A 56,665-nucleotide genomic window follows, 5' to 3' on the forward strand; every position below is an offset into this window, starting at 1 on the left:
TCCTCGCCGTACACGTCGTCGCCGACCGGGGCCGCGGTCATCGCCGCCAGCATCTCGGCCGACGGGCGGGTGACCGTGTCCGAGCGCAGATCGATCATGCCTGCGCGCCCCGCAGCCGCTCGGCGACGAGGAACGCGAGCTCCAGCGACTGGTGCCGGTTCAGCCGCGGGTCGCAGGCCGTCTCGTACCGGTTCACGAGGTCCTCGGCGACCAGCTCCTCGCCGCCGCCCAGGCACTCGGTGACGTCGTCGCCGGTGAGCTCCATGTGTACGCCGCCCGGCCAGGTCCCGACCTGCTCGTGCGCGTCGAAGAAGCCCTGGACCTCGTCCATCACGTCGTCGAAGTTGCGGGTCTTGTACCCGTTCGGGGTCTCGAACGTGTTGCCGTGCATCGGGTCGCAGACCCAGGCGATCGGCGAGCCGTGGTCGCGGACCGCCTCGAGCAGCGGCGGCAGCGCGGTCCGGATCTTGCCCGCGCCCATCCGGGTGATGAACGTGAGCCGCCCCTCGATGCCCTTCGGGTTGAGCTTCGCGATCAGCTCCCGGATGTAGTCCGGCGTCGTGGTCGGGCCGATCTTCACGCCGAGCGGGTTCGACAGCGAGGCGAGGAACTCGACGTGCGCGCCGTCCACCTGCCGGGTCCGCTCCCCCACCCAGAGCAGGTGGCCGGACACGTCGTAGGGCTGCTCGGTGCGAGAGTCGATCCGGGTCAGGGCGTGTTCGTACTCCAGGATCAGCGCCTCGTGGGAGGCGTAGAAGTCGACGGTCCGGAACTCGTCCGACGTCGCGCCGCAGGCCCGCATGAAGGCCAGCGCGCGCTCGATCTCCCCAGCCAGCTGTTCGTAGCGTTGCCCGACCGGGGACGACTTCACGAAGTCGGTGTTCCAGGCGTGCACCTGGTGCAGGTCCGCGTACCCACCGGTGGTGAACGCGCGGGTCAGGTTCAGCGTCGCGGCGGCGGCGTTGTAGACCCCGCGCAGCCGGGCCGGGTCCGGGATCCGGGACTCGGGAGTGAAGTCGAACCCGTTGACGGCGTCACCGCGGTACGACGGCAGCGTCACGCCGTCGCGGGTCTCCTCGCCGGACGAGCGGGGCTTCGCGTACTGACCGGCGATCCGGCCGATCTTCACCACCGGCACGCTCGCGGCGTACTGGAGGACGACCGACATCTGCAGCAGTACCCGGAGCTTGGCGCGGATGTTCTCCGCGGTCACGCCCGCGAACGTCTCGGCGCAGTCGCCGCCCTGCAGGATGAACGCCTCGCCGCGGGCGACCGCCCCGATCTTCGCGGTCAGGTCGTCGCACTCGCCGGCGAACACCAGCGGCGGCAGCGTCCGGAGCTCCGCGATCACCTGCTCGAGCGCGGCCGGGTCCGGCCACTCCGGCTGCTGCAGCGGCTTCAGCGCCCGCAGCTCGTCCAGCGTGGGAACCCCCGGCACCTGCCCAGTCGTCAACGTCGCGAATTGCATGAGGCCAACTTTAGAGGAGCCCCCCGAACCGAGCGTGACCATCTCAGGCCAACGCCCCCGGATCAGCTGGCCTTCGTGTCGCCGAGGCGGACGTGGTCGTCGATGGATTCGCCGGCCTTGAGCAGTTCCTTGGCCTTGTCGGCGTACATGTCGACGTACTCCTGGCCGGACAGGCCCATCAGCGCGTACATGATCTCGTCGGTGACCGAGCGCAGCACGAACCGGTCGCGCTCCATCCCCTCGTACCGGGAGAAGTCCATCGGCTCGCCGAACGCGACGCCCGGGCGGACCAGGCGCGGCAGCAGCCGGCCCTTCTCGCGGTAGAACAGGGTCGGCTTCATCCGGCCCGCGGGCTGCAGCTTGTGGGTGTCGATCATCGCGACCGGGATCACCGGTACGCCGGCCACGATCGCCATCCGGGCGACGCCGGTCTTGCCCTTGTACAGCCGGCCGTCAGGCGAGCGGGTGCCCTCCGGGTAGATCCCGAACAGGCCGCCCTTCTGGAGGATCTCCAGGCCGGTGTTCAGCGCGGCCAGCGAGGCGCGGCCGCCGGAGCGGTCGATCGGGATCTGGCCGACCGAGCGGAAGAAGGTGGCGACCAGCTTGCCCTTGAGGCCGGGTCCGGTGAAGTACTCGGACTTGGCCGGGAAGACGATCTGCCGCGGGATCGAGACCGGCAGGAAGATCGAGTCGCAGAACGCCAGGTGGTTGCTGACCAGCAGTGCCGGGCCGTCGGTGGGTACGTGCTCCGCCCCGGTCACCCTCGGCCGGAACAGCAGCTTGACCAGTGGCGCGACAAAGAACCGTCTCAGGAACAGATACAGCATCCGCCTCGACCTCCGTCAACTCGCCCGACACACAGCTACCCAGACACACATCCACCCAGACACGACAACCCCGGCGCGTCAACCGTTCCGGTGCGGACACTACGTTCCAGCTTCCCCCTCAGGCAATGTCACCGCCAGGAATGTGGGTGTTGCTCACCGTGTTGTCACCTGGATGCAGACTGGATGCAGACTGATCGCAGCCCGGATGCGACGATTGTCACGCGCTTCCGGAGCGCGTTGTGAGGACCGTGAACGGCGAGGAGTCGAGCGTGCCAGTGCAAGCCCACGCGGAGGAGTTTCGCAGTCCCGGGACCGGGGAGAACGCCGCCGTCGGCGTCCTGCTGAGTCACGGATTCACCGGCTCGCCGCTCTCGATGCGGCCGTTCGGTGAACATCTGGCCGACGCCGGGTTCGGCGTGGCGGTGCCGCGGCTGCCCGGCCACGGGACCACCTGGCAGGAGATGAACAAGACCTCCTGGCAGGAGTGGTACGCCGTCCTCGACAACGAGCTGGAGCGGCTCCGCAAGGAGCACGACCAGGTGTTCGTGATCGGCCTGTCGATGGGCGGCTGTCTCACCCTGCGGCTGGCCGAGGAACACGGTACGGACATTTCCGGTCTGGTCCTGATCAACCCGTCGGTGCGGACCGACGACAAGCGCCTCGCCCTGCTCCCGGTGCTGGCCCGCGTCGTCCCCTCGTTCCCCGGCATCTCGAACGACATCAAGAAGCCCGGCATCGAGGAGGGCGCGTACGACCGGATGCCGCTGCGCGCGCTGCTCTCGCTGTCCCAGCTGTGGAAGGTCACCCGGGCCGATCTGGCGAAGGTCACCCAGCCGGTGCTGTTGTTCCGCAGTACTGTCGATCATGTGGTGGAACCGAGCTCGGGACGGGCGGTACTTTCCTCGATCTCGTCGCGCGACGTGACCGAGACCCTGCTCGAGGACAGCTATCACGTGGCGACCCTGGACAACGACGCACCGCGGATCTTCGCGGACTCGACCGCCTTCATCCAGCGGCTGAGCGGTCGCACCGATGCGTGACAACGGCCTGACCGCGACCTCGTACGCGTCGCTCGGCGGGATCGACCCGTTGGTCGCCGAGCCGGTGCTGGAGGCGCTCAAGGCGGCCGGCATCGCGGCGTACTGCGAGAACCAGAACGAGGCCCACGACGAGATCTTCGTCGACGCCGAGGCGGTGGAGCGGGCCCGTCCGGTGATCGACCGCAGTACCGAGGACGCGGAGTGGAAGTCGCTGGTCGAGCAGTTCAACCAGCCGTCCGCGCCCGGCCACGACGGCGGCGAGGACCCGGTGCCGCGGTGGCCGGCCAGCGAGGACGTCGACGACAGGTACGAGCCGCTGATCGACGTACCGACCGGGCTGACCATCCAGGAGGACGTCCAGGAGGAAGCGCCACCGAAGAAGGACGATCCGCACGATCATTTCGTGCCGCCCGAGCCGCCGCGGGGGCCGCGGCTCGACTGGGTCAGCCGGGCCGCCTGGCTCGGGCTGCTCGGCGGTCCGTTGCTGCTGATCGCGGCCGCCGTCTTCGACTTCGGCACCGGGCGGATCACCACGCTCGCAGTGGTCGGCTTCATCGGCGGGTTCCTCACGCTGGTGCTCCGGATGAAGGACCGGCTGCCGCCCGGCGACGGCGGCGACGACGGGGCAGTCGTCTGAGTTAGAGTGCGGATCGTCGGACAATCCGACGACATCGCTTTGGGGAGGTACCCGTGCCACAGGTCACCGAGACCGTCGAGATCACCGGCCACCTGATGGACTCCGGGCTGCTGTCCCGCGTCCTCGACGACATCCGTGGGTACGGCGGCGAGTACACCCTGGACAAGTTCGACCTCGGGTACGACAAGGACGACCCGTCGACCGTACGGATGACCGTCGGCGCGGAGGACGAGGAGTCGCTGCAGCGGCTGCTGATGCGGATCCAGACCAAGGGCGCGAACCTCGTCGACCCGGGAACGCCCGAGATCACCGAGGTCGCCCAGGACGGTGTCTTCCCGGACGGGTTCTACTCGACCACGAACCTGCCGACGCGGGTCCGGCTCGGCGGTCACTGGGTGGACGTACAGAACCCGGAGATGGACTGCGGGCTGCTCGTCGAAGGCGACACCGTACGGACAATCCCGATGTCGGACGTGCGCGCCGGGATGAAGATCATCACCAGCGCGCAGGGTGTCCGGGTCATTCCTCCGATCGTGGTGAACACCGAAGAGGGCTTCGGCTTCATGGAGTCCGACGTGTCGTCGGAGAAGCCGCAGCGGGTGCTCGTCCAGCAGGTCGCGGACGGGATGCGCGAGGCGAAGGCGAACGGGCAGAAGGTGCTGTGGGTCGGCGGCCCCGGCATCGTGCACACCGGCGCGGCGCCGGCGATGGTCGCGATCGTCGAGGCCGGGTACGTCGACGTACTGTTCGCCGGCAACGCGCTCGCGACGCACGACATCGAGTCCTCGCTGTACGGTACGTCGCTCGGCGTGGACCTGGCCCGCGGGCGTGGCGTGGAGCACGGGCACGAGCACCACATCCGCGCGATCAACACGATCCGCAAGGCGGGGTCGATCGCGGCCGCCGTCGAGCAGGGGGTGCTGACGTCCGGGGTGATGCACGCACTGGTCCGGCAGGGCAAGAAGTTCGTCCTGGTCGGATCGGTCCGCGACGACGGGCCGCTGCCGGACGTGTACACCGACGTACTCGAGGGCCAGCGGGCGATGCGGGCCGAACTCGAGGGCGTCGGGTACTGCCTGATGGCCGCGACCATGCTGCATTCGGTTGCTACCGGCAACATTCTGCCGGCGTCGATCCCGTTGACCTGCGTGGACATCAACCCGGCGACCGTGACCAAGCTCGCCGACCGCGGCTCGTCGCAGGCCCGCGGGATCGTCACCGACGTCGGCCTGTTCATCGAGCACCTGGCACGTGAGCTGTCTCCCACCTACGCCGACAGCAAGTGACCCTTTCGGCGTTCAGGCTGGTCGGGTGACTGAAGACTTCGAGGGGTTCCTGAGTCGTTTCGAGGCGGCGAACAGCGCGTTCGTCAACGGGGACCCTTCGCTCTGGTTGCCGTTGGTGTCGCGCAGCGAGCAGACGTCGATCTTCGGAGGCTTCGGCGGCCAGGAGGTCGGCTGGTCCCAGATCGGCCCTCGCTACGAGTGGGCGTCGGCGCAGTTCCACGACACCGGGGCGAAGATCGAGTTCGAGTATCTCGTGAAGCACGTCGGCAGCGACACGGCGTACACGGTCGCGATCGAGCGCGGCACCGTCCATCACGTCACGCAGCCGGCCCCGGTGCTGCACGTACTGCGGACGACGATGGTGTTCCGCACCGAGGGCGACGAGTGGAAGATCACCCACCGCCACGCCGACCCGCTGAACCCGACGTCCTCGCCGTCAGGTCCCTGACAAGCTCAGCGGGCGAGGTTGGTGCCCGGCCGCTCGGCCCCCGAACGCCGCTCGGCCTCTCCGGCCGAGCCTGTCCGAACCGTGCCCTGTCCCCGGGCTCCTCGGTCCAGGCCCACGGCAGCCGCCTGCAGCTGGCTCACGTTCTGCTTCAGCTTCTCGGCGAACTGGTTGACGACGTCGACCTCGTCCTGCAGCTCGGGCCGGGACGGATAGACCTGCCCGTTCACCGGCAACTGATGGTTCGCGACAGTCGCCCCCCGGTAGACCTCGTCCAGGTCGATCAACCCGTCGCCTACTCCGCTGTCCGGAACCACGACGAGGCTTTTGTGCTGAAGGCCGGAGCTCTGCCCGACGACGTACTGCGAACCGCCGTTCACCGCCGCCTCGTAGTACTTCGTGCCGTAGTCCGTGTCGGTGCACGTCGCCTCGACCGCCGCCATCAGATCCCGCCCAGTGGCCGGGCGGTCGAACCGGACCGCGACCCGCTCTGCCGAGACGTCGATGACAACCGCAGCGTGCCGGTCCCGCGCGCGGTCCTGGTCCACCGCGGTCTGCGTCCGCAGCTCCTGCTTCAGGTCCTGCTCGAACTCGTGGAGGGCGTCGACAGCCATCTCGGCCGAGAAGTCCCGCACTTCGATCCGGCGCTCTTCCGACAGCTCGTGATGGATGAGCGCCACGGACGAGTAGCCCTTCGTCGGCTCCAGGTACGGCGTGACCTTGTCGGCGACGACCGCGAGCGAGCGATGCAGCTGGATCGCCGCCCGGCCCGCGGTCACCACGTAGCCGTCGTCGTAGCGCATGTCCTCGTGGTACTCGTCGCCGGATCGTTCACACGCGGCCTTGACCGCGTCGAGGATCTGTTGGCCCGTGAACTCGTCATCGAACGTCACGGTGTGCTTGGCAATCGATCCAGAGATGTCAATCACCCTGCTCATCCTAGGGACCGCGGGGTTCGATGGGTGTTGGATAGGGCTCATGACCGAACTCGTGAAACTGGCGGTGGCCGACGGTGTGGCGGCGATCACGTTGGACTCGCCGCACAACAAGAACGCCTTGTCGCAGCAGTTGACCGGTGAGTTGCTCGCGCACCTGGAGACGGCCGGTGCGGACGATGCCGTGCGGGTGATCGTGGTTCGGTCCGCGCTGGACGTGTTCTGCTCGGGGGCCGATCTGTCCGAGGCGACGACGGTCGGGATGGGCGTCGGCGCGCAGCGGATGGTCGACGTACAGCGGGCGATCGTGGCGAACCCGAAGCCGGTCGTCGCCCGCGTCGCCGGACCGGTACGGGCCGGGGGGATCGGGATCGTCGCGGCCGCCGACATCAGCGTGGCCGGTGAGAGCGCGACGTTCGCGCTGACCGAGGTACGCCTCGGCCTCGCGGCGGCGACCATCTCCCTCACCGTCCTCCCCCGCCTCACCGACCGCGCCGCGGCGTACACCTTCCTCACCGGCAACAGCTTCGACGCCCTGGAAGCCGCCCGCCTGGGCCTGCTCACCCTCACCGTCCCCGACGCCGACCTCGACGACGCCCTCACCACGGTCCTGGCGTCACTGCTCAAGGGCGCCCCCCAAGGCCTCCGCGAAACCAAGAAGCTCCTCAACCGCGAACTCCTTGCCGACATAGATGCCCGAGGCAAAGACCTCGCCGAACTCTCCGCCTCCCTCTTCGCCTCCCCCACCGCCCAGGAAGCCATGCACGCCTTCCTCACCCGGAAGAAGCAGTAAGGGTTATCAGGAGTGGTAGGTGATCCGACGCGCCGGCGAGGTCCTCGTGGGTGGCGGGGATGTGGCGGAGGCGGCCGCTCAGGACCGGGGAGAGTTGGGCGGCGTCGATGCGCTTGGTGGGGGCTGACGAGCGGAAGGTAGGGCCGTGGCCGAGGTCGGTCAGGCCCTCCTCCGCCAGGCGCTTCCAGATGGGGCCGTCGGGTTCCTCGTTGACGTCGCCGGCCAGCATGTAGGGCGTACCGAAGGCGCGGCACAACGTGAGTACCTGGTCGATCTCGTGGATGCGGCCGCGGGGGTGCAGGCCGAGGTGGCAGACGACTACTGCCAGGCGGGTGGTGCCTAGCTGGAGGACGCCGCCGACTGCGCCGCCGGGGAGTTGGGTGGCGATGAAGTTCAGGCGGCGGCGGACGAACGGGCGCCAGATGCGGCGGGACCGGATCGCGGTGAGGTCGATGCCGTCGGCAACCAGGATCGCGTTCCGGGCCGAGGCGGCGACGTAACGCAGGCCGAAGGTCGCGGCCATCGCGCGGCGTTTGCGGCGGGTGCCGAACCAGGTCGGCGCCTCCTGCACCAGCATCACGTCCGGTGCGCAGGCGCGGACCACCCGGGCGAGCGCCGTACGGTCGTCACCCCAGCGATGCACGTTGTACGACAGCACGCGCAAGGTCACGCGTCAGGGTCGCCGTTCACGTCGGCGTGGTGCAGGTCGGCCTCGGAGGCGGCAGTACGCATTCCGGTACGACGGGCGGCGGACTTGCGGGCGGCGCGCTCCAGCCGAGTCGACCGGGCCGCGGCCGTCTTCGCCGTCACGGCCGTCGTCTTCACCCGGACCCGGCGCAGCCAGGTCGCCTCCTCGCGGGCGAGGTCGGCAGCGCCGACCATTCCCGCCTCGGGACCGAGCACCGCGCGGACGATCCGCGCCTCGGGCCGGAACCCGCGGCCGGTCAGCGTCCGCTTGAACGCCTCCCGGGCCGGCGCCAGCAGCAGTTCGCCGGCGTCGGACACGCCGCCGCCGATCACGAACGTCCCGGGGTCGAGCGCCGCGGCGAGGTTCGCGAGGCCGATGCCGAGCCAGCGGCCGACCTCCTCGAGCAGCTCGACCGCGACCGGGTCGCCGTCCTTGGCCAGCTCGGTGACCATCGGGCCGTTGATCTGGCGCGGATCGCCACCGGCCGCGCGGAGCAGGTTGTGCGCCACCGGCGAACCGGACAGCGCCAGCTCCCGCGCCTCCCGGGTCAGCGCGTTCCCGGACGCGTACTGCTCCCAGCAGCCGCGGTTACCGCACTCGCAGCGGTGGCCGCCCGGTACGACCTGCATGTGCCCGAACTCGCCCGCGATCCCGAACTTCCCACGCTGCAAGGCGCCGTCGTTCAGGATCGCGCCGCCGATCCCGGTGCCGAGCGTGACGCAGACCAGGTGGCTCTCGCCCTGGCCGCCGCCGAACCGCCACTCCGACCAGGCGGCCGCGTTCGCGTCGTTCTCCACCACCACCGGCAGCCCGAGGCGCCGCTCGACCGCGTCCCGCAAGGGCTCGTGCCGCCAGGCCAGGTGCGGCGCGAACAGCACCGACGAACGGGTCCCGTCGACGAACCCGGCGGCACCGATGCCGACCGCGATCACGTCGTGCCGCGACTCCAGGTCGTGGACGATGTCCGCGATCGCGTCCTCGGTCTCCTTCGGATCCTTGGTCGGGGTGTCCCGGCGCAGCCGGTCGAGGATGTTGCCCTCCGGGTCGACCACCCCGGCAGCCACCTTGGTGCCACCGATGTCGATCCCGATCGTCAAAGCCTGCGTCAGCGCCACGGCACACCCTTCGTCGCGGTATCCCCCGCGCTACCAGTATCCCAGGTCATTTCCGTGTCATTTCCGGGCCAGGTCCGCAGCGCCGATCAGGCCCGCGTCGTTGCCCAGCTCGGCCAGGCTGAAGGCGGCGTGCGGGCGGTTCGCCTTGGCCGGGAGATTCTTCTCGAAGGCCTGCAGCGCGGACTTCATCAGCAGCTCCTTGGCCGCGCTGACGCCGCCGCCGATCACGACCAGGGTCGGGTCGAACATGGTCGCCAGGCTGGCCAGGCCCTCGCCGAGCCAGCGGCCGAGGTCCTCGAGCAGCTCGACGGCGCACGGGTCGCCCTTCATCGCCGCCTCGGTGATCATCGGCCCGGTCAGCTCGGCAGGGTCGGTGATCCCGCACACGCTCAGCATCTGCGCCGCCGCGAGCGACCCCGACTCGGCCCGGGCACGTCCCTCGCGGACCAGCGCCCGGCCGGACGCGTACTGCTCCAGGCAGCCGCGCGCTCCACACCCGCAGCGATGCCCGCCAGGTACGACGCGCATGTGGCCAAGCTCGGCCGCGACACCGTGGGCGCCGCGCAGCAGCTCGCCGCCGATCACCACGCCGCCGCCGATCCCGGTACCGACCGTGATGCACACCATGTGCTCGACGTCCTTGGCCGCGCCGAACGCGAACTCGCCCCAGGCTGCCGCGTTCGCGTCGTTCTCGACCACGACCGGGACCTTGAGCTGCGCCGCGACCCGCGCGCCGAGCGGCTCGTCGCGCCAGGCAAGGTTCGGTGCGAACAGCACGGTCGAACGGTCCGACGAGACGAACCCGGCCGCGCCGATCCCGACCGCCTCGACCTGGTGGCCGGCGATCAGCTCGGCGGCCGCGTCGCAGATCGCGGCGGCGGTCGCGTCGACCGAGTCCGCCGGGGTGTCGCGGTGCGTCCGCGCGATGATCGTGCCGTGCTCGTCGACCACGCCGGCGGCGATCTTCGTACCGCCGACATCGATGCCGATCGTCAGTCCCATGGTTCGGGGTCCTCACTCACGTCGATCCGGTCCACCCGGGACCGGGCCGATTCCTGGGCCGGTTCTTGGGCCGTTTCCTGCTCCGCCGCCGAGGACCGCGACGCTGCGTCCTCCCGCGCCTGCCGGGCCGCGTCCGCGGCGGCCTCCAGCAGAGATCTCAGTGAGCCCAGGACGTGCGCGGCCGCGGTCGACAGCTGCTCGATCGTCTCCGGGCTGGTGTTGCGCACCCGGTGGATCAGCTGACACACCGGGCACCAGACACAGTCCGGCCCCAGCTTGTGCTCGTGCTGTTCCTGCGCCGGCTCCGCGTGCTCGGGCGGTGCATCGGAAGCAGCGTTCTGCAGTACGGCGAACAGTTTCGCGGCCTCCTCGGCCACCGAGCCGACCGGCTCCTTCACCGGCCCTCCCCGATCGCCGCTTCCCGTCGCGCGAGCTGCTCGTGGTACTCCGCGGCCAGCCCCTGGGCCAGCTCCTGAGCGGACTCCAGCGGGCCCGACCCGCTCGGCACGTCCGCGGGAACCGGCGGACGCGCGACCTCCTTCGGCGCGAACCGCACCTGCAGCCGTCCCTCGTCCAGCCGCGCCCCCGCGACCACGCCACGCGCCAGCGCGGCCGGCAGCGGCAGCACCCGGCGGTACGAGCCGACGGTGACGATCAGCTCGTCCCCGTGCCGGGCGAGCTCCAGCTCGTCGGCCGATGCCAACGGCAACGGCATGGTCAGCGTGTACGTCCGCCCGTCGGTGTCGATGTGCCGGTCCACCCACAGCGAGGTGTCGTCGGTGGCCCGCGAGAACGGGTCGTCCCCGCCGTACATCTCGACCGCGAACGCCGCCAGCTCCTCCACCCCGACCGGTTCGCAGACCCGGTACGGCGACTCCCAGATCGGCAGCGGCCGGAACGAGTCGGCGACCTCCTCGAGGATCCCCCGCTGCGCCGCGACCCACTGCCGGCGCCACGTGTCCGCGCCCGCGGCCGGGAACACCCGGTTCGCCACGACACCGTCCACGCGGTACCCGTACAGCGAGAGCCTGGTCAGCGAACGGCGCGCCTCCGCGACGACGACTGCCTCCGGCGTCAGCACGAGCCGCACCGACGCGTCCGGACCGGCGAGCAGCGTACGGATGTCCGTGAGGTCGCTCTGCAACCGCCGCAGCGCGTCGAACACGTTGTCGTCGGGCATCGGCAGCGACGACCCGCGGCTCAGGAACGGTCTGAACGTCCGCATCATCTTGCGCTCGGCGTTGAAGATCCGGTCCATGTACCAGTTCAGGGCCTCGGGCAGCGCGAGCAGCCGGAGCGTCTCCGCGGTCGGCGCGCAGTCCACGACGATCACGTCCCAGCGCCCGGACCGGACGTGGTCGCGGACCTCGAGCAGCGCGAGCACCTCCTCGGCGCCCGGCAGCACGGTCAGCTCCTCGGACTCGATCGGGTCCATGCCGACCATGTGCAGCACCGAGCGCAGGTACGCCTGGATGTCGCCCCAGGACTGCTCGAACTTGCGCTGGGTGTCGATCTGCTGGACGAACAGCAGGTCGTCGATCTCGGTCGGCTCCGGGCCGACCTCGGAGTCGAACGCGTCCGACAGCGAGTGCGAGGCGTCCGTCGACAGCACCAGCGTGCGCAACCCGCGGAGCGCGGCGAGCGTGGCCGTACCGGCAGCGGAGGTCGTCTTGCCTACGCCGCCCTTACCTGTGTAGAGCAGTACTCGGGTCACTGGCTTTCGACACGCTTCTTCAGACCCTTCAGGGCCGTGTCGATGATGACCTTCTCGGCCTTGCGCTTCAGCATGCCGATCATCGGGATCGCCACGTCGACGGCGAGCCGGTACGTCACCTCGGTCCCCTCCGCACCCAGGTCGCGCAGTACGTACGCACCGTCCATCCCCTTCACCATCTTCGCCTCGACCAGCGTCCAGGTCACCTCGTTGCGGGACCAGACGTAGGCCAGCGTGTACTCGTCGGAGATCGCGCCGGCGTCGACCTTGAAGCGGACCTTGTTCGGCCGGCCGGCCTCGTCGGTGGACAGCACCTCGGTCTCGCGCATCGAGTCGGCCCATTCCGGATAGGCCGCGAAGTCCGCGATCACCGCCATGATTTCCTTGGGGCTCGCATTCACCACGATGGTCGAGGTGGTCTGTTCCGCCATCGATTCACCTCTTCGCCGGTCGGGTCTGCAGCGGTTCCTCAACGGAGACTATCGCGGGTTCGGATCCGGTACGGCCCTCGCCCGCCGCGCGGCCTGCTTCGGCCTCGTCCTTGAAGCGCCACAAGCGCTCCCGGTACGCCGTGGCGTACCGCTCCTTCAAACGTTCGACGGCCCGGCCGCGGACCGGTTTCGCCGGGTCGACGCGCAGGTACCAGTGCACGACGACGCCGTCGCGGACCGCCTCCAGCCACCATTCCGCCGTACCGGTCGCGGCGCCGGTGACCGACCAGCGCACCCCCTCCAGGCCGCGCCGCTCGTACGGGGTCAGGGTGAGCTCCGGCCACCATTCACGCCAGAGGGTGTCCGAACCGAGTCGCTCGGCGACGTAGGCTGGATCAGCAACGACCAGGTCGTCGCAACTGATGTCGAGCAATGGCATGGCTGAAACCTAGTTCCGTGGGTCACATAAAGGTGGCTACTAGTGGGTAGGTGACTGTAGCGTGCGCCGGAAGTCGACAATTCGTGACCGACTGAGGAGACGCGGATGCGTGAGTACACCGTTCCTGCTGTGACCGAACCCCCCACCGGGAGCCTGAGCGACCCGGTGTGGGCGAACGCGTCCTCCCATCCTGACACCGCCGTGTTCAGCCGCCGTACGGGGTCGACGTGGACCGATGTCACCGCGGCCGAGTTCGCGCAGCAGGTGACCGGCGTGGCGAAGGGCCTGATCGCGGCCGGCGTGAAGCCTGGCGAGCGGGTCGCCCTGCTGAGCCCCACGCGGTACGAGTGGACCCTGATCGACTACGCGATCTGGAGCATCGGCGCGGTCACCGTGCCGATCTACGAAACCTCCTCGGCCACTCAGATCCAGTGGATCCTGACCGACTCCGAAGCGGTCGTCGCGATCGTCGAGAACGCCACCCACGGCGCCGTGGTGGAGTCCGCCCGGGCCGAGGCGCCGACGCTGCGGGAGGTCTGGCAGATCGAGGCAGGTGCCGTCGACCACCTGACCGGGCTCGGCCAGGACGTCACCGACGCCGAGTTCGACAAGCGCCGCTCCGCGGTCACGCCGGCCGATCTCGCCACGCTGATCTACACCTCCGGTACGACCGGACGCCCGAAGGGCTGCAGGATCAGCCACTCGAACTTCATGGCCGAGCTCGGCCCGGCGGTGAAGATCCTCGACGACCTGTTCGACACCACCGGTGCCAGTACGTTGCTGTTCCTGCCGTTGGCGCACGTGTTCGCGCGGATCATCCAGGTCGGCTGCGTGATGAAGCGGGTCAAGGTCGGGCACAGCGCGGACGTGAAGAACCTCGTGGACGACCTCGGCGCGTTCAAGCCGACGTTCATCCTGAGCGTGCCGCGGGTGTTCGAGAAGGTGTTCAACTCGGCCGCGCAGAAGGCGCACGCGGACGGCAAGGGCAAGATCTTCGACGCCGCCGCCGAGACCGCGATCGCGTACTCGCAGGCGCAGGACAAGGGCGGCGCGGGCTTCGGGCTGAAGGCGAAGCACCTGCTGTTCGACAAGCTCGTGTACAGCAAGCTGCGTGCGGTGCTGGGCGGCCAGGTGCAGTACGCCGTGTCCGGCGGCGCGCCGCTGGGCGACCGGTTGGGGCACTTCTTCCGCGGCATCGGCGTACCGGTTCTCGAAGGGTACGGCCTCACCGAGACCACCGCCGCGGTGTCGGTGAACCTGCCCGACGACATCCGGATCGGTACGGTCGGCCGGCCGCTTCCCGGTGTGACGGTCGGGGTCGCCGACGACGGCGAGTTGCTGTTCAAGGGTGGCCAGGTGATGCAGGGCTACTGGAAGAACGACGAGGCGACCGCGGCCGCGATCGACGCGGAAGGCTGGTTCCACACCGGCGACCTGGGCGAGTTCGACGTCGACGGGTTCATCAAGATCACCGGGCGGAAGAAGGAGATCCTGGTCACGGCCGGCGGCAAGAACGTCGCGCCGACGCTGCTCGAGGACCAGATCCGCCTGCACCCGCTGGTCTCCCAGTGCATGGTCGTCGGCGACGGCAAGCCGTTCATCGCCGCGCTGATCACGATCGACCCGGAAACCATCGTTCCGTGGGCCACCGAACGCGGCAAGCCGACCGACGTCGCGGCGCTGACGAAGGACGCCGACCTGATCGCCGAGATCCAGAAGGCGATCGACGACGCCAACGCGACGGTCTCGCACGCCGAGGCGATCAAGAAGTTCTCCATCCTCCCGATCGACTGGACCCAGGAGTCCGGCGAGCTCTCCCTCAAACTCTCCCTCCGCCGCCACGTCGTGATGAAGAACCACGGCCCCGACGTCGAGGCCCTCTACGCGAAGTAGGTAGTACCCCGGGGTCAGCCGATCGGATGATCCCGGGACGAGCTGGTCAGGCGATGTGGGGGCGGTGCCCGGTCCGCGAAGCTCGTCGGTATGAAGATTGTTGAGGTTTCCGGCCTGCGGAAGGCCTATGGCGGGCGGACGGTGGTCGACGACGTCTCGTTCAGTGTGGACGAGGGCGAGATCTTCGGGATTCTCGGGCCCAACGGGGCCGGGAAGACAACCACGGTCGAGTGTGTCGAGGGGCTGCGGGTTCCGGACGGCGGGCAGGTTCGGGTTGCCGGACTGGACCCGGTGGCCGATCACGCGGCCGTCACGCAGGTGCTCGGGGCGCAGCTCCAGGAGAGCGAGCTGCAGCCCAAGCTCAAGGTCCGCGAGGCCCTCGAGCTGTACTCCGCGCTGTACCCGAACCCGGCCGACTGGCGCCCGCTCACCGAACAGCTCGGCCTGGCGGCGCACCTCGACTCGCGCTTCGGCGTGCTGAGCGGCGGCCAGAAGCAGCGCCTGTTCATCGCGCTCGCGCTGGTCGGCAACCCGAAGGTCGTCGTCCTCGACGAGCTGACCACGGGCCTCGACCCGCGGGCCCGGCGCGACACCTGGGAGGTTGTCGAGGAGATCCGCAACCGCGGTGTCACGGTGCTCCTGGTCACGCACTTCATGGAGGAGGCCCAGCGGCTGTGTGACCGGATCGCGTTGATCGACGACGGCCGGATCACGGCGCTGGACACGCCGCAGGGCCTGATCAGCCGGGCCGCGGGCGCCACGATCATCTCGTTCACCCCGTCGTCCCCGCTCGACGACGAGGACCTGGCCGCGCTGCCGGCGCTCGCGTCGCTGGAGAACAAGGACGGCCGGTTCACCCTCGGCGGATCCGACGAGACCGTCACCGCGCTGCTGTCACTGCTCGCCCGGCGGCGCATCACCGCCCACCAGCTCCGCGTCACCGACGCCACCCTCGACGACGCCTTCCTCGACCTCACGGGAGCCACGAAATGACCACGATCGCCGCCACCGCACCGGCCCGCCGGAGCTCGCCGCGGACCGCCGTTCTACGGGCGGAGGCCCGGCTCTTCCTGCGGGAATCCGGTTCGCTGTTCTGGATGCTCGGTTTCCCGCCGCTGCTGCTGGTCATCCTCGGGTCGATCCCGAGCTTCCGGAAGTTCGACGCCGGCCTCGGTCTGCGGCTGGTCGACGTGTACGTGCCGGTGCTCGTCCTGGTCGCGCTGATCGTCTGCGGCCTGCAGGCGATGCCGCCGGTCATCACCGGCTACCGCGAGCGCGGCATCCTGCGCCGGATGTCGACCACGCCGGTGCGGCCGTCGGCGTTGCTGACCGCGCAGATGGTCCTGAACGGTGCTGCCGGGGTGCTGTCGGCGCTGGTCTGCCTGACGATCGGACGGCTCGCGTTCGACGTCCGGCTGCCGCGGCAGATCTTCGGCTACACACTCGCGTTCGTGCTGACCGTCGCCGTCGCGCTGGCCCTGGGTGCGTTGGTGTCGGCGCGGGCCAGGACCGCGAAGATCGCGACCGCGTTCGGCATGGCGTTGTTCTTCCCGAGCCTGTTCTCGGCCGGGCTGTGGCTGCCTGTCCAGTCGATGCCGCACCTGTTGCGGGAGATCGTCGTACTGCTGCCGTTCGGGGCTGCGTCGCAAGCGCTCGGCCAGGCGGCCGCCGGACACTGGCCGGCGTGGTCGCACCTCGGGGTACTGGCCGGGTGGACGGTTGTGGTGTCGGTGGCGGCGGCGCGCTGGTTCCGCTGGGAGTAGCTTCGTGCAGACTGTGCGGGTGACGACGGCCGACAGTGATCTCGATCGGCGCCAGGCAGCGTTCCAGCGCTGGGCGCCGTACTTCCTGCTGGGCCTCGGCACCCTGCTCGCACTCGCCACCTCGGGAAGCCTGACTCCGCTGGCACGCGACCAGAAGGTCGGGCTCGCGCTGGTGGGGGTCGCGCTGGTCATGCAGCTGTGGTGGACGTGGAGCGGCCGGATGCACCGCGGCCCGGACGGTGTCTCGGTCACGTTCTACGTGGTTCGCTGGGCGATCGCCTGCGTGCTGACGGCGCTCAACGGCTTCTTCGCGTTCTACGTCGTCGCGGGGTACTACGACGCCGACGAGATGATCCGCGGCCGCAAGCGGCAACGGCTCGCGCTGTTCGCCTGTACGCTCCCGGTCGCCGGCGCACAGACCGGCCACTGGCCGCCGCACGGTTCGATGTGGCTCGCGTTCGTCGGGCTCGTGATCGCGAACAACGTACTGCTGACCGTCCTCAAGCACTTCGCCGAACAGCAGGAGGCGCGGTCACAGGCACGCGCCGACACGATCGCCGAACTGGAACAGGCCCACAAGGACAACGCCGCGTTGCAGGCCCAGTTGCTCGTCCAGGCCCGCGAGGCCGGGATCGCCGACGAACGCCGCCGGCTGGCCGCCGAGATCCACGACACGATCGCGCAGGGCCTGACCGGGATCATCGCCCAGCTGCAGGTGGTCGCGAACACCGCCGATCCGGCCGTGATCCACGACCACGTCGGCCGGGCGAGCGAGCTGGCCCGGCACAGCCTCGGGGAGGCGCGCCGCTCCGTGCAGAACCTCGCGCCGGCCGGCCTGTCGCACGACGGTCTGCCCGAGGCGCTCCGCAAGCTCGTCGGCCAGTGGTCCGAGCGGACCGGCGTACCCGCCGAGTTCACGCTGACCGGCACCGCGCAGCATCTGCACGGCGAGTTCTCCGCGACCCTGCTGCGGATCACGCAGGAGGCGCTCGCGAACGTCTCGAAACACGCCGCCGCGACCCGCGTCGGCGTGACCCTCAGCTTCATGGACGACGAGGTGACGGTGGACATCCGCGACGACGGCAAGGGCTTCGACCCGCTGGCGCTGCCGGCCAGGTCGGGTACCGGCGGCTTCGGCCTGGAGGGTATGCGAGCCCGCGCCGAACGGATCGCCGGCTCACTCACGGTCGAGGCCGAACCTGGTTTCGGTACGGCGGTCTCGGCTCACGTACCTTTGGTGCTCCATGCCTGAAAAAACGCCTGAGAACATCACGCTCCTTCTCGTCGACGACCACCCGGTCGTCCGCAACGGCCTGCGCGGAATGTTCGAGGCCACTCTGGGCTTCACTGTGCTCGCCGAAGCGCCCGACGGCGTCCGAGCGGTCGAACTGGCCGCCGAACTCGAGCCCGACGTGATCCTGATGGACCTGCGGATGCCGGGCGGCGGCGGACTGGACGCGATCACCGAGCTGACCCGGCGGCGGATCCGGTCGAAGGTCCTGGTCCTCACCACCTGGGACACCGACACCGACACCCTGCCCGCGATCGAGGCCGGCGCCACCGGGTACCTGCTCAAGGACGCGCCGCAGGAGGAGCTGTTCAACGCGGTCCGCCAAGCAGCGGAAGGCCGTACGGTGCTCTCCCCCGCGGTCGCGTCCCGGCTCGTCACCGCCGTCCGCAACCCGGCCCCGGCCCCGCTGGCGGCCCGGGAACGCCAGGTCCTCGAGCTGGTCGCGAAAGGTACGTCGAACCGCGACATCGCCCGCGAGCTGTTCATCAGCGAGGCGACCGTGAAGACGCATCTCAGCCACGTGTTCACCAAGCTCGGCGTCACCGACCGCGCGGCCGCCGTCGCGAAGGGGTACGACCAAGGAATCCTCGGCCGGGACTGAGAATGCTCTCAGGTCTGGTCGAGTCCGGATTCTCGGCATAGCCTCGGCTCAGGCAGGCGCCGCGGGGGTGTCGGCCGTACGCCGATCCGGGGGGATTCGGTCCAGGGGCCGTGGGGGTTGTTTCGTCTTGGGGGTCTCCTGACGGTTTCGTACTGCCTCCTGCCGTGACGGCGTTCCGTCTCAGTGGAGGCCCGTGCATGAGGTCACCGATTCACCGACGAAGTTCTCGCCGTACCGCCATGGCCGGAGTGTCCGCCGGTCTGCTCGTCGCAGCGCTGCTGCCCGCACTGACAGCGGCCGCCGGCCCGTCCCCCACCGCGCCGAACGGCCGCCCCTGGAAAGCGACGCCGCTGAGCCTCGCCAGTACGGTGAACGGCGCCAAGTCGCCGAGCGGTCAGCTCGCGAAGAGCGATCCTGCGCTGGTCAACAGCACGTCCGGCAAGCAGGTCCGGGTCGTCGTGAAGCTCGACTACGACTCGCTCGCGGCGTACCGCGGTGGGCTGAAGGGCCTGCCCGGCACCAGCCCGTCGGTCACCGGCAAGCACCTCGACCTGAAGAGTGCGAACGCGACGAAGTACCTGAGGCACGTCGGCGCGCTGGAGAACGACTTCCTGTCGGCGCTGCAGTCGAAGATCCCGGGCGCCAAGGCCGGCCAGCGGCTGCGGACCGTGTACGGCGGGATCGCGGTCAGTCTGCCCGCGAACAAGGCCCGTGACCTGCTGAAGCTGCCCGGTGTGGCCGCCGTACAGCAGGACAACCTGGAGAAGATGCTGACCGATTCCAGCGGCAGCTTCATCGGCGCTCCGACGATCTACAACCAGCTCGGCGGTTCGGCGAACTCGGGCAAGCGCGTCATCGTCGGCGTACTGGACAGCGGTGTCTGGCCGGAGCACCCGTCGTTCCGCGACCCGGGCAACCTGCCGGCGCCGGCCGCGAAGGCCGACGGTACGCCGCGGACGTGCAACTTCGGCGACAACCCGGTGACCCCGGCGGCCGATCCGTTCACGTGCAACAACAAGCTGATCGGCGGACAGCCGTTCCTGGCCACGTACAACGCGGTGGTCGGCGGTGAGCTGTACCCCGACTCGGCGCGGGACTCCGACGGTCACGGTACGCACACCGCCTCGACGTCGGCGGGCGACGCGGTCGACCACGCCAACCCGCTGGGCATCGACCGCGGCTCGATCCTCGGGATCGCCCCGGCCGCGGAAGTCTCGGTGTACAAGGTCTGCGGCGAGCAGGGCTGCTTCCAGAGCGACTCGGTCCAGGCCGTCGCGCAGGCCATCCTGGACGGCGTCCGGGTGATCAACTTCTCGATCTCCGGCGGCAGCGACCCGTACAGCGACCCGGTCGAACTCGCGTTCCTGGACGCGTACGCGGCCGGCGTGTTCGTCGCCGCCTCGGCCGGCAACTCCGGTCCGACCGCCGCGACGACCGACCACCGCAGCCCGTGGGTGACCACGGTCGCGGCGTCGACCCAGAGCCGTACGTTCCGGTCGACGGTGACGTTGTCCGGCGGCGGCGCGACCGCGACGGTCTCCGGCGCGTCGATCACCAGCGGCCTCGAGGCGCACCCGATGGTGCTCGCGTCGGCTCCGCCGTACAACAACGCGGCGTGCACGAACCCGGCGCCGCCCGGCATCTTCACCGGCAAGATCGTGCTCTGCCAGTTCAGCTCCGGCCGGATCCTGAAGGGCTTCAACGTCCGGCAGGGCGGCGCGGCCGGCATGCTGATGTACAACGCCACGCCGTTCGATGTCTTCACCGACAACCACTGGCTGCCCGCCGTACAGCTGGAGAAGCCCGACTCCGACACGCTGCTGGCGTTCCTCGCCGCGCACCCCGGTGCGACGGCGTCGTTCACCCAGGGCGCCAAGACCACCTGGCAGGGCGACGTGATGACGTACTTCTCGTCGCGCGGCCCCGGTGGTGACTTCCTCAAGCCCGACGTCACCGCGCCCGGTCTGCAGATCATGGCCGGCGAGACACCGACGCCTGATTCCCCGACGGCAGGCCCGCCCGGGAACCTCTACCAGGTGATCGCCGGTACGTCGATGTCGTCGCCGCACGTGGCCGGCTCGGCCGCGCTGATCTTCGCCCTGCACCCGACGTGGACGCCGGGCCAGGTCAAGTCTGCGCTCGAGACGACCGCGAAGACGGCCGTGACGAAACCGGACCGGGTCACCCCGGCCGACCCGTTCGACGACGGCGGCGGGCGGATCGACCTGACCAAGGCCGGCGATCCCGGTCTGACGATGGACGAGACGGCGGCGAACTACGCGGCCTCGGCCGCCGACCCGCTGAACCGGATCGACCTGAACCTGCCGTCGGTGAACGCGCCGACGATGCCGGGCCTGATCACCGCCGAGCGGACGGTCAAGAACGTCACCAACCAGACGCTGACGTTCAAGGCCGGCGGTACGACGGTCAACGGCGCGAGCATCACCGTGCTGCCGCCGGCGTTCCAGGTGAAGCCCGGTCAGACGCAGAAGCTGACGATCGCGATCACCGCACCCGACCTGCCCGACGGCCAGTACTTCGGTCAGGTCAACCTCACGCAGGTCGGCGGCAGCCGGGCCCTGCACCTGCCGGTCGCGTTCTTCCGCCAGCAGGGCATCGTGCCGGTCAGCCAGACCTGTACGCCGTCCACGATCGCGCGGAACACCGGCCAGTCGACGTGCACCGTGACCGTGCAGAACAACAGCCTGCAGAGCACGAGCGTGACCGCAGCCAGCACGCTCAGCTCGATACTGCGGCTGAACAGCGTCACCGGTGCGACCAAGATCGGCACCCAGATCGCCACCAAGACGGCAACCTTGGCCGGACGCCAGCCGGACAAACCGGTTGTCGCGCCGGGTGCGACGCCGGCGGGTTACCTCCCGCTGGACGCGTTCGGCATCACGCCGACGCCGATCGGTGACGAGCAGGCGCTGAACTTCAACGTCCCGTCGTACGTCTACGCCGGCCAGACGTACACCTCGATCGGCGTGGTCTCCGACGGCTACACGGTCGCCGGGGGCGCGGGCAGCGGCGACGTCCAGCCGACGCCGCAGAACCTGCCGGATCCGGCCAAGCCGAACAACGTGCTGGCGCCGTTCTGGACCGACCTCGACGGCACCGGCGCGCCGGGTATCCAGATCGCGAACCTGACCGACGGCGTCAACTCGTGGATCGTCATCGAGTGGAAGGTGAACGTGTACGGCACCACGAGCCAGCGGGTGTTCCAGCAGTGGGTCGGCCTCAACGGTGCCGAAGACATCTCGTTCACCTACGACCCGGGCAACCTGCCGGCCGCTCCACCGGCGGGCTACGGCCTGACCGTCGGCGCCGAGAACCTCGACGGTACGGCGGGCAGCCAGATCGCGGGTACGCCGACCACGGACCTCGTCGTGCAGTCGACGCCGGGCGCACCGGGCGGCACGCTGACGTACTCGATGAACATCAAGGGCGTACAGAAGGGCACCGGGACCGTCACCACCGGTACCTCGACACCGCTCGTCAAGGGCGTCACGATCAAGGTCGACAAGATCCTCGTGAACTGACACCGGAGGGGTTAGCCCGGGGTACCAGTTCGGTATGAAGGCAACCCCGAAACCGTCCGTGGCCCGCTCCGTCCGCCGACCGGCGGACGTGAGCGGGCCCTTCGTGTGCAGCTGGAGCGCCGTCGGTGACTGCGCGATCGTCCGGATCGCGGGCGCGATCGACATCGGCACCCTCCCCACGCTCGCCGACGAGCTGAACTACGTGATCACCACCAAGCTGCCGCGACTGGTCGTCGACCTGCGCCGGGTCAGCCGGATGGAGGCCGCCGCCCTCGACGTACTCGCCGAGGCCCACGACCTGGCCGTCGAGTACGGCGGCTGGCTCCGCACGTCCGGCGCGAACCAGTGGCTGCCCGACCTGATGCGCAACACCCGCGCCGTGGTCCACTACCCGAACCTCGCCGACGCCCTCCCCGGGTACCGCCGCAGTTGATCACCGCGCCGCTGGTGGTCCGCTCGAGCGCCTGATGGCGGCCTCGACGAACTTCGCCAGCTCGGCCGAGCGGCTGCCGGCGGGCCAGACCACCAGCATCCGGTACGGGTCGACGTCGGTCACCGGGCGGTACACGACGTCGGGGCGGATGTTCCGTTCGGCCATCGACCGCGGTACCAGCGCGACCGCCTGGCCGAACGCGACCACCTCCAGCAGCTGCGCGGAGTCCTGCACGATCGGCCCGTCCACCGGATCCTCCGGCCGCGCCGACCAGTAGTTGCGCTCGGCAACATTGGACCGACTCCACCGCGGCGCCGGAATCCCCGCCAGATCGTCCGGCTCCAACACCTCGCGGGCCGCGAGCTCATGCCCGACCGGCAACGCAGCCACTCGCGGCTCCGTGTACAACTCCTCCATCTCCAGTCCAGGGTCGTCGAACGGCCGACTGACGAGCGCAACATCCGCCCGCCCGTCCCGCACCATGTCCGCCTGCTCCCCGAACCCGCTCACCACGACCTCGATCCCAGGCAACACCTCGCGCAGCTCACCAACCAGCTGATGCAGCAGCTCAGTAGCAACCCCAGGCTTGGCCGTCACCACGAGCCCCCGCGACGACTGCCCCGCCCGCTGCGTCCGCCGTACCGCCGAATCCAGCGCATCGAGCACCGGACCGGACTCCTTGAACAGCGTCTCCCCCGCTGTCGTCAGCGCGAGCCGCGTCCCCGACCGGTCGAACAGGTCGACCCCGAGCCGGTGCTCCAACTGCCGCATGGCCCGCGACAACGGCGGCTGGGCGATCCCCAACCGCTCGGCAGCACGGGTGATGTTCAGCTCCTCGGCGACGGCGCGGAAGTAGCGCAGTTCGCGGATCTCGGGCTCGGGCATACCTCCAGGGTATGGCGGACCACCTGATCGGTGTTGGTCCGCGGCGGCACCGGCGCGCTGGACTGGAGGCATGAATCAGAACGAAGTCGCCCTGGTCACGGGCGGGAACAAGGGCATCGGCCACGAAATCGTCCGGCAACTCGCGAGTCGCGGGTTCACCGTCTACCTCGGCGCACGCAACCCCTCCCTGGGGACAGCGGCCGCGGCCGAGCTGACCGGTGACGTGCGGTTCGTCCAGCTCGACGTCACCGACGCGGACTCGGTCGCCGCCGCCGCGAAACACATCGACGCCGACTCCGGCCGGCTGGACGTACTGGTGAACAACGCCGGCATCGTCTCCGAGTGGGGTACGGCGGTCGCCGACATCACCGCCGAACAGGTCCGGACGGCGTACGACGTGAACGTGTTCGGCGTCGTGTCGACGATCAACGCGTTCGTACCGCTGCTGCGCCGGTCGCCGAACGCGCGGATCGTGAACATGTCCAGCGGGCTCGGCTCCGTCAACCTGCTGTCGGAACTCGACGGCCGCCTCGCGACCCAGGGCCTGCTCGCGTACAGCTCCTCGAAGGCCGCCCTCAACGCGCTCACGCTCGTCTACGCCAGCGCCCTCCGCGCGGACGGCATCAAGGTGAACGCCGCCACGCCCGGCCTCGTGCCCACTGACCTGAACACCCAAGCCTCCGTACCGCGAGGCACCCGGACCGTCGCGGACGGCGCCGTCGTACCGGTCGCGCTGGCGACCCTTCCGGCCGACGGCCCGACCGGCGTCTTCAGAGGGCCTGGGTCGCTGGACGACGTGGCTCCGTGGTGAGGGCCTGACGGGCGATGAGCAGCGTCGTCGCCGTGCCGAGGACGCCGGCGAGCGCGATCGTGAGGTTCGGCGCGAGGAACGAGCCGACGACGCCGCCGAGGGCGATGCTGACGCCCTGGATCGCCATCAGGCCGCTGGTCTGGATGGTGAACAACCGGCCGCGGTACGACGGTTCGATCTCGTTCAGGATCAGCGGATCGACGCCCTGGTTGAACGCGTACCCGGCACCTGAGATCGCCAGCAGGGCGGCCGCCACCGGGATCGGCGGCGTGGTCAGGAACGCGACCATCGGCAGCTGACTCGTGAGCAGGAACGGGACGACGAGCCGTCGCCGCGCGGAAGGGGTGAACCGCGCGACGACGAGTTCGCCGAGCACTCCGCCGATCGCGTAGCCGCTGAACAGCGCACCGGCCGCCGCGGCGACGGTGCCGAGCTGGGCGGTGTACGCGACCGCGAGCCCGTCCGGAAGGGACGAGAACGCGGGCGCCACCCAGGTCAGCAGGATCAGGTTGCGGAGCTTCACGTTGCCGAACAGCACCTGCAGCCCGGCCCACGAATCGCGGACCGCGTTCCGCCGGCGCTCACCGGGCGGTGTGTACGGCGTGCCGGTGCCTATCAGGACTGCCGACAATCCGAAGGTCACCACCTCGACGATCAGCAACGACTTCGCGCCGATCGCGGCGACCGCGATCCCGCCGAGCGCGAACCCGGTCAGCACCGCCGTCTGACCGATTGCCCTGAGCAACGACCGGCCGACCGGGAACAGGTCCTGCGGCAACAGGTACGCCAGACTCGCCGCGCGGGCACCGGCGAAGATCGGCGCGATCATCCCGAGCCCGACCAGCAGCCCGAGCAGCCCGGCGACCGGCATCCCCGGCAGCAACATCGCCAGCACACAGGTCGCGCTGAGCACGTCGCAGGTCACGAGTACGCGACGCGCCGGGAAACGGTCCGTCATCGACGACAGCAGCACGCCGCTCACCGCGTACGGCAGGAACGAGCACACCAGGACCAGCGCCGACAGCAACGGCGAGCCGGTGCGCTCGAAGATCAGGATCGACAGCGCGACCTGGGCGCCGACCGTTCCGAGCATGGAAACGGTGTGGGCGGCGTACACGGAACGCATGCCGGGGACACGGAGTACAGCGCGGTAGGACCTCACGCAGCGAGCGTGCGGCACCGCGGACCCGCAGGCGTAGAGTTTTGGTTGTGGCCGAAAGTTCAGTTCGATGACAGTACTGCGCTTCACCCAGGCCGATACGCTCCGCTGCCGGTTCGGCGCCTCGCAGTTGTGGGAGACGATGTCGGCGGTCCGCGTGCTGAACGGATCTCGGCACCGGCAGCTGTACGCGGACTGGATCGCGGCCAAGCAGGAGACCGCCGCGAAGCTCGACCTCCGCGGTTTGAAGGCCGTCCAGCCGCGGGTCGGGTTCACGCCGGACTTCCTGACGCCACCACCGAAGGCATCCAGGGCGAAGTTCTCGACCGAGATCGCCCGCGTCCGCAGTACGCCACTGGAGCGGGTCCGTACCGAACTCATCCGGTCCCGCGACGAGCTGAAGAACCCGGCCGCGCCGGAGATCAACACGATGCTCGAGGATCTCGCCGGCACCCGGGAACGGCTCGCGGACGAGATCGAGGCTGCGTGGGAGGCGCTGGTCCGGCCGGACTGGCCGTTGATCAGCCGGGTGCTCGAGGACGACATCGCGTACCGCGGCCGGCAACTGACCGACGGCGGGCTGGCCGGGCTGTTCGACGACCTGCATCCGACCCTCGCGTGGGAGGACGACCGGCTGATCGCCACCCGGTACCGCTCCGAGGACCGCGACCTGTCCGGCCAGGGCCTGCTGCTCGTACCGGGCGTCTTCGCCTGGCCGTACCTCGTGATCGTCGTCGATCCGGCGTACCACCCGACACTCGTCTACCCGGCCCGCGGTGCCGCGCGGCTGTGGTCCGACGCGCCCGCTCCCCCGGACTCACTGGCCCGCCTGCTCGGCCGGACCCGTGCCACCCTCCTCGTCGCGCTCGATCCGCCCGCGACCACGAGCGACCTCGCCGCGCAGTACAACCTCGCGCTCGCCACGGTCGCCGAACACCTCTCGGCGTTGTACGACGCGGGGCTCGCAACCCGCCGGCGTACCGGTCACCAAGTCTACTACCGCCGGACCGAGGTCGGACAGGCCGTCATCGACGCCTCCGTCGGATAGCCGTCCGGCGGCGCGAGAATGCTGCGGTGAACACGCCGACGAAGGTCCCCCCGCCCAGCATGCGCCACACGCGACGGTGGCCGGCCTCGTTGGCCGTCGTCGCCGTGCTCGTGCTCCAAGTTCTGGTCCCGCCGCAGATCAGCGCGCTGCCGCGCTGGCTGATGCCGGTGCTCGGCGGGCTCCTGCTGCTGCCGCTCTTCTACATGAACCCGTTCCACCTGCGTCGCGACGAGCCCTGGCTGCGACCGTTCGCGATCGTGCTCGACGCGATCCTGGTCGCGGTGAACACGTACTACCTGGCCGGGATGATCTTCTTCCTGAACAACGGCGACGCGAACGAGGCCAAAGTACTGGTCAAGAGCGCGGTACTGATCTGGGTGACGAACGTGGTGACGTTCGCGGTCTGGTACTGGGAGATCGACCGCGGCGGGCCGTTCGCGCGAGCGCCGGAGCACGAACGGGAGTCGGAGCGGGCCGACCTGCTGTTCCCGCAGATGACCGTCGACCTGGCCGGCTGGAAGGGCTGGCTGCCCGGGTTCACCGACTACCTGTACGTGGCGTTCACGAACGCGACCGCGTTCAGCCCGACCGACACGATGCCGCTGACGGCCCGGACCAAGGTGCTGATGGGCGTCCAGTCGGCCATCTCGTTGCTGACGATCGCGATCATCGCGGCCCGCGCGGTGAACGTCCTCTGAGATCACACTCGACAGGCTTGTAATGGGCATGAGACCGTTATGCCCATGTACAGCACGAAGTCGGTGGGGTTGGGGTTCGCGATCTTCTCCGCGATCACGTTCGGCGGGTCGGGCCCGTTCGCGAAGGCGCTGATCGGGGCCGGTTTCAGCCCGCAGCAGGCGGCCTGGCTACGGATCCTCGGCGCCGCCGCGGTGCTCGTACCGCTTGTGCTGGTGTTCCGCGGGCGCGCCGGTCTGCGGGCGGCACGGGCGTCCTGGAAGGCCCTCGTGCTGTACGGCCTGACCGGGATCGCCGGGTGCCAGACGCTGTTCTTCATCGCCGCCAGCCGGCTGCCGGTGGGTGTGGCGCTGATGCTCGAGTTCTCCGGCCCGGTGCTGGTGGTCGCGTGGCTCAAGTTCGGCCAGCGGGTCGCCGTACCGCGGTCGGCCGCGATCGGGGTGAGCATCGCGGTCGTCGGGCTCGCGACGGTGGCCGAGATCTGGTCGGGGTTGCGGATCGACGCGATCGGCCTGCTCGCCGGCCTCGGTGCGGCCGCGTGTCAGGCGACGTACTTCATCCTGATCGACAAGTTGACCGGCGCTGCCGATCCGCTGGTGATGACGGCGGCCGGCAGTGTAGTCGGTGCCTTCGTACTGACGCTGATCGCGGCACCGTGGGGTACGCCGTGGCATGTGCTCGTGGACACGATCGCGATCGGCCACCGGCACGCTCCCGGATGGGCGATGGCCGGGTGGCTGATCCTCGTCAGCACGGTCGTCGCGTACCTGGCCGGGGCGGCCGCCGTCCAGCGGCTGTCGGCGCCGATCGCGGGCGCCGTCGCGTACGTCGAGGTGGTCGCGGCCTGCATCTTCGCGCTGGTCCTGCTCGGCGAGACGCTGCGCACGAACCAGATCATCGGCGGCCTGATCGTACTGGCCGGCGCCTTCGTGGCCCAGTCGTCCGTCGGGAAGGTGGCGTCGCCGGAGATCGCCGGTCTGGAACCCGTACCGACGAACGGGTAGTGGTCCCGCAGCACCCGAGGCGGCCCACTCGGCCACCCCGCCGGCCGGGCGGGATGGGGCAACCACTACCCGTTCATCGGCACGCTCACCGCAACGAGTCCACCAACTCTCGCGGTAGGCCGTGGGTCTCGTGCAGGTACTCGTAGTCGGTGTCGTCCAGCGACTTGTGGAACCGCTCGTGGCTGAGCACCTTGCGGCCGCGGTCGAGCAGGTCGCCGAACCGGATCTCCTCGTCGATCAGGATCCGCCGGATCAGCGTCACCGTCTCGCCCTGGTGGAAGTGGTTCAGGGTGTGCTCGAACAGCTCGACCGGCACGTCCGACAGCGAGCGGGAATCGTCGTCCCGCCAGAGGATGGTCAGCATTCTGCGGATCAGCCGGCGCAGCACGTAACCGCGGCCGGTGTTCGACGGGCGCACGCCGTCGCCGATGATCACGATGCTGGACCGCAGATGGTCGATCACGATCCGCTGAGATCGCTCGTCCAGCTTCCACAGCTGCGGGACGATCCGCATCCACGGCTCGAACTGCGAGGTCTCGTACACCGAGTCCTTGCCCTCGAGCAGCATCGTCAACCGGTCCAGCCCGAGACCGGTATCGATGTTCTGCTGCTTCAGCTCCTCCAGCGAACCGTCGTCGAGCCGGCGGTACCGCATCATCACGTGGTTCCACACCTCGAGCCAGCGGTCGTCCGTGGTCGGCGTACCGGTCGGCTCGCCTTCGCCGGTCCAGACGAAGATCTCCGAGTCCGGGCCGCACGGTCCGGTCGGGCCGTTCGACCACCAGTTGTCCTCGGTGGTCAGCTCGATCGGCAGGCCGAGCTCCTGCCAGGTGCGGAGCGACTCCTGGTCCAGCGGAACCTGCTTGTCACCGCCGAAGACGGTCACGTACAGGTTCTTCGGGTCCAGGCCGTACCCGGTGGTCAGCAGTTCGTACCCCCAGCGCAGCGTCTGGCTGCTCCCGTAGTCGCCCAGCGACCACGAGCCGAGCATCTCGAACACGGTCAGGTGGGTGGAGTCCCCGACCTCGTCGAGATCCGTGGTTCGCAGGCATCGCTGGATGCCGGTGAGTCTGCGCCCCAGTGGATGTGGTTCGCCTTCCAGATAGGGCGTCAGTGGATGCATCCCGGAGGTCGTGAAGAGCACCGGATCACCGAGCCGCGGAATGAGCGTGGACCCCGTTGTCGGGACGTGGCCGCGGTCGATGAAGAAGTCGATGAAGGTCCTGGTGATGTTCATGGTTCGTGTCCTTCGAAGTGAGGACCGGAACCAGACCACCGGCTGCAGAAACGACAAAACCGGCGAACCGTTTCCGGTCGCCGGTGGAGGTTTCAGATGGTCAGGCCGCGGCAGCCGGAGAGCGTGAAGCTCGTACGGCTGCGGCAAGTCGGAACATCCGGTGCATGTCGGCCAGAGTACACGACATCCGCCGTCAGATGTCCAGCAGTTCTCTCAGCACAGCCCCCGACCGCCCCCAGCCCCACTCGTCCCGCACCCACTTCCGCCCCGCGGCCCCCAACTCCACACAGTGCTGGGCGTTCGTCAACAGTCCGGCAATGCGAACACCTACGGCCGCCGGGTTGTACGGGTCCACCAAGTACCCCGTCGTACCGTGCAGCACCGTGTCGGCCGCCCCACCGGAGTCACCGACCACAACCGGCTTCCCACAGGCAGACGCCTCCAGCGTGACGATCCCCAACGCCTCCGGCTCCAGCCCGAACCGCCGCGTCCGGCACGGCATCGCGAACACGTCTCCCGCGTCGACGTACGGCGGGATGTCCTGCCACGGCACCGCTCCGGTGAACACGACCGAGTCCGCGACCGGAGCGGCGAGCTCCTCCAGACGCTCACGGTCCGGACCACCACCGACGAGCAGCAGCTTGGCCTGCGGTACGTCAGCCAGCACCCGCGGCCACGCCCGGATCAGCGTGTCCTGCCCCTTGCGCCGGATCAGCCGCGACACGCACACCACCACCGGAGCACCGGTCAGACCAAGACCCTGCCGGATCTGCTCGCCACCGGCACCGGGGTGGAACCGCACCGAGTCCACGCCGGGAGTCAGCCGCCGTACCACGGCCGTCGGCGACAACGCCGGCCTGATCTGTTCCTCGCACCACCCCGACACGGTCGTGATCGCATCGGCAGCGTCCCCGATCCGCCGCAGCGCCTGTCGCGCACCCGGTACGCCGGCCCACCAGGTCTCGTGCCCGTGGGTCACCGCGACGATCCGCCGCGCCCCCGCCCGCCGCAGCGCCGGCCCCATCAAGCCGAGCGGCGCCGCCGCCCCGAACAGCACCCGGTCGGCGCCGTACTCCTCGAGCAACTGCACGGCCCGTTTGGTGGTCCGGGCCGTCGGCAACAACATCGACGTACGGTCCCGGACGACCGGGAACGGCAGCCCCGCGTCGTACGCGGAATCGCCCGGCTCGCGCGAGGTGTACACGACGACGTCCGGCAGCTCGTCGCACAGGGACCGGACGAACGTCTCGATCCCGCCCTGCCGCGGCGGGAAGTCGTTGGTGACGACGAGAACCGTCATCATCTGGCCAGTGGTGGCACCGTCGAGCCGTTCTGCGCGGCCCACGCCCGGCCCATCGCGATTCGCTCCGGTGGCGTCGGGTGGGTGGCGAACATCCAGTACCGCCAGCGGCTCGGGTCGAGCCCGGAGATGTTCGCCACGGCGAGATCGCGCTGCATCGCGACGAAGTCCCGCGGGTCGTTCGTCAGCTTCAGCGAGTGGTAGTCGGCGCGCGCCTCGATCTTGCGGCTGACCAGGTTCTGCACCGGACTCGCAAGCGTCGTGGCAGCGACGACGAGCGCGACGAACAGGCCGGTACGCCGCGGGTCCGCCATCCGGGCCCCGAGCAACAGGTACAGCAGCACGACGCCGAACGCCGTACCGAGAACGCCGATCAACGTGCCGTGCAGTACGTCGTTCTCGGCCGCGTGACCGAGCTCGTGCGCGACGACGAGCCGCACCTGTTCGGGCGGCGTGTCCTTCAGCAGCGTGTCGTAGACGACCAGCCGGCGGGTCGATCCGAACCCGGAAACGTACGCGTTCAAGGCCGTTGTCCGCTTCGACGCGTCCGCGACCAGCACGTCCTTGACCGGTACGCCGTCCTCGGCCGCGAGCTTCAGGAAATCGTTGCGCAGGGCACCTGCCGGCATCGACGTGAAGTGGTTGAACCGCGGCTCGACGAGCACCGGGTACGCGAACGACACGCCCAGGACCAGCAAGGCGGCGATGATTGCGCCAGGCAACCACCAGCCGCGCTGCCAGCGTTTCGCCAGTGCGATCAGGACGAGCGCGACCACCGCGACACCGATTGACGTGATCAGCCAGTTCACGCCGCGGTCCCAGACCCAGAGCCGCCAGTTCTCCACGGACAGCCCGTACTTCAGGCTGACCCGCTCGGCGAGGACGTCGGTCGGTACGGTCAGCAGGTTCGTGATCAGGGCGATCCCGGCGACGGTGACCGGTACGGCGAGGAACCACGGCCGGACGCGCAGCGCGTCGTACAGCTTGCGCCCGAGCGGGCTGAAGCCGATCGCGAGCGGGACCACGACCGAGATGATCCAGGACGCGGTCGACCACCTCAGGATCTCGTGCCGGAACGCGTTCTGCCGGGAGATCTGCGCGCTGGTGAAATCGAGCGCCGCGTCCGGCTTCGGCAGGTCGATCAGATGCCACGGGGTGGTCACGGCGATCGCGAAGACCAGGGCGACCGCCAGCAGGCCGCCCGCCAACCAGGCCTTACGCACCGGCCAGCCGTTCGAGGTACTTCTGCCACTGCACGACGAACTCGGCCTCGGTCGTCCCGAGGACCGACTTGAACGCGTCGGCCAGCCCGGTCGAACTCTTCGACGCGTGCACGGCCCGGTAGAACGCCACCAGCTTGTCCTGCCCGTCACGCTCCGCGATCAGCCGGCACGCCAGCCAGGCCGACTCGTACGCCTGCGGCAACTCGGCCGCCGAGGCCGCGAACGCCTCCGGCGTCGGCAGCGCCGGCGGTACGTGACCGGCGCGGACCGCCTTGAACAGCTCCTTCGCCGCCGAGTCGTCCTGCACCGGCACGGCGGTGAACGCGACGTAGTCCGCGAACCCCTCGGCCAGCCACAGTGGAACCGGCGACGCGGTCGCGTTCGAGGCGACGTGGGTGGTCTCGTGGGTCAGCACGATCCGCCGGCCCTGCTTGCCGAGCTCCTCGAACAGCTTCGGGTTCGCGGCGATCCGCACCGGGGCGCCGGCAGCCGGGGTGTCCAGCTCGGCGAACGTGACCGCGGCGATCTGGGTGTAGGTGTTCGGCTGGGCGCCGAGTACCCCTTCCATCTGGGACTGTTTGGCAGGCAGGTAGACGACCACCTTCTGCCGCCAGTTCTTGCCCCAGACCTTGCTCACCGACTCGACCGCCTTGTCGGCGACCGAGACGTAGCTCTCCGCCTCGGCCTCCGATTCCAGGCTGACGACCAGGCTGTGCTTGCCCTTGGCCAGCTGGATCGGACCGAGCGTCCACACCGCCTGCCGCTGCCCGGTCGCGAACCGTTCCGAGAACGAGGCCGCGTACGTCTTCCCGTCGCGGGTCACGAACGTCACCGGGAGCGTCTCGCGCGCGGGGGTCACGTCGTACCCGGAGAGTTGCCAGGAGACCTCGACCTGTGCGAGCCAGGACGCCGTCCCGCCGAGCTCGGCCTGCCGGTCCGGGGTCAGCGCACCGGTGTCGTCGCTCACGTACCGTAGCTGGAACGTGCCGAGCGGGAGCTTACCGAGATTGCTGAAGATGGTCCGCGCACTGGTCCGGAACGCCGTCGCCTTCGGGTCGATCACGCTCATGAACTCGCTGCGGTTCTCGTTCTCGACCGCGTCGGTCAGCTTCTGCAGCACCGCCTCGCCGGCGACCGCCCGCTGGACCCCGGCCGCTGCCTGGTCGGGCGTACTCGAGGTCGCGGCCGCGGGCTGGTGCGTGCCGCGCGAGTTCGGGTCGGCGGGTGCGTTGGCGATGTGCTCCAGCCCGGCGTACCCGGCTCCGGCGACCAGGCAGACCGCGACGCCGAGCGCGACCTTCTTGAGGATCGGCCCGAACGGCGGCTTCGGCTGCGGCGCGTCGCCGGACGGTTCCTGTGGGTCACCGTCCGGGACCACCGGCAGCGGCACCGTGTCGCCGTGCTCGTCGATCACCTCGGCCCCTCGCTGGAAAAACCCCCGGAGCCGCAGAGTATGTCAAAGATCTCAGGTCAGCCCGGGCGGACCATCGTGTTGATCGGCATCTCGTCGAGCGGAGCGATCTCGACGCTCTTGCCCGGCCGCGGCGCGTGCACGATCCGGCCGTTGCCGAGGTAGAGCGCGACGTGGCTGATCGGGCTGTAGTAGAACACCAGGTCGCCCGGCTGCAGCTCGGACCTGCTGATCCGGCGGCCTTCGCCGGCCTGTGCCTTCGAGGAGTGCGTCAGCGAGACGCCGGCCTTGCCCCAGGCGTACTCCGTCAGCCCGGAGCAGTCGTACGAATCCGGGCCGTCCGCACCCCAGACGTACGGGTCACCGAGCTGGGACAGCGCCGCGTTGATCGCGATCGCGCCGCGGCCGCTGGCCGGGATGTTCGGGATGTCGTCGCCGGTCCGGTTGCCGTCGCGGGTCGGGCGCTGCTTGCGCGCGTTCTCCGCGTCCTTGGCGTTCTCCTCCTCGATCCGCTTGCGGTCGGCCGCGCTCAGCTTGTCGAGCACCTTCTGGGCCTTGTCGAGGTTGCCGTTCAGCTGGTTCACGAAGCCGGTCTGCTTGGCCTGCACGGCCTGCAGCGCGGCCAGCTCGGTCTGCTCGCTCGCCTGCAGGTCGGTGAGCTTGCCCTGCGCGAGCTGGTAGCGGCGGAGCGCCGAGTTCTGCTGGCCGGCGAAGGCCTGGGCCGTGGACGCCTGGCTGAGGAACTGGTCGGGGTTGTTCGAGAGCAGCAACTGGGCCGTCGTCGAGATCCCGGAGGTCTGGTAGCCGGCCACCGCGAGGGAACCGATCTGCCGCTTCACAGCGTCCACCTGGGCCTGCTGCTTGGCGATGCCGGACTTCAACGCGTTCACCCGGGCCTGGGCGGCGGAGATCTGGCCGCGGAGGTCGTTCGCGTTCTCACCGGCCACTTCGGCCTGGTGCTGCAGGTCGGCGACCTGCTGCTTCGCCTGTGCCAGGGTGGGCGCGGGGTCGGCGTCGGCCGCTCCCTGGATCAGGATCACGCCGGCAGCGACAGCCGTGCTGGTGATGGCGGCGAGGGCGATTCCCTTGGTGCGGTTGATGCGTCCGATGGACACAGCCCGGTCGGTCCCTTCCTCTGCTCGCGCCGTCCCCGTTGACCGGGTCCACCACGGACTTCAGGTCCGCGGCAGCCGCCGGATCACTCCCTCGGCTTGCCGTTGCCCGGTCGGCCGGAGCGGCCGACACCCTGAGGCAACGAGAGGTAACAGTAGTGACCGTTTCGTGACCAGTGCAATTCGCCCCTCGGGTTTGATCGAAAATTAACGAAGAACGCTCCCGGCCAAACGACCGTTTCGCCTTCGGTTACAGGGAGTTCAGCCGGTCTCTTCGCGGGGATCGGTGTCCGGCTCGATGCTGTCCACCGCGTGCACCAGGCGCAGCGGCGGGACCAGGCCTGACTCGGCGAGCGCGTCCAACGCGGCCTTCTCGTCGTCGTCGATCCGCAGGCTGCCGGACCGTTCGGCCGAGAACCCCAGCACAACGGTGACGACACAGTCCTGGCAGCCAGGACCCTTCATCACACAAGCGTCGCAGTCGATCAGCACAACGTCCTCCAAGTGGGGAAGCGCCGGACTTGCATCCGGCTGAGAAGGACGCTAGAGAACCCCACCGACAGTTTCTGGAACTAAGTCCTGACGATGCGTGTCACCAGGCTTGTCGCCGAGAGCGCGCGGGCGCCGAGTTTGACGATGCTTTCGGCAACTTCGCGGTCGGTGGAAACGACCACCACCGGGCGGCCCGGCGGCTCGGCCCGAACCAGTTGCCGGATCACCTCGTCGGCGATCACCCCGGCCGGACTGAACCGCACGCGTACGCCGCGTGGTGGGTTCAGCTGCACCGGCCCGGACAGCTCCGCCCCGTCGAACACCACGGTCACCTCGACCCGACGCTGCGCCACCAGAGCCCCCAATGCGGTCACCAGGCGCTGACGCTGCGAATGCAGGGGCGAGTTTGGCCATGCGGTCTTCGTGACGTTGTAGCCGTCGATGATCAGGTGCACCTGCGGCAACGACAGCAGCTCGTCGAACAACGCCGGGTCGTCCTCGGGCGCCGTACGTCCGACGGGCGCCGCCTCGGGCTCGGAGCCGGCCACCGTGTCCGCCGGACGGAGCTCTCCCCCGGGCGGCAGCGCCAGTTCGCGGCGCAGGCCGCTCGCTGCCTCCAGCAACGTGTCCAGCAGCAGCCGGGTGCGTGTCGTCGCCAGCTCACGCTCCTGCCCGGCTGTCCGCCGGGCCGCGTGTTCGACGGCTTCCAGTTCGGTGACGCGGGCGCGGAGTTTGCGCAGCTCACGCTCCACTTCGGCACGGGCCGCGTCGACCCGTTCGTCGGCGGACGCGGCTTCCTTCGTCCGTTGCTCGAGTTCGCTGTTCAGACCCGTGATCCGCTGCCTGGCCTCGTTCAGCTTGCGGCGGAGCGTGACGTTCTCGGTCTTCAGCTCGTTGACCTGTTCACGAAGCCGTTCGCGGACCTGACGGGTCTCGGTGCGGGCCTGGTCGAGCTGGTCCGAGAGCCGGTCGACCGCGGCGGCGTCGGCCCGCGGGGTATCCGCCGGGACCTGTGCGGCCGCGGCGACGTGCTGCTCCCAGCCGTCCGGGCGCAGCAGGTACGCGAGCGCGGCCACCTCGACCGGGTCGGCCGCCGGTACCGGTACGCCGTCGGCCACCGCGTCGCCGAGCTCCGGGTGCTCACGCCGTACCTCGAACGCCGTCAGCTTCCGGAAGTGCTCGTCGGTCGCCAGGATCGGGCCGAGCACCGACGCCGACAGCTTCGCGCGCTTGGCCGGCGCGAAACTCGCGAACCGGCGCAGCGGGGCCGGGACGTCGGTCGCGGGAAGTTGGCCGAGGGCGTGCGCGGCGAGGGTCAGGACGCGCTGCCGGACCGGTTCAGGCAAAGTCGTAGCGGCAGAGCTCGCGGCGGTGCCGGCCTCAGTCACCGGTCCGCTGTCCGGCTGGAACGACGGCCCGGAGCGGCCGGTGACGCAGACCACAGCGAACGGGCCGCGGGCCCTGATTCACGGTGATCGCCTGTGTACGCATACAGAGAGCCTAGTCGACTCTCAGGCGTGTCACCTGCGGAATTGTCGGTGGCGGCTCCTAGCGTCGTGACCATGACCAGCCCAGGGCGTGCCCGAGCCGCGGATCCGCAGCCGCCGATCCTCGGTGTCCAGCCCAGTTTCGACGACCTGGGGACACCGCTGCGGGACATCACGTTCTGCGTCGTCGACCTGGAGACCACCGGCAACCCGCCGGGCGAGGGCGGCATCACCGAGATCGGCGCGGTCAAGGTGCATGCCGGCGAGGTGATCGGCGAGTTCCAGACACTGGTCAACCCGTCCGAGCCGATTCCGCCGTTCATCGCCGTGCTGACCGGCATCTCCAACCTGATGGTTGCCTCGTCACCCCGGATCGAGTCGGTGTTGCCGGCCTTCCTGGAGTTCGCGCAGGGGTCCGTGATGGTCGCGCACAACGCGCCGTTCGACATGGGCTTCCTGAAGCACGAGACGCAGGTGCACGGATACGACTGGCCCGACTTCGCGGTCGTCGACACCGCGCTGCTGGCGCGCCGCGTGATCACCCCGGACGAAGCGCCGAACTGCAAGCTCGGCACGCTGGCCAAGCTGTTCCGGACGACGACCACGCCGAACCACCGCGCGCTGTCCGACGCCCGCGCCACTGTCGACGTGCTGCACGGGCTGTTCGAGCGGGTCGGCTCGTTGGGCGTGCAAACGTTGGAGGACCTGCAGACGTTCTCGTCCCGGGTCGCGCCCGCGGTCCGCAAGAAGCGCCACCTGGCCGAGTCGTTGCCGCACGCACCGGGTGTGTACCTGTTCACCGACGACCGCGGCGAGGTCCTGTACGTCGGCAAGTCGAAGGACCTGCGCACGCGCGTCCGGTCGTACTTCACCGCCTCCGAGACGCGGAACCGGATCGGCGAGATGGTCGGCATCGCGACCGGCGTCCGCGGGATCGAGTGCGGTACGCCGCTGGAGGCCGAGGTCCGGGAGCTGCGGCTGATCGCGGAACACAAACCGCGGTACAACCGGCGTTCGAAGTTCCCGGAGCGGCAGCACTGGCTGAAGGTCACGGTCGAACCGTTTCCGCGGCTGTCGCTGGTCAAACAGGTCCGCGACGACGACGCCGGATACCTCGGCCCGTTCAGCTCACGCAAGACCGCGGAGCGGGCGATGGCCGCGCTGCACGAGGCGTTCCCGATCCGGCAGTGCACCGCGCGGATGTCCAGGCAGCCGTCGCTGTCGCCGTGCGTGCTGGCCGAGATGGGCCGCTGCGTCGCGCCGTGCGACGGGCGGATCTCGGCGGATTCGTACGGCGAGTTCGTCACCGCGTTGCGCTCGGCGCTGACCGCCGACCCGACCCCGGTCGTCGACGCGCTCGACCGGCGGATCGACGTACTGTCCGCCGACGAGCGGTTCGAGGACGCCGCCGTGCACCGCGACCGGCTGAGCGCGTTCGTGCGGAGCTCGGCGCGGATGCAGCGGATGGCGTCGGTGACCGGGTGCGCGGAGATCTGCGCGGCGCGGCGTACGGACGACGGCGGGTGGGAACTGCACGTGATCCGGCGCGGCCGGCTCGCGGCGGCCGGGTTCAGCCCGCGCGGGACCGATCCCCGGCCACAGCTGGAGATGCTGCGCGCGTCGGCGGAGACGGTGCTGCCCGGGATCGGCCCGGTCGCGACCGCCACGCCGGAGGAGATCGAGCTGATCCTGCGCTGGCTCGAGCTCCCCGGGGTCCGGCTGGTCGAGATGGAGGGCACGTGGACCTGCCCGGTGAGCGGTGCCGGGCGTCATCTCACCCGCCTCGACAACGCGCACTCGGACCTCCACCAGCACCCGACCGAACGCCGCCGGCACCTGCGTCCGCTCGGGCCTGCTCGGGTCGGTTAGGCCTCGATGAACTGGTAGTCCGTGCGGATCCGGCCGTCCGGGGCGAGCAGCAGCAGATCGATGCCGATGGCAAGCGCCTCTCCCCCGCCTGCCGGGACCATCGCCCAGCGCAGTTTCACCAGGTCTTTCAGTACGGCGGCATCACCATGTGGGACGAATTCGTACTGCCCTGGCGCGACGAACTCGCCGTACGCGGTGCTGACCCGTCTCGTCAGCTCCTCGTGCCCGCGGGCTTCGAGGGTCGCGGTGACGCCGATCTCGGTGGCGCGCTTGACGATCTCCTCGGGCGGCTCGAGAAGGTGTACGCCGTCCTCGGTCCACAGTGCCTCGACGGCCTGGCGGCGGGCGTCGGCGTCGGGCTCGTTCCAGACTGCTACATAACGATTTGCCAGCTCTTGTGCCGTGTTGTTGTTCACGTCCACGACCTTGCCTGGGGCGGTACCGGCCGGACAATTCCCTTGGCGGTATGGACCGTCGGTGGCGTGGGTTAGAACTTGGGCATGGCATCTGAGTTGGCTTCGGGTTTGCGGACGTGGCGGGCGCGGCGGCGGGTGAGCCAGCTCGAGCTGGCCGTCCGGGCCGGGACGACGCAGCGGCACGTCAGCTTCATCGAGAGCGGCCGGTCGGTGCCGGGGCGCGACATGGTCATCCGGCTCGCCGAGTCGCTGCAGGTGCCGCTGCGGGAGCGCAACCAGTTGCTGGTCGCGGGCGGCTACGCCCCGGCGTACGACGAGACGCCGTACGACGCTCCGAGCCTGCACGCGATCCGGACGGCCCTGAGCGGCATCCTCGAAGGGCATCGGCCGAGTCCCGCCGTGGTGGTCGACCGGCGCGGGGACCTGGTGCTCGCGAACGGCTCGTTCGACGCGCTGGTCGCCGGCGTCGCGCCGTACCTGCTCTCGGCGCCGGTCTCGGTGCCGCGGCTGTTGCTGCACCCGGACGGGCTCGCGCCGCGGATCGTGAACCTGGCCGAATGGTCGTGGCACGTGATCGACGGGCTCACCCGGGAGGCGGCGCTGGTGCCGAAGCTCGAGGCGGACGCGCTGATCGCGGAGCTCGTCACACTGATCCCGCCGCGCCCGGAGACCGGGCCGGAGCACCTCGGGTTCGCCGTACCGCTGCGGCTGCGGTCCGGAGACGGCGAGCTGCGGCTGATCACCACGCTGACCAGATTCGGTACGGCGGTCGACGTCAGGGTCTCCGAACTGCGGATGGAGGCGTTCCTGCCCGCGGACGAACCGACGGCGCGGGCGCTGCGCAGCCTCGACCGCACTATGCTTCAGCGGGTCGAGGTGTGAGTTGTTCAGGAGTTCCTGAAACGGTTCCTGAGGTTTCTGAGGAGAGGACGGCATGGTCACCGCGATCGTGTTCATCAAGGCCGACGTCGCACGGATCCCCGAGGTCGCCGAGGCGGTCGCCGCCATCGACGGCGTCAGCGAGGTGTACTCCGTGACCGGCGGGCTCGACCTGATCGCGCTGGTGCGGGTCGCACGGCACGACGACCTGGCCACCGTCATCCCCGAACACGTCAACCGGGTGCCCGGCGTACTGAGCACCGAGACGCACATCGCGTTCCGCGCGTACTCCAGCCACGACCTGGAGGCGGCCTTCAGCCTGGGCGAGGACGGTGTCTGAGGACCGGTCCGATCGGGTCCGGCTGACACGAGCTGAAGTTACGGTTGACCCCATGAACTTCTGGGGTCGGTTCGGAGACGCGCAGGATCGCACCTGCGCGCCGAAGACGCAGCGAGGACGCGGATGAGCAACCCACCCGCCGGCTGGTACCCCGACCCCACCGGGCAACCCCACCGGATCCGCTTCTGGAACGGCGAGAAGTGGACCAACAAAACCGAACACGAAGACCAGGCCGCCCAACTAGCCGCCGAGTCGACCCCCACCGACGTCACCCCAGCCACAGCCGACGCCGCGTCCGTCGCCCCGTCGAACGACGAGCACACGGCGGGCGAGCCCCCCACACAGTCATCGCCGCACCAGTGGCCCACCCAGCAACAGTCCTGGCCCATCGAGCAACCCACGGCCACCCAACAGCCCGACCCCGCCCAGCAACCCTCGTGGCCCACCGCGCAGCCCGGCGCGGACCAACAACAGTCCTGGCCCGCCCAGCAACCCGCGCCCAACCAGCAGTCCGGCCGTGCCCAGCAGTCTGGCGCCGGCCAGCAGGCCGGTGGCGACCAGTGGGCCACTCCGGACGCCGGTCAACCGGCCTGGACCGCCGACCAGCAAGCCTGGGGTGCCGACCAGTTCAGCTCGTACGACGAACCCGGCAACGACCAGCACCAGCCAGACAACACCAACCAACCCTGGCCGCCCCAGCAACACAACCCCACACCACAACAGCAATGGTCCAACGACCAGAACCAACCGGCCTGGACCGCCGACCAGCAGGCCTGGGGCGCCGACCAGTTCAGCTCCTACGACCAGCCGGACGCCGACCAGACCCAGATCCAGCCGTGGTCCGGCCAACCAGACGCCAACCAGCAAGCCTGGCCCCAGCAGAACGCGCCCCAGCAACAGCAGCAGTGGCCGACCCAGCAGACGGGTGCCAACACGCCACAGCAGCAGTGGCCCGCACAGCAGGCGGGTGCCAACGCGCCGCAGCAGCAGTGGCCGGCACAGCAGACGGGCGCAGAGTCGCCTCAGCAGCCGTGGCAGTTGCAGCAGCCCGCTGACGGGAACCAGCCGGCCTGGTCCGCCGACCAGCAGCCGTGGGGTGCCGACCAGTTCACGTCGTACGACCAGCCGGACGACGAGCAAACCCAAATCCAGCCCGCCCAAGAACAGTGGCCTACGCAGCAGCCAGGCACCAACACTGCACAGCACCAGCAATGGCCAGCACAGCAGGCAGATACCGAGACGCCGCAGCAATGGCCGGCGCAACAGGGTGGTGCGAACGAGCCGCAGCAGTGGCCCGCGCAGCAGGCTGGTGCGAACGCGCCGCAGCAGCAATGGCCCGCGCAGGAGGCGGGCACGGGAGCACCGCAGCAGGAATGGCCGGTGCAGCAGGCTGGTACGAACGTCCCGCAGCAGTGGCCGGTGCAGGAGGCGGGTGCAGGCGCGCCGCAGCAGCAGTGGCCGGTGCAGGGGGCGGGGGCGGACGAGGCACAGCAGCCGTGGCAACTGCAGCAGACCGGTGACGGGAACCAGCCTGCTTGGTCTGCCGAGCAGCAGCCGTGGGGTGCTGATCAGTTCACGTCGTATGAACAGCCGAACCCAGACGCCGAACAAACCCAGATCCAACCGTGGCCGGACACCGAGCAACCCCAGCAACAGCCCTGGGCCGGTCAGCAGTTTCCCGTCCATGAGCAGCCGAACCAGCCGGCCTGGTCCGCGGACCAGCAGCCGTGGGCAGCCAACCAGTTCACCTCCTACGAGCAGCCTGCACCCCAGGACACGCGCGGCGCAGACACGGGTGCTGCGGGCGCAGGTACTGCTGCCACACCTGCCGTCACATCGCATGGTGCTGTAGAGCAGACCGTTGATGCGCAGGGCGGGCGGGGTACGGGCGCGCTTCGGTCTGTGCAGGACAGCGGAGCGGCCAGTACTGCGCCCGCCGAGCAGGCAGCTGGTACTGCCCTGTCCGACCAGGCAGCTGGTACTGCCCTGTCCGACCAGGCAGCTGGTACTGCGCGTGCCGAGCAGACAGGTAGTACTGCGCGTGCCGACCAGGCAGGCGGTACTGCGCGGGCCGACCAGGTCGGTGGTACTTCGTCGGACGAGCAAGCGGGTGGTACTGGGTGGGCCGACCGGGCGGCTGGTTCTGCGCGGGCCGAGCAGGCGGGTGGTACTTCGTCGGGCGAGCAGGCGGGGGGTGGGTGGTGGCAGCCGGTTGAGACGCCGGCGCTTTGGGGTTCGGCGCAGTCCGGTAACGACGTAGCAGCCGGTGGTGGGCCGCGTCTCCGGGCGGTGTCGCCGGACGAGTACGCGCAGACCTCGGCGCAGGCGGCTGACGTCGTACAAACCTCAGCGCAGCCGGCTGACGACGTACAACCCGCAGTACCCAGCGGCCCGACGGCGGCCGAGCGCGCTCGAGCAACCTGGGGCGCACCAGAGCTCGCGCCCGCCCCGTCGGAACACTGGACCCAACGCGACCCGGCCGAAGCAGAAGCAGCCGAGGCGGCCCTGCGCGGCGACCAGGACGAGGACGAACCAACCGACCCCACGTCCGCCCGACCCGCCACCCCAGCCCTCAGCCTGGCCCCAGCCACAAACGCGGGAGCCGACACCACCGCCCAGCCCGCCGCCGACACGAACGTCACGGACGCCGACACGAACGCGACCCACGTCAACGCCAACGCGGCGGACACCGAGGAGAGCGCGGCGCTTGCTGACGCGAACCGGACGAACGCCGGCGCGAACGCAGCGGATGCCGACGCTGGCCGGACGGACGGCGACGCAAACGTGGCGGATGCCGACGCGAACGGCATGGGCGTCGGCGTGGGCGCGGCGGATGCCGGTGTGGGCGCGGCGGATGCCGGTGTGGGCGCGGTGGGGGTGGAGGCGGATCGGGTTGCGGAGGCTGCTTGGGTGGCTGATGCGGAGGCCGATCGGCAGGCGGCGGAGGCCGAAGGGGTTGTGCTGCAGCCTGACTGGGGCAGCCAGGCGGGTGACGAACAGGACGACGAGGTCGGCGACGTACCGGCCTGGGGTGTCGAGGCCTCGGACGAAGAGGATCTGGAGACGCCGGAGAAGGCTGCTCCGCTCTGGACGGTTCCCGAGACGGCGGACCCGATTCCGGATCCGCCGGTTCAGCTCTGGGGTGATCAGCAGCCCAACCCCCAGAACCAACAGCAAGGCAACTGGAACGGGCAGCCTGGCGTACAGCAAGCGGGCAACCAGCAGGCTGGGCAGGATCAGTCCGGTGGCCAGCAACTGTGGGGATCGCAGCCGGCCACCGCGAACGGTCAGAACGCCAACCAGTCGTGGAACGGCGGTCAGAGCTGGCCGGTACAGGAGACCCAGCAAGGCGGCAACAACTGGGCCGGCAGCCAGCAGTCCGGCACCCAGCAGTCCGGCATGCAAGGCGCACAGCACGGCGGGCCGCAAGCTTGGCAAGGCACGCCTGCTCAGCAGGCTCCGCAGCGTGCCTGGGGTGACGACGGGAACGAGGCGTGGGGCGGTCAGACCGACCTGAGCTCCGGCGTCGGCAAGCGGGAGAAGGGCAAGAGCAAGAAGTCCAAGAGCCCGGGTGGTGGCGGACCGTTCGGCGGGAAGCTGCCGGTGGTGGTCGGCGGTGGGATCGCGCTGATCCTCGTCATCGCGATCGTCATCGTGGTGCTCACCAAGGGCGACGACAAGACCGCGAACCCGACCCCGACCGGTTCGCCGACGCAGACCACGTCGCCCTCGCCGACCGGCGGTACCACGCCCGGGCAGTCGAAGAACCCGAAGCTGCACGAAGGCGCCAACCGGATCGCGTCGACGGCGATCTCGTTCCCGCGCCGGAACCCGCCGTGGTCGGACCGCAAGCGTCTGGTCCAGCAGCTGCAGAACTCGAACGGCCAGCGCATCGTGCTGACCGAGCAGGCGGTCGGCCAGGACGACTGGTCCGCGGACATCTTCGTCGGCGGGCTCGGTACGGGAGCAGGCTTCACCGGCGACCCGAAGGCGACCGCGCTGACGCTGTCGACGCAGCTGCGCGACGACATGTACGGGAACATCCCCGTGACGTTCAAGCCGCTCGCGAACGGCGCCGTGAAGCGCTCGGACAAGTCCGGCTGGTTCGTACAGCAAACCGTGACCACGACCGCGGCCAAGGTGACCGATCGAGTGCTTACGCTGACGGTTGCCGTCTTCGATCTCGGTGACGGTACCGCGGTCGCGTACATCAGCGAGATCCCGAACAACCGCCCGGATCTGAGAGAGGCCGCGGCCGAGGCCTACAGAGGAATTCAAGTTGGCTGAGAACGAAGACCCCACGCCGCCGGGCGGTGCGGATCCGCTTGCCGGTACGCCGCAGGCACCGCCCGCGCCGGCCCCGCTTGCAGATACGCCGCAGGACGAGACGCAGGACCGGCCAAGTTCGGCGGACCCGCTGTTCGGCCAGTCCCCCGCACCCGCACCACCGCCCCCGCCCCAGGCACGCCCTCAACACGCGACCCCACCCCAACAATCTCATTGGACCACCCAACAACCGGCCGGCCAGCAGCCGGGCAACCAGGTACCGGGTGGCCAACAGGCGGGCGGCCAACAGGCGGGCGGGCAACCGCCGCAGGGCGGCCAGCCGGAGCGTGGCCTGCCGCCCGGCGCCCAGCAGCAACCGGGTGCCCAGCCACAGCCCAGCGGCCAGCCCCTAGGCGGGCAGCCCCAAGGCGGGCAGCCCCAAGGCGGGCAGCCCCAAGGCGGGCAGCCGCAGGGTGGGCAGCTGTGGGGCGGTCAGCAGCCCACGCAGCAGACGGGGCAGCGACCTGGTCCGCAGCACGCCGGACCACAGCAGCCCGGCCCACAGTCAGCAGGTCCGCAGCCGGCGGGTTCGCAGCAGTCGAACCCGCAACGGGCCGGTCAACAGCAGGTGCGTCCTCAGCATGCGGCTCCCCCGCCGGGACCGCAGTACAACCCTCAGCAGCGCCCATCGCAGCCCGGCCCGCCTCAAGGCGGTCAGATGTGGGGCGTACAGCCACAGCAACCGGGTCAGCGGCCTGGTCAGCCACCGGCAGGCTGGCAGGCGCAGCCAATGGGACCGCAGCCAGGCGGACCACAGCCACCACAACACAGAGCACCGCAGCCCGGCCAACCAATGGGCGGACCGCAGGCCGGTCAACCCATGGGCGGACCGCAGGCTGGTCGACCCGCAGGCCCGCAGGGCGGTCAGCCGGGTAGGCCGGGGCCGCAGTCGGGTCAGCACGCTGGTCTGCAGAGCGGATCAGCACCGCAGCAACCGGCCGTGTTCACCGAGGTTATTTCCCAGGCGGCCGGGCCCGATGCGAAACCTGCGCCGGCCCGAGGTCGCGGCAGCCTACCCGTGGTCACCGGTCCCAACATCAGCGGCCGAGCACGAGTTGTCGGCGCCGTGGTCCTGGTAGTAGCGGCCCTGGCGGCGACCGGCCTCAGCGTCGGCTGGATCTGGAACAAGGCGGACGCGACCACCCCCGTGACCCTCCCGACCACCGGAAAGCCGTTGGAGACGGTCAGCCCGTCGGTCAAGCCTTCGGAGACGCCGACGCCGGTCGGCAAGGTGCTCGGTACCGAAATGATTGCCGCGAACAACGACTCGATGCCGAACATGAGCTCGGCGTGGAGCAACACCTACGAGCGCACCGGCCTGTGGGGCGGCGCCGCGATCTGGTTCACGGTGCACAGCAACTACGACGGCAAGGGTGCGAGCTGGGGCAACTACACCGCGTTCGGGCAGCTCCCGCCGGACATTCCGTACAAGAACACGGCCGCCGGCCTCAAGTCGGCCGCGATCGGGATCGGCGCTCGCGCGGTCGGCAACCTGTACGGCCAGAAGGCGACGATCATGCCGGGCCCGACGCACAAGGCGATCACGGTGAACGGCCACCCGGGCCACGAGATCGTCGCGAAGGTCGCGGTCAAGGTGCCGAAGCTGACCGAGACGTTCTCCACCGTGATGATCGCGGTGATCGACCGCGGTGACGGCACCGCGGACGTGTCGATCGCGGACATCGCCGGCTCCACCCCGGCGTGGCAGAACGTCTGGCGCTACAAGGTCAGCCAGATCAAGATCAACGGATAGCAGCGAGGGCCGGCCGAACCCCGGCCGGCCCCCGGAAGCTCAGCGCACCTCGGCGCAAGCAGCGATCCACCGGTCGAGCACGTCCTTCGCCGCACCGGAGTCGATCGCTTCCGCAGCCCGGTCCATGCCGGTCCGGATCCGCTCGGTCACGCTGCCCGCCTCAGGCGTGTACGCCGCCAGCGCGGCACCGGCGTTCAGCAGTACGACGTCGCGCACCGGCCCGGTCTCGCCGTCGACGAGTGCGCGGACGACCTTCGCGTTGTACGTCGCGTCCGCGCCCTTCAGCGCATCCGCCGACACCGGTTCGATCCCGAGCTCCCGCGGGTCCAGCGTCACCGGTCCCTCGACGTTGCCGCCGCCGACGGTCCACACCTGTGACGTCGTACGCGTGGTCAACTCGTCCAGGCCGTCGTCGCCGTGGAACACCAGCGCGTCGATCCCGCGCCGCGCGAGTACGCCGGCCATCAACCCGGCCACGCGGCTGTCCGCGACACCGACGGCCTGTGCGGACGGGTCGCCCGGGTTCGCGAGCGGGCCGAGCAGGTTGAACGTCGTCGGTACGCCGAGCTCGCGACGCGGTACGGCGGCGTTGCGCAGCGCGGGGTGGAACGCGGCCGCGAAGCAGAACGTGATGCCGGCCCGCTCCGCCACCTCGGCCACCTGCGGGCCGCTGAGGTCGAGCGGGATGCCGAGCTCCTCGAGTACGTCGGCGGCACCGCACGCGGACGAGGCTGCCCGGTTGCCGTGCTTGACCACCTTCGCACCGGCGCCGGCAGCGACGATCGCGGACATCGTGCTGATGTTCACCGTGTGGGCTTGGTCACCGCCGGTCCCGACCACGTCCAGGGTCCGTCCCGGGACGCTGATCGTGGTCGCGAACTCGCGCATCGTCTGCACGAGGCCCTCGACCTCGGTGACCGTCTCGCCCTTGGACCGCAGCGCGATCACGAACCCGGCCAGCTGGGCCGGTGTCGCGGCCCCGGACAGGATCTGTTCCATCGCCCACGCGGTGGCGGCGGCCTCCAGGTCCTCGTGCCGCAGCAGCGGCCCGATGACCTGGGACCAGGTGTAGGCGCTCATCGCCTCAGGAGGTGATGGCGGGCTTGGCCAGCCGCTGGCGGAGCAGCTCCGCGGTGACCTCGGCCAGCTTGATCGGGTCGATCGGGTGCGACACCGCGCCCTCGGCCCGCGACCAGGTGGCCAGCCACGCGTCCTGCGGACGGCCGGTGATGACGAGGACCGGCGGGCACTGGAAGATCTCGTCCTTCAGCTGCCGGGCGATACCCATGCCACCGGCCGGCACGGCCTCGCCGTCCAGGATGGCCAGGTCGATCCCGCCCTTGTCCATGGTCTTGATCACGGCCGGCTCGGTCGCGCACTCGACGTACTCGAGCTCGGGCAGATCGGCCGTCGGCCGCTTGCCGAGGGCCAGCCGGACGGACTCCCGCGTCGTACGGTCGTCGCTGTAGACCAGGACCTTCAGCGGACGCTCTGAACTCATCGATCCATCCCAAGCTGTGTACTCGACAAACCTGACACCGCGAATGCTACCGGGGTGTCTGCCCGGCCCGGCGAGCCTGTTCCTCCAACCGGTCCAGCCGCCGGTCCTCGCGGCGCGCCTCACGCTGCGATTCGCGGACCCACTGGACGAACAGCACGGCGAAGAACACCAGGCCGACGAGGTCGCCCGAGCCCCACAGCAGGCCGCCCGCGATGTACTGGTCGCGCAGCGGCGACGGCGGCCACGAGCGGCCGAAGCTGGTGTACCAGTCCTCGGCGATGAGCTTGTTGGCGCCCATGATCGTGATCCCGAGGAACGCGTGGAACGGCAGCGTCAGGAACGTCAGGATCAGCCGGAACGGGTAGATCACCCGGCCGGGCACCGGGTCGAGGCCGAGCAGCGGCCAGAAGAACAACGATCCGACCAGGATGAAGTGCAGGTGCAGCAGGTCGTGCAGCACGGTCGAGCGCAGCGTCGCGTCGTACCAGCCGCTGAAGTACAGCGCCCAGGGACTGAGTACGAACAGCGTGAAGCCGATCAGCGGGAAGCAGATCACCTTCGCGAACCGCGAGTGCAACACGGAGAGCAACCACTTCCGCGGCCGTTGCGGCAACGTCCGGAGCGCCAGCGTGACCGGCGCGCCGAGCGCCAGCGCGAGCGGCGTCAGCATCGACAGGATCATGTGCTGCACCATGTGCACGCTGATCAGGACCGTGTCGTACGTGCCGATGGCCGACTGGGTGGCGATCACCGCACTGCCCAGACCGACGCCCACGAACGAGAACGTGCGGCCGCGGGACCACTTGTCACCGCGCCGGCGGAGCTTGTGGACGCCGTACAGGTAGAGCGCTCCGAGGATCACGATCACGCCGAGTAACACCGGTTCGAAGGTCCATGCCGTCAGCAACCGGACCGCGGTCAACGGCTCGATCTCGTCGCCCGGAGAGGCGTGAAGGGGAAGCACGCTTCCACAGTAGGAACAGCCGGTTCACGACATGCACGGGGGTGGTCGTAGCGCTGAACGCAAGGACCGACATAATGACCGCGTGGCCACTGCAACCGCGCTCCCAGCGTCTCGTGAACACGGTCATGCCGACCGTCCCAGCATGGTCAGTGTCGGCACGATCGTCTGGCTCTCGAGCGAACTGATGTTCTTCGCCGCCCTGTTCGCGGCGTACTTCACGATCCGGTCGGTGACGACCGCCGCCGCCGCTCCCGGAACGGACACGCTCTGGAAGCTGATGACGGAGCACCTGGACGTCCCGTTCGCCGCGGTGAACACGACGATCCTGGTGCTGTCGTCGGTCACCTGCCAGCTGGGCGTGTTCGCCGCCGAGCACGGCAAGGTCGGCCGCAACGGCTCGGCACTGAACCCGCGGAACTGGGGCATGCGTGAGTGGTTCATCCTCACCTACCTCATGGGCGCGGTGTTCGTCGCCGGGCAGGTGACGGAGTACACCGGTCTGGTGCAGGAGGGCCTGACGATCTCGTCGAACGCGTACGGATCGGTCTTCTACCTGGCCACCGGGTTCCACGCCCTGCACGTGACCGGCGGCCTCATCGCTTTCGTGTTCGTCCTGGCCAGGACGTACATGGCTCGTAAGTTCACCCACGAACAGGCCGTCTCGGCGATCGTCGTGTCGTACTACTGGCACTTCGTCGACGTGGTCTGGATCGCCCTGTTCGCGACCATCTACCTGCTCAAATGAGTGAGAAGAGAAATCCCTTGTCACCGGCGCGCTTTCTCTCCGCGCGACGACGGCACCGGTCCGCCGGCCTCGTCGTGCTCCTGTTCGGCCTCCTGGCAGTGGGTTCGGCGTACGCCGCCTTCGCCCCTGACAACGCGGTGGCGGACAACTCGGCCCAGTCCCAGCAGATCGAGGAGGGCAAGAAGCTCTTCGCGGTCGGCTGTGCCAGCTGTCACGGCCTGAACGCCGAGGGCGGCGGGAACGGCGCCGGCAAGATGGCCGGTCCGTCGTTGATCGGTGTCGGCGCCGCCGCGGTCGACTTCCAGGTCGGCACCGGCCGGATGCCGGCGATGCAGCCGGGCGCGCAGATCCCGCGCAAGACCCCGGCGTACTCGCAGGAGGAGATCGAGGCACTGGCCGCGTACGTCGCCTCGCTCGCCCCCGGCCCGGCCGTCCCGGCCTCGGAGTCGTACGACGTGAGCAAGGCCACCGACGAGCAGGTCACCCGCGGTGGCGAGCTGTTCCGGACCAACTGCACGGCCTGCCACAACTTCGCCGGTCGTGGCGGTGCGCTGCCGAACGGCAAGTACGCGCCGTCGCTGATGGGTGTCAGTGAGAAGCACATCTACGAGGCCATGCTGACCGGCCCGCAGCAGATGCCGGTCTTCTCCGACCAGGTCATGCAGCCGCAGGACAAGCAGGACATCATCGCCTACCTGAAGGCGCTGCAGAACCAGAAGGACCCGGGCGGCTTCGGCCTCGGTCGGCTCGGCCCGGTGTCGGAAGGCCTCTGGGGCTGGTTCGTCGGAATCGGTCTGCTGGTCGGTGTGGCGGTCTGGATCGGCGCCAAGGGCGTCAAGGCCAAGGGGGCGAAGGCCGAATGAGTGACGAGAACCTGCCGGTGAAGGCGGAAGAGCAGCACGGCACCGACCTCGTGGTCGCGGAGCCGATCCCGGACCCGGGACTGGAGCCGCACGAGCCGCGGATCACCGACATCGACCCGAAGGCGGCCGACCGCGTCGAGCGCCAGGTGTCGGCGATGTTCGGGTTCGCGACGCTGCTGGTGCTGGGCGCCTGCGTGGCGTACTTCGCGATCCCGCGGCACTCGATCCTCGAGTTCGGGCCGCTGTCCGGCAACGCGAACAACATGGTGATGGGCCTGTGCATCGGGCTCGCGCTGTTCCTGATCGGCGCCGGCGCGATCCAGTGGGCCAAGAAGCTGATGGTCGACGAGGAGATCGCCGAGGACCGGCACGCCGCGCACTCGTCGCCGGAGCAGATCGCCGAGATCACCGAGGCGTTCAAGCAGGGCGCCGCGGAGTCCGGGTTCGGCCGCCGCAAGATGATCCGGAACTCGCTGATCGGCGCCCTCGGCGCCCTCGGCCTGCCGGCCATCGTGTTCCTCCGCGACCTCGGCCCGCTGCCGGGCCGGTCGCTGTACAACACGATCTGGGCCAAGGGCATCCGGGTCGTCAACGACGTCACCGACCGCCCGATCAAGCCGTCCGACCTGATCGTCGGCCAGCTGGTGAACGCGGCGCCCGCCAACCTGGCCCCGATGCAGGAGTCGGACCCGGTCGGGTACCAGAACGCCAAGGCCAAGGCCGCCGTGATCGTGGTCCGGATCAAGCCCAGCGAGATCCGTACCAAGCCGGGCCGGGAGAACTGGGGCGTCGACGGGATCCTCTGCTACTCCAAGATCTGCACCCACGTCGGCTGCCCGATCTCGCTGTACGAGCAGACCACTCACCACGTGCTCTGCCCGTGCCACCAGTCGACCTTCGACCTGTCCGACGCCGCGAAGGTCGTGTTCGGCCCTGCTGCCCGGCCGCTGCCTCAGCTACCGTTGGCAGTGGACAGTGAGGGCTACCTGGTTGCGCAGAGCGGCTTCACCGAGCCGGTCGGCCCGAGCTTCTTCGAACGAGGGTGACAACAGTGTCAACAAGCACAGAGTTCCCCGGGCCGGTCAAATGGATCGACGACCGCCTCGGCATCGCCAAGATCGGGAAGAAGAACCTCCGCAAGATCTTCCCGGACCACTGGTCGTTCATGCTGGGCGAGATCGCGCTCTACAGCTTCATCATCCTGATCCTGACCGGTACGTTCCTGACCTTCTGGTTCAAGCCTTCGATGGCCGAGGTCGAGTACCAGGGCTCGTACAGCCTGCTCAAGGGTCTGCACATGTCGGAGGCGTACGCCTCCACGCTGAACCTCAGCTTCGACGTCCGCGGCGGTCTGCTGATCCGGCAGATCCACCACTGGGCCGCCGTGCTGTTCATCGCGGCGATGATGGTGCACCTGCTGCGGATGTTCTTCACCGGCGCGTTCCGCAAGCCGCGTGAGCTGAACTGGCTGATCGGCTTCGGGATGCTGTTCCTCGGCATCATCGAGGGCTTCATCGGGTACGGCCTCCCCGACGACCTGCTGTCCGGTACCGGTCTGCGGATCACCAACGGCATGATCCAGGCGTCGCCGGTGGTCGGCACGTACATGAACTTCTTCATCTTCGGCGGAGAGTTCCCCGGCGGCGACTTCGTCTCCCGGTTCTTCATCGCGCACGTGCTGCTGATCCCGGGCATCATCCTGGCTCTCGTCACGGTGCACCTGTTCCTGGTCGTGTACCACAAGCACACGCAGTACGCCGGTCCCGGCCGGACGCAGAAGAACGTGGTCGGCTACCCGCTGTTCCCGGTGTACACGGCCAAGGCCGGCGGCTTCTTCTTCGTGGTCTTCGGCATCACCGCGCTGATGGGCGCGCTGATGCAGATCAACCCGGTCTGGCTGTACGGGCCGTACAACCCGGCCGAGGTGACCGCGGGCTCGCAGCCCGACTGGTACATGGGCTGGCTGGAAGGCTCGGTGCGTATCTTCCCCGGATTCGAGTCGCACTTCTGGGGCATCACGCTCAGCTGGAACCTGATCATCCCGGCGCTGATCGTGCCACCGGCGTTCGTCACGCTGGTCGCGCTGTATCCGTTCATCGAGGGGTGGATCACCGGTGACAAACGCGAGCACCACCTGCTCGACCGGCCCCGGGACGTACCGACCCGGACCGGTATCGGCGTCGCGTTCATCACCTTCTACGCGCTGCTGTGGATCGGTGGTGGTAACGACCTGATCGCCACCCACTTCGGCATCTCGCTGAACCACGTGACCTGGTTCCTCCGGTTCGCGGTGATCCTCGGCCCGATCCTGGCGTTCTGGGTGGCCCGCCGCTGGGCGATCTCGCTGCAGCGCGCGGACCAGGAACGGCTGCTGCATGGTCTGGAGACCGGCGTCATCGTCCGCTCCCCGGAGGGCAGGTACACCGAGAAGCACCAGCCGATCTCGACGTACGAGGCCTACTCGCTCACCGCGCGGGACCGGGTCCTGCCGCACGAGATCGGCCCGGACACCGACGACAACGGCGTCCGAGCCCCGCGCCGCGCGCTGAACAAGGCCCGCGCCGCACTGTCCCGCTTCTACTACGCGGACGCGGTGCAGAAGCCGACGGCCCAGGAGATCGCGGAGGCGCACGAGCACGCTCACGACGCCGACGAGATCCACGAGCTGTCCGAGACAGAGACGTACCGAGAGGTCACCAGCGACCACTCCTGACGTCGCAGCACCGAAAGGCCCCGCCACTCGGCGGGGCCTTTTCGTTTAGCCCAGGGCGTCGGAGACGGCGCCGAGGTAGTCCTTGACCAGGGTCTGCTCGCTGGTGTCGAGGGCTTGGGCGGTAGCGATCAGGCGGTCCAGCAGCGGGCCGAAGAACTGCCAGCCGAGGTCCACTGCGCTGTCGGAGACCTGCAGGTGCGTGCTGCGGGCGTCTGAGCGGCTTCTGAGGCGTTCGACATGCCCGGCAGCCTCCAGGCGGTGGATGACCGCTGTCGTCGCCTGAGAGGTCATTCCCAGCTGCTGAGCGAGCCAGCTGGGCGTTGCGTCCACCCCGGCCCGTTCGGCGTCGAGGAGGCGTACGAGGGCCCGTACGTCGGTGCTGTGCAGTCCCGACGTATGGGCGAACTCCCCGATCGCCAACTCCAGCTTCAGCGCGACGTCGCGCAGCCGGTGCACCAACTCCAGCGCCGCAGTCCGCTCGGGGTCGGCCGGCGTCACTCGTTCGCGCATACCCGACAATTTACCTCACTCAGTGAGCTATTCTCGACGACATGAGCTTCCAGGACACGTACGACGCTCTACTCGCCCGCTGGAACGCCCCGGTCGAGCAGCTCGAGCTGACCGACGAGTTCGGCACGACCCGCGTGAACGCGTGCGGTCCCGCAGACGGTCCACCGGTGGTCCTGCTGCCGGGGCACGGCGCGACCTCGCCCGTCTGGTTCACCGTCGCGCCGGAGCTCGGGAAGGATCACCGGGTCTACGCCGTCGACCTGATCGTCGACGCCGGTCGCAGCATCAACAGCGGCCGGAAGCCCAGGACGCCCGGCGATCTGCACACCTGGCTGACGAACGTACTCGACGGTCTTGGCGTCGCCCGAGCCGCGGTGTGCGGTCATTCGTACGGTTCGTGGCTCGCGCTCACGTACGCGGTCGCCGAGCCGGACCGTGTCGACCGTCTCGCTCTGATCGATCCGACGGACTGCTACCTCGGCCTGCGCATCCCGTACGTCCTCCGCGCACTGCCCAGCCTCGTACGCCCGTCCCGGGCGCGCACCGTCTCGTTCCTCCGCTGGGAGACCCAGGGCCTCCTGGTCGACCCTGAGGTCCTCGAACTGGCAGGACTGGCCGCGGAGCAGCCTTCGACCCCGTTCGTCCGCACCAAACGGCCCACCGACGAGCAGCTCGGCACGGTCGCTCCCCTGGTCTTCGTCGCCGGCCGCAGCAAGAGCCACAACGCCACCCGGCTGACTCAGCGCATCGCCACGCTCAGTCCCGGCGCAATCGTCGTGCCCCTCGCGACCGCGACGCACCACTCGCTACCGTCCCTGCACGCGGACGAGCTCGTGCCCGAGCTGCAGAAGTACTTCAACTGAAAAGCCCCCGTCCTGCCGGACGGGGGCTTCAGGTTCAGCGGGGTTCAGCGGGTCAGGACAGGGCCGAGCCGGCCTTGTAGGCGGCCCAGGTGGTGTTCCAGTCGGTCCAGCCGTTGCCGGGCTCCATCGTGCGGCTGGTGCCGGTGACGGTGACCGGGTCGCCGATCAGGGTCTGGCCGAAGAACCACTGCGCGTCCGCGAGGCTCATGCCGACGCAGCCGTGGCTGACGTTGGCGCTGCCCTGGCTGCCGGCCGACCACGGCGCGCCGTGGAGGAACTCACCGGAGCTGGTGACACGCTGCGCCCACTTCACGTCCGGGATGTTGTAGTAGTTCGGGTCACCGGGCTTGAGGCCGATGGTGGCCGCGTCCATCCGCTTGACCGTGTACTTCTCCATGATCACCTTGACGCCGCTGCGGGTGGTGAACCCGTCCTTGCCGGCGGTGATCGGGATCGTGCGGGCCAGCTTGCCGTTGATCGTGACGGTCATCACGTGCCGCTTCACGTCGACGTGGCTGACCACGGACTTGCCGATGGTGAAGTTGATCTTCCGGCTGGCGGTGCCCCAGGTGTTGTTCCCGGCGTTCACGCCCTGGGTGTCGACGTTCACCGTCACCTTGGTGCCGGCCGGCCAGTAGTTCTTCGGCCGGTAGTTGACCTGCTTGCTGTTCACCCAGTGCCAGGTGCCGTCGACCGGGACCGAGGTCTTCACCGAGAGCCGCTTCTCGACCGCGGCGCGGTCCTTGACCGGGTTGTTCCAGTAGATCTGGACCGGGTAGGCGACGCCGACGGTGTCGTTGTTCAGCGGGGCGATCGAGGCCTTCAGGCTCTTGGTCGCCTTCAGCGTCTTGAAGCTCGAGCTGACCGGCACGGTGGCGCCGTCGGTGCCCTCGGCCGAACCGCTCAGGGTGTACGTCGCGCCCGGCTTCAGCAGGTCGGCCGACGTCCACTGGGTCTTGTCGCTGTTGAAGTTGCCGGCGACCTCGTCGCCGTCGTCGTCCTTCAGCGTGACGGCGGTGAGTTTGCCGCCCGTGCTGGTCACCGTGACCGGCTTGTCCGGCTGCACCGACGTTGCGCCCTTGGCGGGCACGACCGCGATGTCGGCGGCCTGGTTGCTCCCCGAGGGAGTGGTCGAGTCACCGGGCGTGCTCGAGGCGCCCGGGGTACTGCTCTGCGACGTGGAGGCGCTCGGCGTCGACTGACCGCCGTTGCTGTTCCCGTTGGCCTTCGTGTCGCTGCACGCCGTACCGGCCAGCAGCAGGACACAGATGCCTGCCACGGCAAGGCCGTGCTTCCTCACCGAACCGCTCACCATTCCCCAGCTCTCCCCTGTTTAGTCAAACCGCGGTAAGGGTAACCTGCCGCGGCGACATTTCCGTGCATCGCACACCACACGACTGGTACGGACCACAACCCTCTGTACCCGTCCGCACTACACAAGACGCACGAAAACGCCGTCCGGTTCGTTCCCGGACGGCGTTTTCGTACGAGTCTCAACTAGTGAGCGTGGTCACCACGGTAGTACTCGAAGATGAAACCGCTCAGCGTGATGATGCCGATCCCGACGCCCGCGATGAACAGCCACCAGCCGAACACGATGCCGAGGACGACCACTGACAGCGTCATCGCGCACCACAGCGGCCACCAGGAGTGCGGCGGGAAGAAGCCGAGCTCGCCGGCCCCTTCGACGATCTCCGCTTCCTTGCGGTCCTCCGGACGGGCGTCCATCCGGCGCGCGGTGACGCTCAGGTAGAACGCCACCAGCAGGGACAGGAAGAACGTCATCACCAGCGCGGTGGTACCGGTGGGGTCCTCCGACATCAGCCAGTAGATCGGCGTGACGACGACCAGGAACACACTCAGGATCCCGAAGACCCAGGCTTCGACCTTCACGCCTTGTCCTTCCCGTCGGTCTCGGAACCGTCGTCCAGCAGGTTGTCCGAACCGGCTCCGCTCGCGGGCACCTCGGCCAGGGCCAGCTCGGAGTGGTGCAGGTCGAACGCCGGGGACTCGGACCGGATCCGGGGCAGCTTCTCGAAGTTGTGCCGCGGCGGCGGGCAGCTCGTCGCCCACTCCAGCGAGCGGCCCCAGCCCCACGGGTCGTCGACGCCGACCGGCTGCTTCTTCCGCGACTTGTAGATGTTGTAGAAGAACGGCAGCATCGACGCGCCCAGGATGAAGGCACCGACGCTGGAGACCTCGTTCAGCGTGGTGAAGCCCTCGTTCGGGCTGTAGTCGGCGTAGCGCCGCGGCATGCCCTCGACGCCCAGCCAGTGCTGCACCAGGAACGTCGTGTGGAAGCCGATGAACAGCAGCCAGAAGTGCAGCTTGCCGAGCTTCTCGTCGAGCATCCGGCCGGTGAACTTCGGCCACCAGTAGTAGAACCCGGCGAACATCGCGAACACCACGGTGCCGAACACGACGTAGTGGAAGTGCGCGACGACGAAGTACGAGTCGGACAGCTGGTAGTCCAGCGCCGGCGAGGCCAGGATGACGCCGGTCAGACCGCCGAAGAGGAACGTCGTCAGGAAGCCGACCGACCAGAGCATCGGGGTGTCGAACGACACCGAGCCGCCCCAGATCGTGCCGATCCAGTTGAAGAACTTCACGCCGGTCGGGACCGCGATCAGGAACGTCATGAACGAGAAGAACGGCAGGTTCACCGCGCCGGTGACGAACATGTGGTGCGCCCACACCGCCACCGAGAGCACCGCG

55 protein-coding genes (2 of these 55 running past the window's edge) are annotated in these 56,665 nt (G+C 69.3%); 26 read left to right on the top strand and 29 right to left on the bottom strand.

Translation table 11 applies throughout. From position 1 onward, the window contains the following. From ACFYRU_RS36495 to ACFYRU_RS36505, 3 genes are all read right to left on the bottom strand, one after another. A protein-coding gene (locus tag ACFYRU_RS36495) for a threonine aldolase family protein (RefSeq protein ID WP_387667714.1) crosses the window boundary here: on the bottom strand, nt 1–98 show its 5' end (the start). Its footprint begins 925 nt before the window's first position; only the first 98 of its 1,023 coding nucleotides appear in the window; the start codon lies at nt 96–98; the stop codon falls past the left edge of the window. Then, entirely contained in the window at nt 95–1,468 is a 1,374-nt protein-coding gene (locus tag ACFYRU_RS36500; RefSeq protein WP_387667716.1) for a class II 3-deoxy-7-phosphoheptulonate synthase, read from the bottom strand. Before ACFYRU_RS36500 ends, ACFYRU_RS36495 begins: the two co-directional genes overlap by 4 nt. A gap of 62 nt (nt 1,469–1,530) precedes the next feature. After that, nucleotides 1,531–2,295 carry a lysophospholipid acyltransferase family protein gene (locus tag ACFYRU_RS36505; RefSeq protein WP_387667719.1) on the bottom strand — a complete coding sequence of 255 codons (765 nt, stop codon included), beginning with the start codon at nt 2,293–2,295 and terminating at the stop codon, nt 1,531–1,533. A gap of 269 nt (nt 2,296–2,564) precedes the next feature. Between ACFYRU_RS36505 and ACFYRU_RS36510 the strand changes: the two genes are divergently transcribed. Genes ACFYRU_RS36510 through ACFYRU_RS36525 form a run of 4 tightly spaced genes read left to right on the top strand, consistent with a single transcriptional unit; the run spans nt 2,565 to nt 5,706 of the window. Beyond that, complete coding sequence (locus ACFYRU_RS36510; RefSeq protein WP_387667721.1) at nt 2,565–3,335, top strand: alpha/beta hydrolase; 771 nt, start codon at nt 2,565–2,567, stop codon at nt 3,333–3,335. Then, on the top strand, nt 3,328–3,972 hold the full coding sequence (locus ACFYRU_RS36515) for a hypothetical protein (protein WP_387667723.1): 645 nt from the start codon (nt 3,328–3,330) through the stop codon (nt 3,970–3,972). Before ACFYRU_RS36510 ends, ACFYRU_RS36515 begins: the two co-directional genes overlap by 8 nt. A 53-nt stretch (nt 3,973–4,025) precedes the next feature. After that, nucleotides 4,026–5,258, top strand: a complete 1,233-nt coding sequence (locus ACFYRU_RS36520) for a TIGR00300 family protein (protein ID WP_387667725.1) — start codon at nt 4,026–4,028, stop codon at nt 5,256–5,258. Between the two features lie 25 nt (nt 5,259–5,283). After that, nucleotides 5,284–5,706, top strand: a complete 423-nt coding sequence (locus ACFYRU_RS36525; RefSeq protein ID WP_387667727.1) for a YybH family protein — start codon at nt 5,284–5,286, stop codon at nt 5,704–5,706. 5 nt (nt 5,707–5,711) lie between these two features. On the opposite strand, the gene ACFYRU_RS36530 is transcribed toward ACFYRU_RS36525, so the two are convergent. Next, complete coding sequence (locus ACFYRU_RS36530; protein WP_387667730.1) at nt 5,712–6,632, bottom strand: hypothetical protein; 921 nt, start codon at nt 6,630–6,632, stop codon at nt 5,712–5,714. Nucleotides 6,633–6,681: 49 nt separating this feature from the next. On the opposite strand from ACFYRU_RS36530, the gene ACFYRU_RS36535 reads away from it, so the two are divergent. Continuing rightward, nucleotides 6,682–7,431, top strand: coding sequence for an enoyl-CoA hydratase-related protein (locus tag ACFYRU_RS36535; RefSeq protein ID WP_387667732.1), 750 nt, complete (start codon nt 6,682–6,684; stop codon nt 7,429–7,431). Here the strand turns inward: ACFYRU_RS36535 and ACFYRU_RS36540 are convergent. The 7 genes from ACFYRU_RS36540 to ACFYRU_RS36570 are packed head-to-tail and all read right to left on the bottom strand — an operon-like array spanning nt 7,412 to nt 12,820. After that, nucleotides 7,412–8,101 carry an endonuclease/exonuclease/phosphatase family protein gene (locus ACFYRU_RS36540; protein ID WP_387667734.1) on the bottom strand — a complete coding sequence of 230 codons (690 nt, stop codon included), beginning with the start codon at nt 8,099–8,101 and terminating at the stop codon, nt 7,412–7,414. The genes ACFYRU_RS36535 and ACFYRU_RS36540 overlap by 20 nt on opposite strands. Further along, complete coding sequence (locus tag ACFYRU_RS36545) at nt 8,098–9,234, bottom strand: ROK family glucokinase (RefSeq protein ID WP_387667736.1); 1,137 nt, start codon at nt 9,232–9,234, stop codon at nt 8,098–8,100. Before ACFYRU_RS36545 ends, ACFYRU_RS36540 begins: the two co-directional genes overlap by 4 nt. Nucleotides 9,235–9,291: 57 nt before the next feature. Beyond that, nucleotides 9,292–10,236 carry an ROK family glucokinase gene (locus tag ACFYRU_RS36550; RefSeq protein ID WP_387667739.1) on the bottom strand — a complete coding sequence of 315 codons (945 nt, stop codon included), beginning with the start codon at nt 10,234–10,236 and terminating at the stop codon, nt 9,292–9,294. After that, nucleotides 10,227–10,634, bottom strand: a complete 408-nt coding sequence (locus ACFYRU_RS36555; protein WP_387667741.1) for a hypothetical protein — start codon at nt 10,632–10,634, stop codon at nt 10,227–10,229. The genes ACFYRU_RS36550 and ACFYRU_RS36555 overlap by 10 nt, the downstream gene beginning before the upstream one ends. Further along, entirely contained in the window at nt 10,631–11,950 is a 1,320-nt protein-coding gene (locus tag ACFYRU_RS36560; RefSeq protein ID WP_387667743.1) for an ArsA family ATPase, read from the bottom strand. Before ACFYRU_RS36560 ends, ACFYRU_RS36555 begins: the two co-directional genes overlap by 4 nt. Then, entirely contained in the window at nt 11,947–12,381 is a 435-nt protein-coding gene (locus ACFYRU_RS36565) for an SRPBCC family protein (protein ID WP_387667746.1), read from the bottom strand. Before ACFYRU_RS36565 ends, ACFYRU_RS36560 begins: the two co-directional genes overlap by 4 nt. 4 nt (nt 12,382–12,385) lie before the next feature. Next, nucleotides 12,386–12,820, bottom strand: coding sequence for a hypothetical protein (locus tag ACFYRU_RS36570; protein ID WP_387667747.1), 435 nt, complete (start codon nt 12,818–12,820; stop codon nt 12,386–12,388). Nucleotides 12,821–12,925: 105 nt separating this feature from the next. Between ACFYRU_RS36570 and ACFYRU_RS36575 the strand changes: the two genes are divergently transcribed. The 7 genes from ACFYRU_RS36575 to ACFYRU_RS36605 all read left to right on the top strand — a co-directional run bounded on the left by ACFYRU_RS36575 (nt 12,926) and on the right by ACFYRU_RS36605 (nt 22,343). Further along, the gene (locus ACFYRU_RS36575; protein WP_387667750.1) at nt 12,926–14,713 is read left to right on the top strand and encodes an AMP-dependent synthetase/ligase; all 1,788 of its coding nucleotides are present in this window, start codon (nt 12,926–12,928) and stop codon (nt 14,711–14,713) included. Nucleotides 14,714–14,803: 90 nt separating this feature from the next. Further along, nucleotides 14,804–15,706: an ABC transporter ATP-binding protein gene (locus ACFYRU_RS36580; protein ID WP_387667752.1), complete on the top strand. Its 903-nt coding sequence runs from the start codon at nt 14,804–14,806 to the stop codon at nt 15,704–15,706. Then, nucleotides 15,703–16,476 carry an ABC transporter permease gene (locus ACFYRU_RS36585; RefSeq protein WP_387667755.1) on the top strand — a complete coding sequence of 258 codons (774 nt, stop codon included), beginning with the start codon at nt 15,703–15,705 and terminating at the stop codon, nt 16,474–16,476. The genes ACFYRU_RS36580 and ACFYRU_RS36585 overlap by 4 nt, the downstream gene beginning before the upstream one ends. A gap of 4 nt (nt 16,477–16,480) precedes the next feature. Next, nucleotides 16,481–17,728 (top strand): sensor histidine kinase, encoded by a 1,248-nt coding sequence (locus ACFYRU_RS36590; protein ID WP_387667757.1) that lies wholly within the window; start codon nt 16,481–16,483, stop codon nt 17,726–17,728. Further along, entirely contained in the window at nt 17,721–18,368 is a 648-nt protein-coding gene (locus ACFYRU_RS36595) for a response regulator (protein ID WP_387667760.1), read from the top strand. Before ACFYRU_RS36590 ends, ACFYRU_RS36595 begins: the two co-directional genes overlap by 8 nt. A 239-nt stretch (nt 18,369–18,607) precedes the next feature. Then, a complete protein-coding gene (locus ACFYRU_RS36600; RefSeq protein ID WP_387667763.1) occupies nt 18,608–21,910 on the top strand; it encodes a S8 family serine peptidase in 3,303 nt (1,100 codons plus the stop codon). Nucleotides 21,911–21,944: 34 nt separating this feature from the next. Then, nucleotides 21,945–22,343: an STAS domain-containing protein gene (locus ACFYRU_RS36605; protein ID WP_387667765.1), complete on the top strand. Its 399-nt coding sequence runs from the start codon at nt 21,945–21,947 to the stop codon at nt 22,341–22,343. On the opposite strand, the gene ACFYRU_RS36610 is transcribed toward ACFYRU_RS36605, so the two are convergent. Next, nucleotides 22,344–23,228, bottom strand: coding sequence for a LysR family transcriptional regulator (locus ACFYRU_RS36610; protein WP_387667768.1), 885 nt, complete (start codon nt 23,226–23,228; stop codon nt 22,344–22,346). A gap of 70 nt (nt 23,229–23,298) precedes the next feature. On the opposite strand from ACFYRU_RS36610, the gene ACFYRU_RS36615 reads away from it, so the two are divergent. After that, entirely contained in the window at nt 23,299–24,039 is a 741-nt protein-coding gene (locus ACFYRU_RS36615) for an SDR family oxidoreductase (RefSeq protein ID WP_387667771.1), read from the top strand. Here ACFYRU_RS36615 and ACFYRU_RS36620 read toward each other — a convergent pair. Beyond that, nucleotides 23,999–25,165 (bottom strand): MFS transporter, encoded by a 1,167-nt coding sequence (locus ACFYRU_RS36620; RefSeq protein ID WP_387667773.1) that lies wholly within the window; start codon nt 25,163–25,165, stop codon nt 23,999–24,001. The genes ACFYRU_RS36615 and ACFYRU_RS36620 overlap by 41 nt on opposite strands. Before the next feature lie 103 nt (nt 25,166–25,268). Between ACFYRU_RS36620 and ACFYRU_RS36625 the strand changes: the two genes are divergently transcribed. From ACFYRU_RS36625 to ACFYRU_RS36635, 3 genes are read left to right on the top strand one after another with little or no spacing between them, the layout of a single operon-like run. Beyond that, on the top strand, nt 25,269–26,246 hold the full coding sequence (locus ACFYRU_RS36625; RefSeq protein WP_387667775.1) for a DUF5937 family protein: 978 nt from the start codon (nt 25,269–25,271) through the stop codon (nt 26,244–26,246). Between the two features lie 26 nt (nt 26,247–26,272). Further along, nucleotides 26,273–26,944: a hypothetical protein gene (locus ACFYRU_RS36630; RefSeq protein WP_387667778.1), complete on the top strand. Its 672-nt coding sequence runs from the start codon at nt 26,273–26,275 to the stop codon at nt 26,942–26,944. Between the two features lie 45 nt (nt 26,945–26,989). Next, nucleotides 26,990–27,946, top strand: coding sequence for a DMT family transporter (locus ACFYRU_RS36635; protein ID WP_387667780.1), 957 nt, complete (start codon nt 26,990–26,992; stop codon nt 27,944–27,946). An 85-nt stretch (nt 27,947–28,031) separates the two neighbouring features. On the opposite strand, the gene ACFYRU_RS36640 is transcribed toward ACFYRU_RS36635, so the two are convergent. From ACFYRU_RS36640 to ACFYRU_RS36670, 7 genes are all read right to left on the bottom strand, one after another. After that, entirely contained in the window at nt 28,032–29,183 is a 1,152-nt protein-coding gene (locus ACFYRU_RS36640) for an alanine--tRNA ligase-related protein (protein WP_387667781.1), read from the bottom strand. Between the two features lie 193 nt (nt 29,184–29,376). After that, complete coding sequence (locus tag ACFYRU_RS36645) at nt 29,377–30,486, bottom strand: glycosyltransferase family 4 protein (RefSeq protein ID WP_387667783.1); 1,110 nt, start codon at nt 30,484–30,486, stop codon at nt 29,377–29,379. Next, nucleotides 30,483–31,706 carry a M48 family metallopeptidase gene (locus ACFYRU_RS36650; protein ID WP_387667785.1) on the bottom strand — a complete coding sequence of 408 codons (1,224 nt, stop codon included), beginning with the start codon at nt 31,704–31,706 and terminating at the stop codon, nt 30,483–30,485. Before ACFYRU_RS36650 ends, ACFYRU_RS36645 begins: the two co-directional genes overlap by 4 nt. Continuing rightward, nucleotides 31,699–33,120 carry a hypothetical protein gene (locus tag ACFYRU_RS36655; protein WP_387667787.1) on the bottom strand — a complete coding sequence of 474 codons (1,422 nt, stop codon included), beginning with the start codon at nt 33,118–33,120 and terminating at the stop codon, nt 31,699–31,701. Before ACFYRU_RS36655 ends, ACFYRU_RS36650 begins: the two co-directional genes overlap by 8 nt. A gap of 56 nt (nt 33,121–33,176) precedes the next feature. Beyond that, complete coding sequence (locus ACFYRU_RS36660) at nt 33,177–34,232, bottom strand: NlpC/P60 family protein (protein ID WP_387667789.1); 1,056 nt, start codon at nt 34,230–34,232, stop codon at nt 33,177–33,179. Nucleotides 34,233–34,490: 258 nt separating this feature from the next. Continuing rightward, nucleotides 34,491–34,694, bottom strand: coding sequence for a hypothetical protein (locus tag ACFYRU_RS36665; protein ID WP_387667791.1), 204 nt, complete (start codon nt 34,692–34,694; stop codon nt 34,491–34,493). Between the two features lie 107 nt (nt 34,695–34,801). After that, nucleotides 34,802–36,067, bottom strand: coding sequence for an NYN domain-containing protein (locus ACFYRU_RS36670; protein ID WP_387667792.1), 1,266 nt, complete (start codon nt 36,065–36,067; stop codon nt 34,802–34,804). 216 nt (nt 36,068–36,283) lie between these two features. On the opposite strand from ACFYRU_RS36670, the gene ACFYRU_RS36675 reads away from it, so the two are divergent. After that, complete coding sequence (locus ACFYRU_RS36675; protein WP_387667794.1) at nt 36,284–38,077, top strand: DEDD exonuclease domain-containing protein; 1,794 nt, start codon at nt 36,284–36,286, stop codon at nt 38,075–38,077. Here ACFYRU_RS36675 and ACFYRU_RS36680 read toward each other — a convergent pair. Next, on the bottom strand, nt 38,074–38,493 hold the full coding sequence (locus tag ACFYRU_RS36680; RefSeq protein WP_387667797.1) for a hypothetical protein: 420 nt from the start codon (nt 38,491–38,493) through the stop codon (nt 38,074–38,076). The genes ACFYRU_RS36675 and ACFYRU_RS36680 overlap by 4 nt on opposite strands. 84 nt (nt 38,494–38,577) lie before the next feature. On the opposite strand from ACFYRU_RS36680, the gene ACFYRU_RS36685 reads away from it, so the two are divergent. From ACFYRU_RS36685 to ACFYRU_RS36695, 3 genes are all read left to right on the top strand, one after another. Next, complete coding sequence (locus ACFYRU_RS36685; protein WP_387667799.1) at nt 38,578–39,375, top strand: helix-turn-helix domain-containing protein; 798 nt, start codon at nt 38,578–38,580, stop codon at nt 39,373–39,375. A 52-nt stretch (nt 39,376–39,427) separates the two neighbouring features. Next, a complete protein-coding gene (locus ACFYRU_RS36690; protein WP_387667802.1) occupies nt 39,428–39,712 on the top strand; it encodes an Lrp/AsnC family transcriptional regulator in 285 nt (94 codons plus the stop codon). A 123-nt stretch (nt 39,713–39,835) separates the two neighbouring features. Next, on the top strand, nt 39,836–43,999 hold the full coding sequence (locus tag ACFYRU_RS36695; protein ID WP_387667804.1) for a hypothetical protein: 4,164 nt from the start codon (nt 39,836–39,838) through the stop codon (nt 43,997–43,999). 388 nt (nt 44,000–44,387) lie between these two features. Here ACFYRU_RS36695 and ACFYRU_RS36700 read toward each other — a convergent pair whose 3' ends face one another. Continuing rightward, nucleotides 44,388–44,516: a hypothetical protein gene (locus ACFYRU_RS36700; RefSeq protein ID WP_387667807.1), complete on the bottom strand. Its 129-nt coding sequence runs from the start codon at nt 44,514–44,516 to the stop codon at nt 44,388–44,390. A gap of 540 nt (nt 44,517–45,056) precedes the next feature. Between ACFYRU_RS36700 and ACFYRU_RS36705 the strand changes: the two genes are divergently transcribed. Beyond that, complete coding sequence (locus ACFYRU_RS36705) at nt 45,057–45,791, top strand: hypothetical protein (protein WP_387667809.1); 735 nt, start codon at nt 45,057–45,059, stop codon at nt 45,789–45,791. A 39-nt stretch (nt 45,792–45,830) separates the two neighbouring features. Here ACFYRU_RS36705 and trpD read toward each other — a convergent pair whose 3' ends face one another. From trpD to ACFYRU_RS36720, 3 genes are read right to left on the bottom strand one after another with little or no spacing between them, the layout of a single operon-like run. Further along, on the bottom strand, nt 45,831–46,871 hold the full coding sequence (gene trpD / locus ACFYRU_RS36710; RefSeq protein WP_387667812.1) for an anthranilate phosphoribosyltransferase: 1,041 nt from the start codon (nt 46,869–46,871) through the stop codon (nt 45,831–45,833). Between the two features lie 4 nt (nt 46,872–46,875). Beyond that, entirely contained in the window at nt 46,876–47,292 is a 417-nt protein-coding gene (locus tag ACFYRU_RS36715) for a hypothetical protein (protein WP_387667814.1), read from the bottom strand. A 46-nt stretch (nt 47,293–47,338) separates the two neighbouring features. Further along, nucleotides 47,339–48,256, bottom strand: a complete 918-nt coding sequence (locus ACFYRU_RS36720) for a cytochrome c oxidase assembly protein (protein ID WP_387667817.1) — start codon at nt 48,254–48,256, stop codon at nt 47,339–47,341. A gap of 142 nt (nt 48,257–48,398) precedes the next feature. On the opposite strand from ACFYRU_RS36720, the gene ACFYRU_RS36725 reads away from it, so the two are divergent. Genes ACFYRU_RS36725 through ACFYRU_RS36740 form a run of 4 tightly spaced genes read left to right on the top strand, consistent with a single transcriptional unit; the run spans nt 48,399 to nt 52,577 of the window. Beyond that, on the top strand, nt 48,399–49,001 hold the full coding sequence (locus tag ACFYRU_RS36725; RefSeq protein WP_387667819.1) for a heme-copper oxidase subunit III: 603 nt from the start codon (nt 48,399–48,401) through the stop codon (nt 48,999–49,001). Beyond that, the gene (locus ACFYRU_RS36730; RefSeq protein ID WP_387667822.1) at nt 48,998–49,864 is read left to right on the top strand and encodes a c-type cytochrome; all 867 of its coding nucleotides are present in this window, start codon (nt 48,998–49,000) and stop codon (nt 49,862–49,864) included. The genes ACFYRU_RS36725 and ACFYRU_RS36730 overlap by 4 nt, the downstream gene beginning before the upstream one ends. After that, on the top strand, nt 49,861–50,910 hold the full coding sequence (locus ACFYRU_RS36735) for a Rieske 2Fe-2S domain-containing protein (protein ID WP_387667824.1): 1,050 nt from the start codon (nt 49,861–49,863) through the stop codon (nt 50,908–50,910). Before ACFYRU_RS36730 ends, ACFYRU_RS36735 begins: the two co-directional genes overlap by 4 nt. After that, a complete protein-coding gene (locus ACFYRU_RS36740; protein ID WP_387667826.1) occupies nt 50,907–52,577 on the top strand; it encodes a cytochrome bc complex cytochrome b subunit in 1,671 nt (556 codons plus the stop codon). Before ACFYRU_RS36735 ends, ACFYRU_RS36740 begins: the two co-directional genes overlap by 4 nt. Before the next feature lie 45 nt (nt 52,578–52,622). Here ACFYRU_RS36740 and ACFYRU_RS36745 read toward each other — a convergent pair whose 3' ends face one another. Then, nucleotides 52,623–53,087, bottom strand: coding sequence for a MarR family winged helix-turn-helix transcriptional regulator (locus tag ACFYRU_RS36745; protein ID WP_387667828.1), 465 nt, complete (start codon nt 53,085–53,087; stop codon nt 52,623–52,625). Between the two features lie 41 nt (nt 53,088–53,128). Here ACFYRU_RS36745 and ACFYRU_RS36750 point away from each other — a divergent pair, with 41 nt between their 5' ends. After that, nucleotides 53,129–53,950 carry an alpha/beta fold hydrolase gene (locus tag ACFYRU_RS36750; RefSeq protein ID WP_387667831.1) on the top strand — a complete coding sequence of 274 codons (822 nt, stop codon included), beginning with the start codon at nt 53,129–53,131 and terminating at the stop codon, nt 53,948–53,950. 52 nt (nt 53,951–54,002) lie between these two features. On the opposite strand, the gene ACFYRU_RS36755 is transcribed toward ACFYRU_RS36750, so the two are convergent. The 3 genes from ACFYRU_RS36755 to ctaD form a co-directional block, all read right to left on the bottom strand. Beyond that, entirely contained in the window at nt 54,003–55,250 is a 1,248-nt protein-coding gene (locus tag ACFYRU_RS36755; protein WP_387667834.1) for an Ig-like domain-containing protein, read from the bottom strand. A gap of 197 nt (nt 55,251–55,447) precedes the next feature. Next, a complete protein-coding gene (locus tag ACFYRU_RS36760; protein WP_387667836.1) occupies nt 55,448–55,843 on the bottom strand; it encodes a cytochrome c oxidase subunit 4 in 396 nt (131 codons plus the stop codon). Beyond that, nucleotides 55,840–56,665, bottom strand: the 3' portion of a protein-coding gene (ctaD, locus tag ACFYRU_RS36765; protein WP_387668507.1) for a cytochrome c oxidase subunit I. It continues 782 nt past the right edge of the window; the window shows 826 of its 1,608 coding nt (coding positions 783–1,608); its start codon lies off the right edge, out of view; its stop codon occupies nt 55,840–55,842. Before ctaD ends, ACFYRU_RS36760 begins: the two co-directional genes overlap by 4 nt.

The sequence above is a fragment of the Kribbella sp. NPDC004536 genome (assembly GCF_042873835.1).
Taxonomy (GTDB): domain Bacteria; phylum Actinomycetota; class Actinomycetes; order Propionibacteriales; family Kribbellaceae; genus Kribbella.

Bases quoted from the DNA above. Each gene is read 5' to 3' on its own strand.
- ACFYRU_RS36500 (WP_387667716.1), bottom strand. From the start codon at position 1,468: ATGCAATTCGCGACGTTGACGACTGGGCAGGTGCCGGGGGTTCCCACG.
- ACFYRU_RS36505 (WP_387667719.1), bottom strand. From the start codon at position 2,295: ATGCTGTATCTGTTCCTGAGACGGTTCTTTGTCGCGCCACTGGTCAAG.
- ACFYRU_RS36515 (WP_387667723.1), top strand. From the start codon at position 3,328: ATGCGTGACAACGGCCTGACCGCGACCTCGTACGCGTCGCTCGGCGGG.
- ACFYRU_RS36535 (WP_387667732.1), top strand. From the start codon at position 6,682: ATGACCGAACTCGTGAAACTGGCGGTGGCCGACGGTGTGGCGGCGATC.
- ACFYRU_RS36550 (WP_387667739.1), bottom strand. From the start codon at position 10,236: ATGGGACTGACGATCGGCATCGATGTCGGCGGTACGAAGATCGCCGCC.
- ACFYRU_RS36565 (WP_387667746.1), bottom strand. From the start codon at position 12,381: ATGGCGGAACAGACCACCTCGACCATCGTGGTGAATGCGAGCCCCAAG.
- ACFYRU_RS36570 (WP_387667747.1), bottom strand. From the start codon at position 12,820: ATGCCATTGCTCGACATCAGTTGCGACGACCTGGTCGTTGCTGATCCA.
- ACFYRU_RS36575 (WP_387667750.1), top strand. From the start codon at position 12,926: ATGCGTGAGTACACCGTTCCTGCTGTGACCGAACCCCCCACCGGGAGC.
- ACFYRU_RS36580 (WP_387667752.1), top strand. From the start codon at position 14,804: ATGAAGATTGTTGAGGTTTCCGGCCTGCGGAAGGCCTATGGCGGGCGG.
- ACFYRU_RS36585 (WP_387667755.1), top strand. From the start codon at position 15,703: ATGACCACGATCGCCGCCACCGCACCGGCCCGCCGGAGCTCGCCGCGG.
- ACFYRU_RS36595 (WP_387667760.1), top strand. From the start codon at position 17,721: ATGCCTGAAAAAACGCCTGAGAACATCACGCTCCTTCTCGTCGACGAC.
- ACFYRU_RS36600 (WP_387667763.1), top strand. From the start codon at position 18,608: ATGGCCGGAGTGTCCGCCGGTCTGCTCGTCGCAGCGCTGCTGCCCGCA.
- ACFYRU_RS36605 (WP_387667765.1), top strand. From the start codon at position 21,945: ATGAAGGCAACCCCGAAACCGTCCGTGGCCCGCTCCGTCCGCCGACCG.
- ACFYRU_RS36610 (WP_387667768.1), bottom strand. From the start codon at position 23,228: ATGCCCGAGCCCGAGATCCGCGAACTGCGCTACTTCCGCGCCGTCGCC.
- ACFYRU_RS36615 (WP_387667771.1), top strand. From the start codon at position 23,299: ATGAATCAGAACGAAGTCGCCCTGGTCACGGGCGGGAACAAGGGCATC.
- ACFYRU_RS36620 (WP_387667773.1), bottom strand. From the start codon at position 25,165: ATGCGTTCCGTGTACGCCGCCCACACCGTTTCCATGCTCGGAACGGTC.
- ACFYRU_RS36625 (WP_387667775.1), top strand. From the start codon at position 25,269: ATGACAGTACTGCGCTTCACCCAGGCCGATACGCTCCGCTGCCGGTTC.
- ACFYRU_RS36635 (WP_387667780.1), top strand. From the start codon at position 26,990: ATGTACAGCACGAAGTCGGTGGGGTTGGGGTTCGCGATCTTCTCCGCG.
- ACFYRU_RS36640 (WP_387667781.1), bottom strand. From the start codon at position 29,183: ATGAACATCACCAGGACCTTCATCGACTTCTTCATCGACCGCGGCCAC.
- ACFYRU_RS36645 (WP_387667783.1), bottom strand. From the start codon at position 30,486: ATGATGACGGTTCTCGTCGTCACCAACGACTTCCCGCCGCGGCAGGGC.
- ACFYRU_RS36665 (WP_387667791.1), bottom strand. From the start codon at position 34,694: ATGAAGGGTCCTGGCTGCCAGGACTGTGTCGTCACCGTTGTGCTGGGG.
- ACFYRU_RS36675 (WP_387667794.1), top strand. From the start codon at position 36,284: ATGACCAGCCCAGGGCGTGCCCGAGCCGCGGATCCGCAGCCGCCGATC.
- ACFYRU_RS36685 (WP_387667799.1), top strand. From the start codon at position 38,578: ATGGCATCTGAGTTGGCTTCGGGTTTGCGGACGTGGCGGGCGCGGCGG.
- ACFYRU_RS36690 (WP_387667802.1), top strand. From the start codon at position 39,428: ATGGTCACCGCGATCGTGTTCATCAAGGCCGACGTCGCACGGATCCCC.
- ACFYRU_RS36695 (WP_387667804.1), top strand. From the start codon at position 39,836: ATGAGCAACCCACCCGCCGGCTGGTACCCCGACCCCACCGGGCAACCC.
- trpD (WP_387667812.1), bottom strand. From the start codon at position 46,871: ATGAGCGCCTACACCTGGTCCCAGGTCATCGGGCCGCTGCTGCGGCAC.
- ACFYRU_RS36715 (WP_387667814.1), bottom strand. From the start codon at position 47,292: ATGAGTTCAGAGCGTCCGCTGAAGGTCCTGGTCTACAGCGACGACCGT.
- ACFYRU_RS36725 (WP_387667819.1), top strand. From the start codon at position 48,399: ATGGTCAGTGTCGGCACGATCGTCTGGCTCTCGAGCGAACTGATGTTC.
- ACFYRU_RS36730 (WP_387667822.1), top strand. From the start codon at position 48,998: ATGAGTGAGAAGAGAAATCCCTTGTCACCGGCGCGCTTTCTCTCCGCG.
- ACFYRU_RS36735 (WP_387667824.1), top strand. From the start codon at position 49,861: ATGAGTGACGAGAACCTGCCGGTGAAGGCGGAAGAGCAGCACGGCACC.
- ACFYRU_RS36745 (WP_387667828.1), bottom strand. From the start codon at position 53,087: ATGCGCGAACGAGTGACGCCGGCCGACCCCGAGCGGACTGCGGCGCTG.
- ACFYRU_RS36750 (WP_387667831.1), top strand. From the start codon at position 53,129: ATGAGCTTCCAGGACACGTACGACGCTCTACTCGCCCGCTGGAACGCC.